At 65.2% G+C, this 56,710-nt stretch carries 55 protein-coding genes and 3 pseudogenes (2 of these 58 running past the window's edge); 17 read left to right on the forward strand and 41 right to left on the reverse strand.

Translation table 11 applies throughout. The features are described 5' to 3' along the window. A pseudogene (locus AC6I1W_RS11200) lies at positions 1–134 on the forward strand (hypothetical protein) (its annotated part extends 124 nt beyond the left edge of the window); the annotation flags it as partial. Positions 135–299: 165 nt separating this feature from the next. Here AC6I1W_RS11200 and AC6I1W_RS11205 read toward each other — a convergent pair. Continuing rightward, positions 300–557: a hypothetical protein gene (locus tag AC6I1W_RS11205; protein WP_174266623.1), complete on the reverse strand. Its 258-nt coding sequence runs from the start codon at positions 555–557 to the stop codon at positions 300–302. A 33-nt stretch (positions 558–590) separates the two neighbouring features. Here AC6I1W_RS11205 and AC6I1W_RS11210 point away from each other — a divergent pair. After that, positions 591–830, forward strand: a pseudogene (locus tag AC6I1W_RS11210) (hypothetical protein); the annotation flags it as partial. 54 nt (positions 831–884) lie between these two features. On the opposite strand, the gene AC6I1W_RS11215 reads toward AC6I1W_RS11210, so the two are convergent. The 20 genes and pseudogenes from AC6I1W_RS11215 to murI all read right to left on the reverse strand — a co-directional run bounded on the left by AC6I1W_RS11215 (position 885) and on the right by murI (position 20,999). Further along, positions 885–1,694 (reverse strand): hypothetical protein, encoded by an 810-nt coding sequence (locus AC6I1W_RS11215; RefSeq protein ID WP_016665903.1) that lies wholly within the window; start codon positions 1,692–1,694, stop codon positions 885–887. After that, positions 1,691–2,641, reverse strand: a complete 951-nt coding sequence (locus tag AC6I1W_RS11220; RefSeq protein WP_138237490.1) for a vWA domain-containing protein — start codon at positions 2,639–2,641, stop codon at positions 1,691–1,693. The genes AC6I1W_RS11215 and AC6I1W_RS11220 overlap by 4 nt, the downstream gene beginning before the upstream one ends. Continuing rightward, the gene (locus AC6I1W_RS11225) at positions 2,638–3,609 is read right to left on the reverse strand and encodes a vWA domain-containing protein (protein ID WP_138237491.1); all 972 of its coding nucleotides are present in this window, start codon (positions 3,607–3,609) and stop codon (positions 2,638–2,640) included. Before AC6I1W_RS11225 ends, AC6I1W_RS11220 begins: the two co-directional genes overlap by 4 nt. After that, entirely contained in the window at positions 3,600–4,106 is a 507-nt protein-coding gene (locus tag AC6I1W_RS11230; protein ID WP_016665906.1) for a hypothetical protein, read from the reverse strand. The genes AC6I1W_RS11225 and AC6I1W_RS11230 overlap by 10 nt, the downstream gene beginning before the upstream one ends. After that, positions 4,090–4,977: a DUF58 domain-containing protein gene (locus AC6I1W_RS11235; RefSeq protein WP_016665907.1), complete on the reverse strand. Its 888-nt coding sequence runs from the start codon at positions 4,975–4,977 to the stop codon at positions 4,090–4,092. Before AC6I1W_RS11235 ends, AC6I1W_RS11230 begins: the two co-directional genes overlap by 17 nt. A gap of 2 nt (positions 4,978–4,979) precedes the next feature. Then, positions 4,980–6,122 (reverse strand): AAA family ATPase, encoded by a 1,143-nt coding sequence (locus tag AC6I1W_RS11240; RefSeq protein WP_171023450.1) that lies wholly within the window; start codon positions 6,120–6,122, stop codon positions 4,980–4,982. Next, entirely contained in the window at positions 6,119–7,006 is an 888-nt protein-coding gene (locus tag AC6I1W_RS11245) for an ECF transporter S component family protein (RefSeq protein WP_065860493.1), read from the reverse strand. Before AC6I1W_RS11245 ends, AC6I1W_RS11240 begins: the two co-directional genes overlap by 4 nt. Then, complete coding sequence (locus AC6I1W_RS11250; RefSeq protein WP_221267633.1) at positions 6,990–8,459, reverse strand: ATP-binding cassette domain-containing protein; 1,470 nt, start codon at positions 8,457–8,459, stop codon at positions 6,990–6,992. Before AC6I1W_RS11250 ends, AC6I1W_RS11245 begins: the two co-directional genes overlap by 17 nt. Continuing rightward, positions 8,446–9,462, reverse strand: a complete 1,017-nt coding sequence (locus AC6I1W_RS11255; protein ID WP_138237494.1) for a hypothetical protein — start codon at positions 9,460–9,462, stop codon at positions 8,446–8,448. The genes AC6I1W_RS11250 and AC6I1W_RS11255 overlap by 14 nt, the downstream gene beginning before the upstream one ends. After that, positions 9,459–10,520, reverse strand: a complete 1,062-nt coding sequence (locus AC6I1W_RS11260; RefSeq protein ID WP_016665912.1) for a hypothetical protein — start codon at positions 10,518–10,520, stop codon at positions 9,459–9,461. Before AC6I1W_RS11260 ends, AC6I1W_RS11255 begins: the two co-directional genes overlap by 4 nt. A 56-nt stretch (positions 10,521–10,576) precedes the next feature. Further along, the gene (locus AC6I1W_RS11265) at positions 10,577–11,131 is read right to left on the reverse strand and encodes a hypothetical protein (protein ID WP_016665913.1); all 555 of its coding nucleotides are present in this window, start codon (positions 11,129–11,131) and stop codon (positions 10,577–10,579) included. 61 nt (positions 11,132–11,192) lie between these two features. After that, the gene (locus tag AC6I1W_RS11270; RefSeq protein WP_252905975.1) at positions 11,193–12,986 is read right to left on the reverse strand and encodes a procyclic acidic repetitive family protein; all 1,794 of its coding nucleotides are present in this window, start codon (positions 12,984–12,986) and stop codon (positions 11,193–11,195) included. Between the two features lie 88 nt (positions 12,987–13,074). Next, on the reverse strand, positions 13,075–13,284 hold the full coding sequence (locus AC6I1W_RS11275) for a hypothetical protein (RefSeq protein ID WP_231933744.1): 210 nt from the start codon (positions 13,282–13,284) through the stop codon (positions 13,075–13,077). A 1,452-nt stretch (positions 13,285–14,736) separates the two neighbouring features. Continuing rightward, complete coding sequence (locus AC6I1W_RS11280) at positions 14,737–15,651, reverse strand: prenyltransferase/squalene oxidase repeat-containing protein (RefSeq protein ID WP_252923415.1); 915 nt, start codon at positions 15,649–15,651, stop codon at positions 14,737–14,739. A 344-nt stretch (positions 15,652–15,995) separates the two neighbouring features. Then, complete coding sequence (locus AC6I1W_RS11285) at positions 15,996–17,414, reverse strand: DNA polymerase IV (protein WP_221267635.1); 1,419 nt, start codon at positions 17,412–17,414, stop codon at positions 15,996–15,998. Continuing rightward, positions 17,411–17,884: a dihydrofolate reductase gene (locus AC6I1W_RS11290; RefSeq protein WP_016665918.1), complete on the reverse strand. Its 474-nt coding sequence runs from the start codon at positions 17,882–17,884 to the stop codon at positions 17,411–17,413. Before AC6I1W_RS11290 ends, AC6I1W_RS11285 begins: the two co-directional genes overlap by 4 nt. 21 nt (positions 17,885–17,905) lie before the next feature. Further along, complete coding sequence (locus AC6I1W_RS11295) at positions 17,906–18,718, reverse strand: thymidylate synthase (protein WP_221267636.1); 813 nt, start codon at positions 18,716–18,718, stop codon at positions 17,906–17,908. 1 nt (position 18,719) lies between these two features. Beyond that, positions 18,720–19,334 carry an RdgB/HAM1 family non-canonical purine NTP pyrophosphatase gene (gene rdgB / locus AC6I1W_RS11300; RefSeq protein ID WP_221267637.1) on the reverse strand — a complete coding sequence of 205 codons (615 nt, stop codon included), beginning with the start codon at positions 19,332–19,334 and terminating at the stop codon, positions 18,720–18,722. After that, positions 19,331–20,095, reverse strand: coding sequence for a ribonuclease PH (gene rph, locus AC6I1W_RS11305; RefSeq protein WP_221267638.1), 765 nt, complete (start codon positions 20,093–20,095; stop codon positions 19,331–19,333). Before rph ends, rdgB begins: the two co-directional genes overlap by 4 nt. A 50-nt stretch (positions 20,096–20,145) precedes the next feature. Then, positions 20,146–20,999, reverse strand: a pseudogene (murI, locus tag AC6I1W_RS11310) (glutamate racemase). A gap of 179 nt (positions 21,000–21,178) precedes the next feature. Here murI and AC6I1W_RS11315 point away from each other — a divergent pair. From AC6I1W_RS11315 to AC6I1W_RS11325, 3 genes are read left to right on the forward strand one after another with little or no spacing between them, the layout of a single operon-like run. Next, complete coding sequence (locus AC6I1W_RS11315) at positions 21,179–21,496, forward strand: FeoA family protein (protein WP_036976163.1); 318 nt, start codon at positions 21,179–21,181, stop codon at positions 21,494–21,496. A gap of 54 nt (positions 21,497–21,550) precedes the next feature. Then, complete coding sequence (gene feoB, locus AC6I1W_RS11320; protein WP_249360397.1) at positions 21,551–23,515, forward strand: ferrous iron transporter B; 1,965 nt, start codon at positions 21,551–21,553, stop codon at positions 23,513–23,515. Continuing rightward, the gene (locus tag AC6I1W_RS11325; RefSeq protein ID WP_016665925.1) at positions 23,515–24,057 is read left to right on the forward strand and encodes a NifU family protein; all 543 of its coding nucleotides are present in this window, start codon (positions 23,515–23,517) and stop codon (positions 24,055–24,057) included. Before feoB ends, AC6I1W_RS11325 begins: the two co-directional genes overlap by 1 nt. A gap of 3 nt (positions 24,058–24,060) precedes the next feature. Here AC6I1W_RS11325 and AC6I1W_RS11330 read toward each other — a convergent pair whose 3' ends face one another. Together AC6I1W_RS11330 and clpS are read right to left on the reverse strand one after the other, a co-directional pair. Further along, entirely contained in the window at positions 24,061–24,621 is a 561-nt protein-coding gene (locus tag AC6I1W_RS11330) for a DUF2017 family protein (RefSeq protein ID WP_016665926.1), read from the reverse strand. Then, positions 24,618–24,911, reverse strand: coding sequence for an ATP-dependent Clp protease adapter ClpS (gene clpS / locus AC6I1W_RS11335; protein ID WP_036975426.1), 294 nt, complete (start codon positions 24,909–24,911; stop codon positions 24,618–24,620). Before clpS ends, AC6I1W_RS11330 begins: the two co-directional genes overlap by 4 nt. Before the next feature lie 74 nt (positions 24,912–24,985). Here clpS and AC6I1W_RS11340 point away from each other — a divergent pair, with 74 nt between their 5' ends. Together AC6I1W_RS11340 and AC6I1W_RS11345 are read left to right on the forward strand one after the other, a co-directional pair. Further along, positions 24,986–26,326, forward strand: a complete 1,341-nt coding sequence (locus AC6I1W_RS11340; RefSeq protein WP_497743564.1) for a nicotinate phosphoribosyltransferase — start codon at positions 24,986–24,988, stop codon at positions 26,324–26,326. A gap of 196 nt (positions 26,327–26,522) precedes the next feature. Continuing rightward, positions 26,523–26,798 (forward strand): HU family DNA-binding protein, encoded by a 276-nt coding sequence (locus AC6I1W_RS11345; RefSeq protein WP_016665929.1) that lies wholly within the window; start codon positions 26,523–26,525, stop codon positions 26,796–26,798. Between the two features lie 101 nt (positions 26,799–26,899). Here AC6I1W_RS11345 and malQ read toward each other — a convergent pair whose 3' ends face one another. Then, positions 26,900–29,008 (reverse strand): 4-alpha-glucanotransferase, encoded by a 2,109-nt coding sequence (gene malQ, locus AC6I1W_RS11350; RefSeq protein ID WP_270236482.1) that lies wholly within the window; start codon positions 29,006–29,008, stop codon positions 26,900–26,902. Between the two features lie 85 nt (positions 29,009–29,093). Beyond that, positions 29,094–29,903: an RDD family protein gene (locus tag AC6I1W_RS11355; RefSeq protein WP_036976169.1), complete on the reverse strand. Its 810-nt coding sequence runs from the start codon at positions 29,901–29,903 to the stop codon at positions 29,094–29,096. 108 nt (positions 29,904–30,011) lie between these two features. Between AC6I1W_RS11355 and AC6I1W_RS11360 the strand changes: the two genes are divergently transcribed. Continuing rightward, positions 30,012–30,254, forward strand: coding sequence for a DUF3039 domain-containing protein (locus AC6I1W_RS11360; RefSeq protein WP_004808857.1), 243 nt, complete (start codon positions 30,012–30,014; stop codon positions 30,252–30,254). A 56-nt stretch (positions 30,255–30,310) separates the two neighbouring features. Here AC6I1W_RS11360 and aroQ read toward each other — a convergent pair whose 3' ends face one another. The 5 genes from aroQ to AC6I1W_RS11385 are packed head-to-tail and all read right to left on the reverse strand — an operon-like array spanning position 30,311 to position 33,503. Beyond that, positions 30,311–30,742, reverse strand: a complete 432-nt coding sequence (gene aroQ / locus AC6I1W_RS11365) for a type II 3-dehydroquinate dehydratase (RefSeq protein WP_221267639.1) — start codon at positions 30,740–30,742, stop codon at positions 30,311–30,313. Next, positions 30,739–31,767 (reverse strand): cation diffusion facilitator family transporter, encoded by a 1,029-nt coding sequence (locus AC6I1W_RS11370; RefSeq protein WP_016665934.1) that lies wholly within the window; start codon positions 31,765–31,767, stop codon positions 30,739–30,741. Before AC6I1W_RS11370 ends, aroQ begins: the two co-directional genes overlap by 4 nt. After that, positions 31,764–32,783, reverse strand: a complete 1,020-nt coding sequence (locus AC6I1W_RS11375) for a phosphoheptose isomerase family protein (protein WP_221267640.1) — start codon at positions 32,781–32,783, stop codon at positions 31,764–31,766. Before AC6I1W_RS11375 ends, AC6I1W_RS11370 begins: the two co-directional genes overlap by 4 nt. Next, the gene (locus AC6I1W_RS11380; protein WP_015582277.1) at positions 32,780–33,058 is read right to left on the reverse strand and encodes a Trm112 family protein; all 279 of its coding nucleotides are present in this window, start codon (positions 33,056–33,058) and stop codon (positions 32,780–32,782) included. The genes AC6I1W_RS11375 and AC6I1W_RS11380 overlap by 4 nt, the downstream gene beginning before the upstream one ends. Before the next feature lie 10 nt (positions 33,059–33,068). Continuing rightward, positions 33,069–33,503 carry a DUF3499 domain-containing protein gene (locus AC6I1W_RS11385; protein WP_080564885.1) on the reverse strand — a complete coding sequence of 145 codons (435 nt, stop codon included), beginning with the start codon at positions 33,501–33,503 and terminating at the stop codon, positions 33,069–33,071. Between the two features lie 115 nt (positions 33,504–33,618). On the opposite strand from AC6I1W_RS11385, the gene AC6I1W_RS11390 reads away from it, so the two are divergent. Then, entirely contained in the window at positions 33,619–34,038 is a 420-nt protein-coding gene (locus AC6I1W_RS11390; protein ID WP_004808863.1) for a metallopeptidase family protein, read from the forward strand. Between the two features lie 12 nt (positions 34,039–34,050). Here the strand turns inward: AC6I1W_RS11390 and AC6I1W_RS11395 are convergent, their stop codons facing one another. The 5 genes from AC6I1W_RS11395 to AC6I1W_RS11415 all read right to left on the reverse strand — a co-directional run bounded on the left by AC6I1W_RS11395 (position 34,051) and on the right by AC6I1W_RS11415 (position 41,301). Further along, complete coding sequence (locus AC6I1W_RS11395; RefSeq protein ID WP_004808864.1) at positions 34,051–35,589, reverse strand: DUF5719 family protein; 1,539 nt, start codon at positions 35,587–35,589, stop codon at positions 34,051–34,053. Beyond that, positions 35,586–38,930: a glycosyltransferase family 2 protein gene (locus AC6I1W_RS11400; RefSeq protein WP_497743579.1), complete on the reverse strand. Its 3,345-nt coding sequence runs from the start codon at positions 38,928–38,930 to the stop codon at positions 35,586–35,588. Before AC6I1W_RS11400 ends, AC6I1W_RS11395 begins: the two co-directional genes overlap by 4 nt. Positions 38,931–39,087: 157 nt before the next feature. Then, positions 39,088–39,345 carry a WhiB family transcriptional regulator gene (locus AC6I1W_RS11405; protein ID WP_117189669.1) on the reverse strand — a complete coding sequence of 86 codons (258 nt, stop codon included), beginning with the start codon at positions 39,343–39,345 and terminating at the stop codon, positions 39,088–39,090. A 148-nt stretch (positions 39,346–39,493) separates the two neighbouring features. Beyond that, entirely contained in the window at positions 39,494–40,228 is a 735-nt protein-coding gene (locus AC6I1W_RS11410) for a hypothetical protein (protein WP_117189668.1), read from the reverse strand. After that, entirely contained in the window at positions 40,225–41,301 is a 1,077-nt protein-coding gene (locus AC6I1W_RS11415) for a mannose-1-phosphate guanylyltransferase (RefSeq protein ID WP_493536895.1), read from the reverse strand. Before AC6I1W_RS11415 ends, AC6I1W_RS11410 begins: the two co-directional genes overlap by 4 nt. 67 nt (positions 41,302–41,368) lie before the next feature. Between AC6I1W_RS11415 and AC6I1W_RS11420 the strand changes: the two genes are divergently transcribed. Next, complete coding sequence (locus AC6I1W_RS11420; RefSeq protein WP_346723506.1) at positions 41,369–42,100, forward strand: TIGR03089 family protein; 732 nt, start codon at positions 41,369–41,371, stop codon at positions 42,098–42,100. A 2-nt stretch (positions 42,101–42,102) separates the two neighbouring features. Here the strand turns inward: AC6I1W_RS11420 and AC6I1W_RS11425 are convergent, their stop codons facing one another. Then, entirely contained in the window at positions 42,103–43,128 is a 1,026-nt protein-coding gene (locus AC6I1W_RS11425) for a glycosyltransferase family 2 protein (protein ID WP_117189688.1), read from the reverse strand. Between the two features lie 105 nt (positions 43,129–43,233). Here AC6I1W_RS11425 and AC6I1W_RS11430 point away from each other — a divergent pair, with 105 nt between their 5' ends. Both AC6I1W_RS11430 and AC6I1W_RS11435 read left to right on the forward strand, forming a co-directional pair. Then, a complete protein-coding gene (locus tag AC6I1W_RS11430) occupies positions 43,234–44,538 on the forward strand; it encodes an LCP family protein (RefSeq protein ID WP_434964807.1) in 1,305 nt (434 codons plus the stop codon). Positions 44,539–44,822: 284 nt separating this feature from the next. Further along, complete coding sequence (locus AC6I1W_RS11435; RefSeq protein ID WP_117189687.1) at positions 44,823–47,783, forward strand: glycoside hydrolase family 2 TIM barrel-domain containing protein; 2,961 nt, start codon at positions 44,823–44,825, stop codon at positions 47,781–47,783. 72 nt (positions 47,784–47,855) lie between these two features. Here AC6I1W_RS11435 and purE read toward each other — a convergent pair whose 3' ends face one another. Continuing rightward, entirely contained in the window at positions 47,856–48,446 is a 591-nt protein-coding gene (gene purE / locus AC6I1W_RS11440; protein WP_065673790.1) for a 5-(carboxyamino)imidazole ribonucleotide mutase, read from the reverse strand. Further along, a complete protein-coding gene (locus tag AC6I1W_RS11445) occupies positions 48,439–49,611 on the reverse strand; it encodes a 5-(carboxyamino)imidazole ribonucleotide synthase (protein WP_117189666.1) in 1,173 nt (390 codons plus the stop codon). Before AC6I1W_RS11445 ends, purE begins: the two co-directional genes overlap by 8 nt. A 434-nt stretch (positions 49,612–50,045) precedes the next feature. On the opposite strand from AC6I1W_RS11445, the gene AC6I1W_RS11450 reads away from it, so the two are divergent. Then, complete coding sequence (locus tag AC6I1W_RS11450) at positions 50,046–50,585, forward strand: PH domain-containing protein (protein ID WP_497743565.1); 540 nt, start codon at positions 50,046–50,048, stop codon at positions 50,583–50,585. On the opposite strand, the gene AC6I1W_RS11455 is transcribed toward AC6I1W_RS11450, so the two are convergent. Further along, positions 50,572–51,288, reverse strand: coding sequence for a Type 1 glutamine amidotransferase-like domain-containing protein (locus tag AC6I1W_RS11455; RefSeq protein ID WP_063279504.1), 717 nt, complete (start codon positions 51,286–51,288; stop codon positions 50,572–50,574). The two genes, AC6I1W_RS11450 and AC6I1W_RS11455, sit on opposite strands and share 14 nt — an antisense overlap. A gap of 139 nt (positions 51,289–51,427) precedes the next feature. Here AC6I1W_RS11455 and AC6I1W_RS11460 point away from each other — a divergent pair, with 139 nt between their 5' ends. Then, complete coding sequence (locus tag AC6I1W_RS11460) at positions 51,428–52,510, forward strand: IS110 family RNA-guided transposase (protein ID WP_117189444.1); 1,083 nt, start codon at positions 51,428–51,430, stop codon at positions 52,508–52,510. A 352-nt stretch (positions 52,511–52,862) separates the two neighbouring features. On the opposite strand, the gene AC6I1W_RS11465 is transcribed toward AC6I1W_RS11460, so the two are convergent. After that, a complete protein-coding gene (locus tag AC6I1W_RS11465; RefSeq protein WP_065673793.1) occupies positions 52,863–53,702 on the reverse strand; it encodes a biotin--[acetyl-CoA-carboxylase] ligase in 840 nt (279 codons plus the stop codon). A gap of 192 nt (positions 53,703–53,894) precedes the next feature. On the opposite strand from AC6I1W_RS11465, the gene AC6I1W_RS11470 reads away from it, so the two are divergent. Genes AC6I1W_RS11470 through AC6I1W_RS11480 form a run of 3 tightly spaced genes read left to right on the forward strand, consistent with a single transcriptional unit; the run spans position 53,895 to position 56,342 of the window. After that, positions 53,895–55,469, forward strand: coding sequence for an acyl-CoA carboxylase subunit beta (locus tag AC6I1W_RS11470; protein ID WP_016665951.1), 1,575 nt, complete (start codon positions 53,895–53,897; stop codon positions 55,467–55,469). A gap of 11 nt (positions 55,470–55,480) precedes the next feature. Further along, the gene (locus AC6I1W_RS11475) at positions 55,481–55,699 is read left to right on the forward strand and encodes an acyl-CoA carboxylase subunit epsilon (RefSeq protein WP_015582265.1); all 219 of its coding nucleotides are present in this window, start codon (positions 55,481–55,483) and stop codon (positions 55,697–55,699) included. Position 55,700: 1 nt separating this feature from the next. Then, positions 55,701–56,342: a Maf family protein gene (locus AC6I1W_RS11480; RefSeq protein ID WP_016665952.1), complete on the forward strand. Its 642-nt coding sequence runs from the start codon at positions 55,701–55,703 to the stop codon at positions 56,340–56,342. A gap of 40 nt (positions 56,343–56,382) precedes the next feature. Here AC6I1W_RS11480 and AC6I1W_RS11485 read toward each other — a convergent pair whose 3' ends face one another. Further along, positions 56,383–56,710 carry the 3' portion of a hypothetical protein gene (locus AC6I1W_RS11485; protein WP_063279507.1) on the reverse strand. 92 nt of this gene lie beyond the right edge of the window, so only the last 328 of its 420 coding nucleotides appear in the window; its start codon lies beyond the right edge, outside the window — the gene reads right to left on this strand; it ends in the stop codon at positions 56,383–56,385.

Raw genomic sequence — 56,710 nt, forward strand, 5'->3', positions numbered from 1 at the left:
TCCAAGGCCTCATGATCCCCGGTAAGGACGGAGCAGTGGCCAGTGCCGATCTTTTCCGACCCGACACCGCAACAGCAGAGCGCAAGGCCCCTCTCATCATCGTGACACCAGGGTTCCAGCGCACCCCGGATTCACCTGGTCACGATGTGTTGGGAGATATTGGATCCATGATGTGTTTTCGTCGAGTTCACACAAACTCTTGCGCTTCCGCGATATCTCGTACCGTCATCGCGTTGGCCACTGTGATGGCCTGCTGGATACCGGCTCCGGCTGCCTTCGGACAACCAACTCCGTCAGCTTCAGCGCCAACGACGGCGGCCGACTGCACCGCTCACAATGGAGTGTGGGTGGTCGTGGACATGCCCGACGAACCCCTCACTGCGGGGTGCGCGCAGCGACCCTCCGACGGCATGGATGCCCTGCACCAGATCGGCGTCGATGTTCGCCAGCCGCCATCCCAGCCCGGCCTCGTCTGCGAGCTCCAGGGCCGTCCCGAGGACGCCTGCTCGCATGGCGGCTATGACAAGTCCACTCGTCAATTCTGGTCGTACTGGCACGCCACCTCCCCCTCGGATCGGTGGACGTTCTCCTCGAAGGGGGCAGCGCAGTATCACCCTGTCGCAGGCTCCGTCGAGGGGTGGAGATGGGGCACCGGGAAAGGGTTCCCTCCTCGACAGATCACCACCGCTCGCAAACCACCCGCCATGCCTCCCGAACGGGGGCACGGATCGGGTCCTCTCACCACCATCGGCGTGATCGTGGCGGTCATCGCCTTGGGTGCAGGGGGGTGGTGGGCACGCCGGAGGCAACCCCGCCAAGACACAGAGTGAGTCTGATGAGCACCGTTCAAGAGAAGGGGCTACGCTCTGGCGACGCCGCAGATCTCACCAACCCTTTCTATCGGGAACTCCACCGGCCGTCCGGAGCGTGGACGCGCTCGGAGTATGCTGGGGCGATCCGTTCTGGTCCTGGCTGCTACGGCGTTGCTCGTTGAGAGCCTGCTGGTTCCTTGCGGACAGATGTTTCTGCCGTTGCTGCTCGGAATCCTTCGTCTTGGGTGGCTCTTTTCCCTGGGACTGTGAGCCCTGCTGTGCCTGATCCATTTCCTGGTCGAGGCGTTTCATGGTGGTGGACTGCTCGGTCTTCTGATCAGCTGAGGTCTGCCGCACGTGCGACTGGGGCGCAGTGGTTCTGCCATGGCACCTGAGCCGTTGCGCAATGTGCTTGGCCTCCCTCAACGTGCCGGCCTTGGCCGTGCCACGGTTGAGGTTCTGCATCGTCGCCGATTCCTCCATCGTCCACACCAGGTTCATGCCCACCCGGCACCTGTACTCCTGTGGTGCCTTGTCGAGTGCCGTGCGAAGGTCATCCTCGGCGTCGGCGTAGTTGCTCTCGGCAGCCCGGCTCGTTCCGCGGTCGTAGCTGGCGATCCACGGTTCGGTGACGTTGAACCTCATGTTCGCCCCGAAGTAGCGCTCGGCCTGGTCGTACTGCTGGGAGGTGAAGGCCCCGCTGCCGAGCCGATCACACACCAAGGTGGCGGCGAGTCGGCACGCGGTGAGCACGAGAACAGCGACGAGCAGCGCCGTCACCCCGACGGTGAGCCGGCGTGCCCGGCGAGCCCGGCTCTGGCTCATCACCTCTCGCCAGGAGCGTCGGGGATCGGTCTGACGTGTGTGGCGAGGGCCTCTCATGGGACGTCCTTTCGTGCCCGGCGCAGTCGGCGGGCGCTCATGGTCAGCTGGACGGCGACGTCGGCCGCAGCGACGAGGCCGAGGATCCACGCCAGGTCCGTGCCCGCGTTCACCTGCTCCTCATGGCTGGTGCGGTTCAGCGATATCTGGGGCGGGGTGAGCGTCCTGCCGGGTGACCGAGCGGCGAACGACAGACCCGCCTGACGAGCGGCGCTGGTCAGCGTGGTGTGGTCGGCGTGGGAGATGGCCGTGCGACCGTGGTAGGTGACGTCGTTGGAGTCGAAGGCCGAGCGGGCCATCGGTGCCCCCTTGGCGGTGCCGTAGCCGTAGACGGCACCGTTGGTCACCAGGGGTTTGAGTGCTGCGAAGGAGCCGGGGGCCTTGGTGGCCGTCTGTTCCCCGTCGCCCAGGTAGAAGACCATCCTGGTGGCCTGAGGCGCCGATTCTCGGGCCTTCTGCAGGGCTTCGACGGCGGCAGGTACCCCCACGCCGATGTCGGTTCCGGTGCCCTTGGTGTCCTCACGCCAGGTGAGGGAGTTCACTGCGGAGACGATCGTGCCGGTGTCGGTGGTCGAGGCCACCGCCACGCGGGCCTCGTTGTCGAAGGTGACAAGCGTGAACCGGGCACCGCTGAAGGCCGAGGCGAGCCGCGCGATGTCGCGAATCGCCCCGGAAAGACGCGTCTTGCTCCCGTGGTCGCGGGCTGCCATCGAGGTGGTCGTGTCGACCATGAGGACGATGTCGGCGTCCACGGTGGAGTTCTCCCGTCCGGACTCACCGATCACGGGGTGCATCCCGATGAGTCCGACGAGCACGGCCAGCACGATGTCCAGCACCATCGTGGCGATCCTGCCGCGGGTGTGACGACTGCGCACCCCGAACCACACGGCGACGACGAGCAGGAGAACGGCAAACCCCACGGTGAGGGGGTGTGGGTGAAAACTCATCGCTCCTCCCGTCGCCGAGCAACCATGGCACCGAGCGCCCCGATACCGACCATGAGCGCCCCCGGCCAGGGCCTGTCGTAGGAGCGGTGGGTAGCCATGGCCATGACCGCCTTCTTGGCCTGTGACTGGATGCGGTGGGCGATGTCTGCCGTATCGGCCTGCCCGTCGGAGGGGATCGTCAGGGTCTGGCCGTGGGTACGCAGTACCTGCTGGTGCAACTCGTCACCGGCCGCTCGGGCATCGAGATCGGTGTTCTCGGGGACGATGCCGAAGACCATGACCTGCCGTCGCACCGCCAGGTCGATGGCCTGGGGCAGGGTGTAGACCGAGGGGCCGGCGTTCATGTTGTCGGTGGCGAGTACGACGTTTCGAGACCGGGGCTGATCGAGCTGGTCGAACCTGCTGAGACAGGAGGCCAGGCCATCACCGACCAGCGACCCGCCCGGACCGTAGCGTACCCCGGAGGGGAGGTCGGCCCGGTCGAGCTGGTCCCTGGCCTGTTTCAACCCAGTCTTGACGATGTCCCGGTCGTGGGTGAGGGGAAACACCGTCACCGACGAGGAGTCGAACATGACGAATCCGATCCGGTCGTCGGTGATGCGATCGGCCAGCTGGATGTAGGTGTTGATGACCTGACGATCCACCCCCTCCATCGAGCCGGACACGTCGAGGCACAGCATGACGTCACGGGTACGTATCTGACGATCGTCATCGTCGATCCCCTGCAATCTGGCGGCCACCAGACCGACTCCACAGGCCGCCACCGCCCAGCACACCACCTCGGCCACCAGGCAGCGAACGCGTCGCCGGGCGTGGTCCTGGTAGGCAGGCAGGGCACGCAGTCGGTCGACATGCGCCACGGGGAGCCGCTCGATGCCCTCGTGACGGCGCAGCACCAGCGCGATGAGAACCGTCACGGCGATCGCGACGACGACGATCGGCCACATCCACCACCACATCAGGTCCATGAGCGCACCGTCCTCACGGCATCGGCCAGCAATTCGTCGGTATCGACGCCGTGGCCCTTCGGGTCGAACTCCACCGCATAGCACCGTTCGACGACCGCGACGACCGGATCGAGCCGCGGGTCCTCCTCGGCATGGCGAGAGAGTTCGTCCAACCCCTCGTAGTCCAGGTCGCTGTCGCAGGCGAGCGCGGCGAACCTGCGCAGGGCCATGCTGATGTCTCGGCACACGGCACGGTCTGGCTCACCACGTCGGCAGGCGTCGGCGGCGGCATCGAGATCTCGTAGTGCCGTGGCACGGATCGTCTCCAGCGTTGCCGGTCCCTCTGCCGTGGCTGCGACGTCGATTCTCGTCAGGACGCGACGACACCCCCACAGCACGGCTGCGGCTGCGACCAGGCAGCCAAGGACCACCCACCACCATCTCGAGTCGTGTGAGACGGGCGGGTACAGGTCCAGCACGGGCAACAGCCCTGGTGAGGCACTAGTGACGGGAGGCATGACGCATCCTCTCGAGGAGTCGGACGATCGCGGCAATCGAGTCGTCCACGTCGGCAACGGACTCGTGGATGATGCCGAGCCGGTCCAGGGTGTGGCCGCGGCGCCTGGCTCGCTCCTGTCGGGCGGCCACGGCCTGCTCACGCACCTGCCGGTCCCGGGCCACGAATCCCGGTACGGGCTGGCCACTTGCCTGGTCACGGGTCGGCACGGCGGCCAGGGCCGGATCGGTGAGGTCGAGATCGGACACCTCGATGGCGAGCACCTCGTGGCGGGCGCACAGACTCGCCAGGGCATCGATGTCTGCAGGACGGGGATCCCAGTCGTCCAGCACGACAACGACGATGCAGCGACGACGCAGCCCCGAGGCGGTCAGGTCGAGCAGCTCCACCAGATCGGGATCGGGTGCCTCCAGACGACATCCGGCGTCGAGCCCGGCGAGCATGTGCTCGATCTGTGTGTCCCGGTACGACGGTCGCGCCACGCTCGGACCGTCCTGACCGGGGGCCACGACGGTGACGTAGTCGCCCTGGTGGCACGCCACCCATGCCAGCACCCCGATCGTGGCAAGCACCACGTCGATCTTGGAGTGGGTGAGCGTGGCGGCACTGGCCAGCGACCCACCGGTCGGCACGACGAACGCGAGGGTGTGCCTGCGCTCGGCCCGGTAACTCTTGATGAGCAGCTCCCCGGCACGCGCCGAGGACTTCCAGTCGATGTCCTTGACGTCGTCGCCGGGCACATAGGAGCGCAGATCGTCGAAGTCCATGCTGCGCCCCGTGGTCATCGACGCGTACTGACCGTCGAGCAGACCCATGACCAGACGTCTCGGGTACAGCCCCAGACGTCCTTGGACAGCTGTGAGGTACGCCATGGTCAGGGAGTGGGCACGGCGCCGAAGATGCCGTCGATGATCTCCTCGACGGGCACCTGGGTGGCGACGGCCTCGAAGGTGAGGATGAGCCGATGACGAAGGATCATGTGGCGCATCGCCCGCACGTCGTCGGGGATCACGTGGTCACGTCCGTGCATGAGTGCGTGGGCGCAGGCTGCCTCGACGAATGCGATGGTGGCACGTGGGCTGGCGCCGTACTCCAGGTAGCGGGCCTGCTCCTGGGGAAGGTAGTCGCCGGCGTGCCGGGTCGCATGGACGATCTGGACGATGTAGTGCAGCAGGGACTCGTCCACGTGGACACGGCGCGACAGGCCCTGCAGCCACAGCACGTCGTTGCGGCTCACCACCGCAGACACGGTGCGTGACTCGAGCGCGCCGGACTTGAGGCGGCGCAACATCTCCACCTCGTCGGCCGGTGAGGGATAGTCGACGATCACCTTGAGCAGGAAACGGTCCATCTGCGCCTGGGGCAGCACGTAGGTGCCCTCCTCGTCGATGGGGTTCTGGGTCGCCAGCACCAGGAACGGGTCGGGCATGGGGTACGTCTTGCCCCCGATCGTCGCCTGCCTCTCCTGCATGGCCTCGAGCATGGCGGCCTGCGTCTTGGCGCTGGACCTGTTGATCTCGTCCAGCAGCACGACGTTGGCATGCACCGGGCCCAGTTCGGTGGTGAACGTGCTGCTGCCGGGGTTGAACACCTGGGTGCCGATGATGTCGCTGGGCAGCAGGTCGGGGGTGCACTGCACGCGCGAGAAACTGGCATCGACGGTGGAGGCCAGGGTGGAGGCCGCCAGCGTCTTGGCCAGGCCCGGCACCGATTCCAGCAGCACGTGACCCCCGCCGATGAGTCCGACGAGCAGTGCCGTGCGCAATGCCTCCTGACCCACGACCTTGGAGTCGAAGGCTCGCGAGATCGTCTTGACGAGACGACGTGCCCGGTCCACCTCCGTGGGGTCGATTCCCGACCCTGCCGTACCGGCCTCGCCCCTCGTGGCGGGCGTACCGTTCCCTGAGCGCCCACCGTTCCTGCCGAACCCGCCATGTCCGTCGGGTTCGCCTCGGCGCGGACGGTTTCCTGCCGTCCAGCCCACCTTCGCCATGTTCATGGTCGTCTCTGCGCTCACGCTGTGTCCTCCTGGTCCGTGAACCATGCCTTCGTCCTTGTCCTTGCCTGTTCCCGTCGCTCGAGTGCCTCGGAACTGATCGGTGTGCTGCGGGTCGCCGGGGCCTCGTCGGTGCGCCGGTCGGGACTGCCCCAGGCGGTGCGCAGCGCCCGGATCGTCGGCAGGCCGATGATGATGACGCCGAGCAGGGTGCACACGCCACGGGTGAGGTCGATCCCCATTGAGGTGCGCACCGAGTAGCGCACGAGCCGTTGGATCGTCTGCGTGCTCGACAGGCCGGTCACGAAGGCGTCGGACCCGTCCTGCCCGACAGTACCGGCCTCGTCGGTGGGCCAGCCGATGAGGTTGAGCATCACGCCCAGCACGGGGCCGCACAGCACGGCGAGTGGCCACGAGACCAACCATGCCGGTCTGGCCGGCACCCGCACCAGCACCGAGCCGATGAGCCCGGTGAGCCCCCACGCCAGCATCTGTCCGGGCAGCGGCGCGTCAACCGTGCCCACCAGCATGCTGGAGACCAGACATGATCCGGCTCCCACGAGGAATCCCGCCGACGGCCCTGCCGACACCCCGACCAGGAAGGGCAGGATGAACACCGGCTCCACACCGAACACCCGCGGCGACATCGTCACCCGCACCAGCGAATTCACCACGACGAGGCACACCAGCAGCCCGACCCGCCAGACCCGACGGCCGTCATCGATCCATCGACACACCGCCAGCAGCACGAGACCGGCCGTGAGGAACACGGTCATCGCCTGGGCCTCGACGGTGGCCTGCTGTCGAGTCCCCGCTCGCATCGAGTCGATGAGCGGGATGGCGAGCCACATCCCGGTCACCACAGCCAGTATCGCCGTGACGACTCCACTACACCAGTTGCGCATGGGCCCAACCTCCCTCCGCAACGGCATCGGCCCCCGGGACCAGGGTCAGATCGGTCGCCCTGACGACGTGACAGCCGGGGAACACCTGGGCCACCTGGGGTGGGCACGGAAGATCGTCCACCACGGAGCCGGGGCGTCCGTCGGCGACGACCTCGTGCTCATCGACGACCAGCACCCGATCGCACCATCGGGCCACCAGGTCGACGTCCCGACACGCCATGATCACGGCCGCCCCCCGCTGCCGCACCGCCTTCACCAGACGATCACCGCTGGCGGCGTCGACCGCCCCACCAGGGTCGATCCACAGCACGACCTCACCACCTGCGCACGCCAGCACGTCGGCCAGCAGACGCTGCTGGCCCTCGCCGTGCTCGACACCGCGACGCGCACCCACCGGCCCCAGCACCTCGTCGGCCAGTTCCATGCTCGTCCCGATCGGGCGATCGGATCGGCGATCGACCAGCTCGCAGGCTCGCCGCACACTCGTCTGACGCAGCAGGGTGCGCAGCAGACGATCCTCCGGGCAGGACGGGTTCACCGTGGCAGCCAGACGACGTGCCACCCGATGCGCCTGGACCGGGTCGTGGGACACGACCCCCAGCACCTGACCGGCACGCACGTCAACCAATGTGCCGGACAGCCGCAGGTCCGCCGGGTCCACGCGGGCGAGTATCGACCCCTCGGACTGTTGCGGGTGGGCACATGACATCGCGGTGACCGCCTCCGCGGCGAGAAGATCGCGGGCCTGGGCCGGATCGGTGAAGAACTGCTCACCCGATCGGGCAGCAATCTGCTGCAGGGGCGTCGGGGGCAGCTGGCTGGACGACCACGACGGGGCAGCCGTCTGCTGGACGTGTCCGTCGACGATCTCCACGACGCTGTCGGCCACTCCCAGGGCGTGTTCCAGGGCATGCTCGGCCCATACGACGATCCGACCCGCCCGGGCCACACGGGCGATGCAGGAGGCGGCACGAGACCGCCACATCGACGTCATGGGTGCCAACACCTGGTCCAGCAGCAGCACCGGTGCCTCGGAGGCGATGCCCTCGACCAGTGCCATGCGGGCCGCCACGCAGGCCGGCATCCGTGCCGCTGGTGTGCCGCACCACCGGGTGAGCCCCAACTCCTCGATGACGCTGCGCAGCTCAACGTCATGGGCTAGACCCTCGAGGTCGATCACGCCTCCCAGCGGACGGTGCCCCACCATCGTCAGGAGGGGACGCAGCTCGGCACGACTCATCTGGTCGATCCGCCGCCCAGACAGTCGGACCACGCCCCGTCGGCGCACCACCTGCCGATCCCGGTACCCTGCGACGAGACGCAACAGGGTCGTCGATCCGCAGCCACTGCGGCCCGTGACGAGGGTGACTCCCTGCCCTGCCCACACACTGACGTCGTCCAGGATCCGGCCGACCCGCGAGACGTCCACACACATCGACTCAACCTCGAGCACGTCGACCTCCAGCGTTGAAGGTGACCGTCACGGCGACCGCACCGAGCACCACGGCGACACACAGCACGACGGGCATCCCGCTGGGCGTCGCCAACGCAGCAGCATCCCCCGTCCACCCCCGAACCAGCCATGCCACGACCGTTGCGATGGCCGCAAGGACGAGGGCGACGTCCACCAGTCGCAGCCGCCCCACCCCGGGCAGCCCGTGCACCATGAGCGCCACCAGACCGGCCAGCGCCCACAGACCGGCAACGATCATCAGGGCACGGTCCCAGTATGGGTCCACGGCGGCAACCTGCCACAGCGTCCAGCCCGTCATGGTCTGACGGACGCACGCCAGCAGCACGACGAGTGTGCCGGCCACTCCCAGCACCCGGCACCAGGACCGGGGCGATCTCACAAGCCGGGCCTCCTCCCATCGATCCTCGATCTCGCGGCCACGATCGATGCCGTCGACCAGGGCCTGCAGACGCGAGGTGCGCAGGCCGCCGCGGCGCAGCCGGACCCGATCGGCCACCGCCACCGAGACGCCCTCTGCCATGCACATCCCCGGAGCCATCACCCGCGCTCCCCGGCCCAGCCAGCACATGGCCAGGTCGAGCCAGTCGTGGGCGGGGCGCAACTGCACCAGCACCGCCCCGGCAACCACTGCCACACACGCCTGCACGGCATGATTGGCGGCGTTCAGCGTCGGGCCGACGTGGACGACACCTCCGATCTGCTGGCTGCCGATCAGGATGGACGGCAACGTCACCACGATGCCGCCGGTGGTCGTCACATGACCCAGCACACCGGCCAGGAGCAGTGCCCAGATGACGACCAGCACCACGCAGATCTCGCGGACAGGCCGCCACACGGCCCGCCGGGGACCACCTGCCACCGCCGCGACCACGCACAGCGCCACCAGAGCCGTCAGTGACACCACGAGTTGATCTGCCATCCACGCCACGGCCACCAGCGAGACGACCCACAGCAGGGCCGTCAGGGGATGCACGCGTTTCATGCTCGTCCTCTCATGATTCGGCGTCCTCGCCATCCGGCACCGGCCATCGCCGCTGCGGCCACCACGGCTCCTGCGCCGACGGCCCCCTGCACGATTCGGTTGCTCGGATGCCTCTCCTCGGCTCCTGCCAGACTCGACGCGCCCCTGTGGCGCGGTTCGCGGAACGTGCCCTTGTAGGGGGCCTGCACGGGGTGGTCCGAGGGAACGACGTCCCAGCTGTGGACCACGATCAACCCGTCACCGCCATAGGTGGTCATCCGCATCTTGTAGCGGTGATGCTTCAGGCCACGAGGCAGCTCGTAGCCAATATCAACCGGCTTGGCGTAGTTGTCCGAGCAAATCCAAGCAGTAGTGGGATCATCCCAGCGTGACTCCACACTGTTACCTTCACAATACCTAGGACCAGGCTTCGGAACCTTGGTCACACTCACCCAGCGCCCCGCATCATTCTGATAGTCGATCTCGTATGCCCAAGCCATCGCTCCAACGACGCGTAGAGCGATCGTCTGGCCGACGGGCTTCTCCAAGCCCCAGCCGTCCCCCAACACGGTGGGTTTCATCGTTCCGTAGGGCACGAAACTGCCTGCCGCCCTGTCGAGGTTGTCCATGGTCACGTCATCGGGCCCCACGAAAACCCACGCGCTGGGTATCTTCGCCGGATCATCCTGAACGGTGGGGAACCCAAAACTGGTGCCCACGATCCCGGTGCCCCCGACGACCACCGGCTTGTCGGCCACGACGAAGCGTTCCAGCTTGGTCAGCTTGCCGTGATCGTCGGTACGCACGTAATAGGCCGCCAACCGCACCCGGGTGCCCGGCTTCCCGGTCACGTCGACCCCCGAATAGGACACCTCCCGTGCATCACCTCCATACACGCTCACAGTGCACTCATAATTGGGATCAGCACATAGCCGACCCGAGACGCCAGCATCCGCATGTGCCACAACCGGCCACCAAGTTGCCACACCAGCAGTCACCACAGCAGCCATCCACGATACCGTTCTACGGGCCTTCACAATCCATCCCCTCTGCAACCCCAACCGTGCAGCCTTTGGCATGACGGAAGGGGATCGGCGAGACCCCCAGACCTCGCCGATCCCCTTCCACTACTCACTTACTTCTTGACAGGAGGGTCGATCGACGGGACTTCCTTTCCGCCCAAGGTCACGCCCACCCACGTGCCAACGCCTTGCTTCGGCGGGGCCCACAGATCCCAGTTCTTGTTGGACTCACTGGCCCAAGAGAACATCCAGTAGGCATTCTTGCCCTGATCGTCGTGAACACCATTGACCGTGTCGATGAAACCCCCCTCCGGGGAATAGGTGATTCCCACCGCCTTGAGCGGCTCGGTCCGGGCATCACCATCGGGGTTGGCCCACTTGCCGTTCTCATTGCACCGCACCAGAATCCGCGACTTCGCCGCGCCATCGGGCCAGTTACCCTCCACAGTCGGCTTCTGCTGATTAGGATCCTTGCTGAAGTCCACGACAACCGTCTGCCCCTTCTTGGCAGCGCAAGCTCCGTCATGCCATCCCGGCCCGGAGGCTGGCCCAGCCGCTTGGGCCGCCCCCGTCCCGGTCACGGCACCAGCGGCCAGCAGCACAGCAACCAGCGGGCCGGTGATTCGTCGGCTCATCGTCGACATTCCCATCTTCTTCTCTGTCATCATTGCATCTCTTCCTTTCACAACAGATGACACGTTTACGGGTGTCCCAACCACCGTCGCCTGGTCAGGCTCCGGTGGCGGGCAGTGCGGGAGCAGCCAGTGAACCGGCATCTGACCCCGGGACTGCAGGTGCCTTCGCGTCACCGTGGCCATCTCGGCCATCGGCTGGCCGCACTGTCGAATCGGGGGGATTCACAGACGCATTCGGAGCAGGGGTGGTGGTCCCACTGGGTTTCGTGTCCGGGGTGGGCAATGGCGTCAGGGTCGGCGTGACGGTACCGGTCGGGGTCGGGGTGCCGGTCGGGGACGCCGTCGGTGTGGGGCTCACCGTCGGGGTCGGCACCACAGTCGGAGTCGGCTCTGGAGTCGGTGCGGGAGCGTCGGCGTACTGGGGCCGGTGCTCGGGTCGGTTCGGGTTGTCGCCGGCGAAATAGAACTTCTTGTCAGGATCATTCGGATATCCTGAGTGCCCATCAGGCTCGAAGCCAATGGCCACGGCCATCCCCTTCACCGGCTTGTCCGTCATCGACGGGAACACGTCAGGATCATTGATCGGTGCACCCGGATAGGACTCCCCCTCCACAACCTTTTCCGGCCACGGCGGCAGGACGCCGTCCTTGTCGGGCACCACCGTCACCGCACCCGCCAAGATCCAGTCACCGTCCGAGGTCTCATCCCCGTTGGGAGTGATCCCCAGGAAGTGGTACCACCCATTGAGGTCCCGTGTCCCGGGGATACCCACACTCGCAGCCCAGTTCGCCGCCTTGAACTTTGCGCCCCACTCGCCACTTGGAGCGTACTTGAGCGGCTCCAAGCCCTTGTGGCAGCGCACCAGCCAGCCATCCTTGACATGATCGTCGGTGTACGTGGTCGTGGCCGGATTCAAATCACCCCGGTCCTTCGGATCCAACGCCGCCATGTCGATGAGAACCGAGTACCCCTCCTCATCCTTGGCGCACCATCCCGGATGCCACTGATCCGCCGAGGCCGTCGGAATCTGCTCCGGCTCGGGGGTTGGATCGGTGGTCTCGCTGGGTTCCGGGTCCGGAGTCGGGAGTGGCGTCAGAGTCGGATCCGCTGTCGGCCCAGCCGTCGGCGTGGGGCTCACCGTCGGCTCCGGAGTCGGTGCGGGGGCCTCGCCGTACTGGGGCCGGTGCTCGGGCCGATTCGGGTTGTCACCAGCGAAATATTCATTAACGGTATTTTTGTATCCAAGAGGGAAAGCAGTGACGGCCACAGCCATTCCCTTCACCGGCTTCTGGATCATCCCACGATAATTCCCATAATAATTCGAGTTCGGCTTACCGGGATAGTCATGACCCTTTTTAACGTTTTCTGGCCATGGCGGCAGGGTACCGTTCTTGTCAGGAACTACCGACATTGTCGCCGTATCAATCCGCTCGTCATTCGAGGTCATACCATACCAAGGAGTGATCCCCAAAAAACGAGATTTCCACTCGGCATGCCGCTGGGTATTCACCTTCCCGGGAATACCCACCGCTGCAGCCCAGTATTCCGCGTTAACCCATCTCTCTGGATTGTCACGCTCGACAGTCTTGATCGGCTCCAGGCCCTTGTGGCAGCGCACCAGCCAGCCGTCCTTGGCATGGGCGTCGGTGAGCTTCGATGCGGTCGGGGCGAGATCACCGCGATCCTTCGGATCCAGCGCTGCGAAATCGATGAGAACCGAGTACCCCTCCTCACCCTTGGCACACCAGCCCGGATGCCACTGATCCGCCGACGCCGTCGGAATCTGCTTCACATCATCGTCATCGGCCCATGCCGGCACGACGAGACCGCCGGCCGCCATCACGGCAGCCAGACCCCCCATCACCCACCTCATCATCGTCTTGCCCATTGATTCACCTTTCTCACCCACACATTTCCTTCACGTGTGGCAGCCTTCATCGAACAACAAAACACACATGCGCCCCGCCGCGGACGTCTCACTCGAACAGGTCGGTACCCACCTCATCGTCCTCACGGTCACGACGCCTACCCCGCGTCATCCACCACGCCACGACACCGGCAGCCACCAGCACACCTGCACCGGCACCCCATGCCCAACCAGGTACCCGACGACGAGCACCATCCGAGGCCGAGGGACCCTGCTGCTCAGAACCCCACACCCGACCATCACCAGGAGACGGCGACACCACCACCCCAGCCGAAACAGACGGAGACGATGTGGCGGATGGAGACACCGAGGGCGACGGAGACGCGGACACCGACGGTGTGGCAGACGTGGACGGAGGAGCCGATGGGGAAGGCGTGCGCGCAGCCTTGCGCACCTGTGAGCTCACCCGGTCACCCGCATGAACATCCTTGTGAGCGTTCCGATGGAAGACTCCATGATGAGGAGTGCCATCGCGACCAAGGGCCCCGCCCACACCTGCACGGTGCTGGCCAGGATGCGGCCTGACAGGAGGAGTCGGCTTGTGAACATGCCGCGGCCTGCGCGGATGCGGCCCGTTCCCCGACCCCGGATCCCGCGTGGGACCACCCGTGGGAGTAGAAGGCCGCGGCCGAGGATTCTTCGGCACACACCCATTCACAGTCCCATCCGAGAACTGCGGCGTCAACGTCCACCCCGGACACGGCTGATGCGTCTGCGGATCCCGGTAGGTCTTCGGATGCAACGCCGCCTCACCCAAACATATATAAGGAGACGCAGCACCAAAGTATTCAACGGGGCGCTTACAGTCTTTGGATGCCCCAAAGTCTCCGAAGGCCACATACAGGATCGACCCGGCAGGCGGCTTAGCACCAGACAGCACGCCCCCATCGTCACTCACGGGAAGTAGCCGGTTGTCTGCGCTCGAGGGCCATGGCCCGTTCCTAGGAGTTCCCGACTTCGGCCACCCGTTCGCCCAGCCCCCGTCGGCATCTGGGCGAATCCACACCCCACCATTCCACTGATGGATAGGACCCAGCACATCACCCTTCGCGAATCGCCTCAATCCGAGAATCTGTGGGTCCGTCGTCATCCGCGCGCTAGATACCTCATCGGTACCCGGTGGATAAACATAATTCTTAAACCGCTGGCCATATAAGCCTACCAACCTAATGACATCATCCCACGCGTCCCCCTCGTAAATCACCGGTGTATTCTTCTTATATACCAGCTTCTTATATACCAGCGGTCCTTCGTAGCACCGAACAATCCAGCCATCAGCAGCAGTGGGTCCAAACTCACGGGTATGCGCGGCGGTGAGCACCCCACGCCTTTCTGGAGGCTCATGGGAATAATCAATAACGACCGTGTACCCTTGCTCACCACGTCGGCACCATCCGTCCCGCCACGTCCCCTCCGGAAGCTCGTCGCCAGCATAATCCAAGGAACGTTGATGCTTCTCAGGCCACGTTCCCTGCCCGGCGGAGGCATGGTTCTCATCCATATCCGCCACCGCCACCTCAGGACCCATAACCCCACACACCACAATGGCCACCAACACCAACGCCCACCAGCGCCGCCGATTCATCAATCCTCCAGTGCCAACAACTCAAATCCACCAGCCCCGTGACCGAAGAAGAATGAACCGTGGGGGAGGGTAGTCCCGGGGACTACCCTCCCGCATCCGGTCACAGATGACCTGGACCATCACCAATCAGTGAATCTGCACCGTCTTGGCCTGATTGGCACCCACATTGTCATAGGACTGCAGACCACGCAGCGCGGGAACCGCCTGCGTGGTCGCCATCATCGGGGAGTACCCGGGGAATGATCCGTCAGCCTGCTGCTGCTTCACGAGCCACGTCTGGCCGGCCACCGCCTGCGCCTTGTGATCCGCATCGCCAGCACGGTACAGTCCTGGTGCCACCCACGCGGTGGTGTTCACATTCGGGCCCTTGCCCTTGGAACCCCATGCACCATCCTGCTTGTCAGCATCGAGACGCTTGACAAGACTCGTGACAGCCTTCTGCTTGTCCGGGGACTCCACATGAGACAGGGCCGTGAGCGTGAGACCATCGGTGTCCGGATCCTCCCACTTGGGAGTCGTGGACGCATAATCGGTGACCGCCGTGAGCAGCTTCTGCGGGATCGGTTTGCCCAACCGCTCCAGAGCGATCATGTCCAACGCCTGATTCGTCGGGTACTCCTTGAACTGGGACGCCTTGGTCACCGGTTTGGCGTAGTCGAACCCGTTATAGGTGGTCGACTCACCAAGAGCCAGCAGGGTGATCGTCACCTTCGCACACCCACCCACATTCGTCTTAGTGCAGTAACTCGGCCCCTGGGTCTTGATGGTGTCCTTGACATTGGCGACGGTAGGCGAATCCTTCCTGCCAGCAGCCACCAACGCCAGAGCCCCATCCAACTGCGGCCCCAACTTGTCCTTGGTCAGATCGGCACTGTGGCCATCGATGTAGTCGGCCGCCCTGCCGGCCTGGGTGGCATAGTCGGCGGGCCCAGACGTCTGAGCTGCCTGGGCAGGGGCCGCCCCCGCTGCGCCTACCATCAGTGCGGCAGCCACCACCGGGCCCACCACACGCTTGCACGTCGTCGTTGCTTCTACTGCCATGGCCACTCCTTGATCGTGGAGCGTTCCGAGGGGAGCCACGGGGCAGCACAGGCGTGACATGCGTCGGTGTCGATCCGTAACCCTCGACGGAACAGGAAACCAATCCCCGCGGTGATCTGGTACTCCGACTTCCACACAAGATGTGGTCACGGTTGCGGGACAGCGCCGGATTCCCACCGACTTCCCCACATCACCTGGGTATCAACCCACCCATTGGGCTGACAGAGAAAAAGATACACCCGTCCCGACAGATGCCATACCCACCCCCCCAAACGCTCACAAAACGCTCATCGACACAGGCATCCACCACGGGAGTCGGGCTTGTGAGCATCCGCCTCGCGAGATCAGTGGGAGGGCTCGTCCCCCGATGAAGTCCTCTCCCCCTCCTCCGGCGGCTGCCATGCCAGGCCCAGGGGGTGCGCCGGGTGCAGGGCCGCGTCGTCCTCGGGAATCGATCGCACCCTGCCGATCGGGCTGCCGCGGTGCTCGAACCGGCACGTGACGACGCCGTGGCCCGATCCCCACACCCAGCCGCGGCCGTACTCGTCGTGAACCACGTCGGCGCCCGGCGGCCACCGTCTGCCGTCGAAGGATCGCCGCCGCCCGAACGGCCCTGGCTGGATCAGTGGGACGCCCTCGCTGACCACGGGGTCGTCACGCAGCTGGCCCTCACCGTCCAGGTCGAACAGCTCCTCCTGGGCCGAGGTGGTGAAGTTCGACACCCCGACCCCCAGCAGTCGCACTCCCTCGCGCAGGTCGAGGGAGTCGAGCATGCGCACCGCCAGGCGGGCGATCCGCTCCGGTGAGTCGGTGGATCCGCTCAACGTCACCGACCGCGACCACACCGTGAAGTCGGCCATCTTCGCCTTGAGCATCACGGTGCGTGCGAAATGGCCGGACCGCTTCAACCGACCACACACCAGCCCGGCGTGCCGCTCGACGATTTCCCGGCACTCCCGGCGATCGGTGAGGTCGTGTTCGAAGGTGTCCTCCACCGAGATGGACTTGGCGATCCGGCTGACGCTCACCGGGCGATCGTCCTGAGCCCGTGCCAGGGCGAACAGGCTCGCCCCGGCGGCCTGACCCAACTCGTGCACCAGCTCCGCCCGACGGGCGGCCCGGACGTCACCGATGGTGCGAAACCCGAGTGTCTCCAAACGTTCTGCGGTCACCGGTCCGACGCCGGGAATGGCCCGTGCCGGTAAGGGTGCGATGGTCTCGGCCTCGGTTCCGGGAGCGACCAAGGCGACCTGATCGGCATGCCCCCGCGACGGCTTGGCCATCTCGGAGGCCACCTTGGCCATGAACTTGCTCGATCCGATCCCCACCGAGCAGCCAAGTCCCTCGGTGCGCTCGGCCACCCGGGCCCGCAGTTCGATCGCCATCTGGCGCAGGGCATCGAGGTCGTCAACGGGCACTGCCCCCGCTTCCAGATCGACGAAGGCCTCGTCCAGGCTGAGGGGTTCGACCAGCGGGGAGAGCTCCCGCAAGGTTGCCATGACGACCCTGCTCGACTCCCGGTAGGCCTCGAAGCGCCCGGACAGGAACGCGGCGTGCGGTGCCAGCCGACGGGCCTGTGCCCCCGCCATCGCGGAGTGGACCCCGAACACCCGGGCCTCGTAGGAGGCCGTCGCCACCACTCCCCGGCCGCCGACCCCGCCGACGATGACCGGTTTGCCGCGCAGGGAGGGCTTGTCGCGCTGCTCCACCGAGGCGAAGAAGGCGTCCATGTCCAGATGGAGGATCGACGCCGTCGGCCTCACGACGTCACGCGGCGGTAACCGACGAAGTCGAATCCGTCACGGGGTTCACGCCGGGTCTCGGCCCACACCGCGGGATCGATGGTCGGGAACCGCGCCGACCCCTCAGGGCTGCGATGCACCTCGGTGATGTCGAGCTCGTCGCACAGGTCGAGGGCATCGGCGTAGATCTGGCCGCCACCGGCGATGTAGCAGATCGTCTCACCGGCGTCCCGGGCCATCTCGACGGCCTCACGCGGGCTGGCGGCGGCGTCCACTCCGTCGGCCGACCACTGCCGGTCGTGGGTGCAGATGATGTGGCGACGCCCCGGCAGCCTCCCGACCTGCTCGAAGGTGCGCCTGCCGAACACCAGGGTGTGGCCCATCGTCACCTTCTTGAAACGGCGGAAGTCCGCGCTGATGTGCCACAGCATGTCCTGTCCGGAGCCGATGACGCCGTTGTCGGCGACGGCAGCGATGGCGACGACCTTCATGGAATCCTCCTGACGAGCCGGTCAGACGGCGATCGGGGCGGGAATGGCCGGGTAGGGGTCGTACCCCGTGAGCTTGATGTCGGAGAGCTCGAACCCGTCGATCTCACGCACCTGCGGGTTGACGGTGAGCTGCGGTGAACTGCGGGGCTGGTGCTGCAACTGCTCGTGCACCTGGTCGAGGTGGTTGAGGTAGAGGTGGGCGTCACCCAGGGTGTGGACGAACCGCAGCGGCTTGAGACCGGTCACCGAGGCGACCAGGTGGGTGAGCAGGGCATAGGAGGCGATGTTGAAGGGCACCCCCAGGAAGGTGTCGCCGGAGCGCTGGTAGAGCTGGCAGCTCAGCCAGGTGGGCTCCCCCTGCTCGTCTGGGGTGACGTAGAACTGGAACAGGGTGTGGCACGGTGGCAGGGCCATCTGGTCGATCTCGGCCACGTTCCACGCCGAGACGATGTGCCGACGCGACCACGGGCTGGTGCGGATCTGCTCGATGACCCGGGCGATCTGGTCGATCGCCTCGCCATCGGTGTCGGGCCAGGAACGCCACTGGTGGCCGTAGACCGGGCCGAGGTCGCCGTCCTCGTCGGCCCACTCGTCCCAGATGTGGATGTTGTTCTCGTGCAGCCAGCCGATGTTGATGTCCCCGCGCAGGAACCACAGCAGTTCCCCGAAGACGCTGCGGGTGTAGATCTTCTTCGTCGTCACCAGCGGGAAACCCTTGCGCAGGTCGAAGGTCATCTGGTGGCCGAAGACGCTGAGGGTGCCGGTGCCGGTACGGTCGGGGCGACGCACCCCCTCGGTGAGGATGCGCTGCAGGAGGTCGAGGTACACCTGCATCTCAGTGGCCTTCCAGGTGGGCGACGACGGCCGGGACGATGGCTCGCACCGCCTGGCCACGATGACTGATGGCGTCCTTGTCCTCGGCGGTCATCTCGGCACTGGTGAGGTTGCCGGGCTGCGCGTCGGGAACGAACATCGGGTCGTAGCCGAACCCGTTGGCTCCTCTGGCCTCGGAGATGACCCGACCCTCCATGGTGGCGACCTTGGTGATCTGCGTGCCGTCGGGGTCGACGAAGGCCATCGCACACACGAAACGGCCACGACGGCGCTCGGGGGCAAGGTCGAAGGTCTGCTCGAGCAGCAGTCGAAGGTTGCGCTCGTCGTTGGCCTGCGGCCCCGACCAGCGTGCCGAACGGATGCCCGGCATCCGGTTGAGGGCGTCGACCTCGAGGCCGGAGTCGTCGGCCAGGGCCGGCAGGCCGGTGTCACGGGCAGCGGCGCGCGCCTTGATGAGGGCGTTCTCGACGAAGGTGGTGCCGGTTTCGGCGGGAGCCGGAGCGTCGCTGACCTCCGCCAGACCGACGACCTCGACCGGGGTGCCGGTCGACTCGAAGGTGCGACGCAGCTCGACCAGCTTCCTGGGGTTGTTGGAGGCCAACACGATGCGGCTCACAGACTCACCCCCAAGGCCTCGGACTGGACCTGTTTGAGGGTGGCACAACCACCAGCAGCGAGGTCGAGCAGTTGGTTGAGCAGATCACGGTTGAACGGAGCTCCCTCGGCGGTGCCCTGGATCTCGACGAAGTCGCCGGTACCGCTCATGACGACATTCATGTCGGTGTCGGCTCGGGAGTCCTCCTCGTAGGCGAGATCGAGCATCGGGGTGCCACCGACGACTCCCACCGAGATGGCCTGCACCGATCCGGTGATGGGTTCCCCGGCCAGACTGCCGCGCTCCCGCAGCCAGTTCACGGCATCGACCAGGGCGACGTAGGCGCCGGTGATCGAGGCGGTGCGGGTGCCGCCGTCGGCCTGCAACACGTCGCAGTCAAGGATGATGGTGTTCTCCCCTAGTGCCTTGTCGTCGACGACGGCGCGCAGGGACCGTCCGACCAGCCGGGAGATCTCGTGGGTGCGCCCGCCGACCTTGCCCTTGCGGGACTCACGGCCGGAGCGCTCATTGGTGGCACGAGGCAGCATCTCGTACTCAGCGGTCACCCAGCCGAGCCCGGATCCCTTGCGCCAGCGCGGCACCCCTTCGGTGACCGAGGCATTGCACAGCACAGTGGTGCGTCCGAAACTCACCAACACCGATCCCTCGGCCTGGGTCAACCAGCCGCGTTCGATCCTGACGTCCCGCAACTGGTCCAGGCGGCGTCCATCAATTCGAGAAGTCTCACTCACGCTGCCAAGGGTAGTGGGAGGGACTGACACGAATCAGGGCTACGACACGGTACGCTCCCCAGGTCACTCAGCGGCGTCACTCAGTCGCGCACGACCGCACGGTCCCCAGAGGATGCCGGTCATCGTGCACCGACTGCACGTCGTGGACGAAACCCTCCATGAGCCGCCGTCCCAATCTCTCGAAGCGCTCTGCATTGCCCGTCGTCAGGAAGTAGCGGATGGACTCGCGTGGCTCGGAGTGCAGCAACCCCGAGTCAGCCATCAAGGAATAGGAAGCCCGCGCACACTGGTGGGAGGAGGAGATGAGGGTGACGTCGTCGCCCAGGACATAGGAAATGAGCCCCGCCAGCAGCGGGTAGTGGGTACAGCCCAGGATGAGGGTGTCGCAACCGGCCTCCCGGATCGGCTCCAGGTAGTCCCGCGCGATGGCTTCCAACTCCCGTCCGCTGGTGATTCCCTCCTCGACGTAGGGGACGAATTTCGGACAGGCCTGGGTCGTCAGGGTGATGCCAGGCACCGCCGCCAGCGCGTCCTCGTAGGACAGGGAGCGAGCCGTGGCCTCGGTACAGATGACGCCGATGCGACCGTTCCGGGTGGCCGAACTGGCTCGGCGAGCAGCCGGCATGATGACGTCAATGACCGGGACGTCATAGCGCTCTCTGGCATCCCTCAACACTGCTGATGACGCCGTGTTACAGGCGATGAGCAGGGCTTTCACGCCGTGAGCGACGAGTCGATCGAGGCACTGCAGGGCGTAGCGACGCACCTCGGCAATCGTCTTCTCGCCATAGGGTGCGCGGGCCGTGTCGCCCAGATAGATGATGTCCTCGTTGGGCATGAGGTCGACGACGGATCGGGCCACCGTCAGCCCTCCGAATCCAGAGTCGAAGATGCCGATCGGTGAGTCGACAACGTCGGAATCAGGTTCGGTCACGGCTGGCAAGACTACCCCGCCCTCGCCGCCAACCGGCCATCCACAGGGTTTTCATGACGTCCACATGCCGAAAAACACCCCCGGTGATGACAATGAGGTAAGGCTTGACTATCCTTTGGGCTGCACCGGGAGTTCCGACGCCGTCATGGAATCACGAAGGAGACGAGATGAGGAAGCAGATACACCGCGGCACCGCAGATGAGGAGACCATCGTGCCGCTCAGCCGCCTGGCCGCTGGCCAGAGCGCGACCATCGAGTCCATTGCACCCGAGTGTGTTGACCACATTTGTCACCGGCTCCACATGCTCGGGTTCGGACAGGGCCGCGACATCACCAAGATTCGCCAGGCACCCTTCGGTGGCCCGATGGTCTTCCACATCTGCGACGTCCAGATGTGTCTGCGTCGAGCCCAAGCTGACATGATCATGGTCCGCCCTGTTCCACAGACCGCATCGCGCCCTGTTGTCGAGGCTCAGCTGTCCGTCGCAGCCGCCTGACAGTCCACTTCCCTTCCAACCCTTCCTGCGCGATGACACGCGCCCATTCGAGGACTGCCCATGCCCACAACCGTCACGTGCCACACCGATCCCACCGTCGAGCTGTCGACGGGATCACCCAAACTGACTCTGGTCGGCTCTCCCAACGGTGGCAAGACGTCGATCTTCAACCACCTCACGGGTCTGCACGCCAAGACCGGCAACTACCCCGGCGTCACCGTCTCCCGCAGCACCGGTGTGTGCCACATCGACGGTGACGAGTACGGCATCGAGGATCTTCCCGGGACGTATTCACTGACCCCCATCTCCCCCGACGAGGCCATTGTCGCCGAGGCTCTGGATGGGACGATCAAGGGCGTCCAGGCACCTGACGCCGTTCTGGTGGTCGCCGATGCGACGGCCCTGCGCCGATCCCTGCTGCTACTCGCAGAAACCCTGGAGCGAGACCTCCCCACAGCGGTCGTCGTCACCATGGCTGACGAGTTGCGACGCCGCGGCGGCAGCCTCGACACCGCAGCCTTGTCCCAGGCACTGGGCGTACCAGTGGTCTCCGTGGTCGCCAACCGTGGCATCGGCATCGGGGAACTACGTCACCTCATCAGCGAGTGGCAGACCTGGAGCCGTCCCCCCATTCCGCCGCCCACCGCAGCAGAGGAGCTGACCGGATGGGTCGACTCGACCCTTGCCAGCGCGGGGTACCAGGATCCCCAGCCCGACTCTCGCACCGAGCGCATTGACAAGGTCCTGTTGCACCCGGTGTGGGGAACGATCGTCTTCTTCCTAGTGATGTTCCTATTCTTCCAGGCACTGTTCACGTGGGCAGCGCCCTTCCAGGACGCCATCGATGGCTTCTTCGGTTGGCTCGGCGGCTGGGTTGACGACCACGTCTCCAACCCGATCCTCGCCGGTCTGCTGGGCGATGGCATCATCGGCGGCGTCGGAGCCGTACTCGTCTTCGTCCCACAGATCCTGCTGATGTACCTACTGCTGGCCCTGCTGGACGCCGTGGGCTACATGTCACGGGCAGCATTCCTCATGGACAAGGTGATGAGCCGTGCCGGGCTGGAGGGACGAGCATTCGTGGCCATGCTGTCCTCCTTCGCCTGCGCCATCCCCGGGGTCATGGCCACGAGAACCATCCCCTCGGCCAAGGACCGCATCGCGACGATGCTCGGCGTCCCGCTGGCTACCTGCTCGGCCCGACTGCCCGTTTACGTGCTGCTGGTCGGCATGCTCATCCCCGACGCCACCCGCATCGGCCCGTTCTCCGGGCGAGGTGTGGCGATGTTCCTGCTCTACCTGCTCGGCGCGGTGTCGGCGATGACGGCGGCCTGGGTCGTCAAGAAGATCACCGATCGCTCCGGCATACTCCTGCCCTTCTACATGGAAATGCCGCCATATCGGATTCCCACACTGCGCTCGGTGGGCATCGCGATGTGGGAGCCCACCAAGGCCTTCCTGCACAAGGCTGGCACCATCATCATGCTGACGACCATCGTCATCTGGGCCCTGACGACCTTCCCGATGCAGTCTGACTCCGAGCTGTCAAAAGCGGGTGTCGACCCGCGCGATGACGTCGCCGTGGCGGCCTACACCATGGATCACTCCATCGCTGCTGGTGTCGGCAAGGCCGTCGAGCCGGTCTTCGAACCGCTGGGATTCGACTGGCGCATTGACGTCTCCCTCATCGGATCACTGGCTGCTCGAGAGGTGGCCGTCTCCACCCTGGGCCAGATGGCTTCAGCCACCGACCCAGAGGACGATGCCGAGGTGGCCCAACAGCTGGACCGTTGGACGTGGACGCACGGCGACCACGAGGGCGAAAAGATCTTCACCCCGGCAACCATCGTTGCCCTCATCCTCTTCTTCGCCTATGCCCTGCAGTGCATGTCCACCATTGCCATCATGAAACGAGAGACCGGCGGGTGGAAGTGGCCGGCGGTCGCCTTCGGCTACATGTTCGCGCTGGCGTGGATCATGGCCCTCATCGGTCGTCTCGTGACGAATCTGGTGATCTGATGAAGCTTGCCTCGCGTCCTTCCACGGCCATTCACCCGGAGGCGACGGCTGACCCCGCGACCCTGCGTTGGGTGGTGTCGGGGGTGAGCCTACCCTTCGCCGGTGAATTGGTGAGCGCGCCTGGTCTCGACGAGTTCCTGGGACGGGTGCACGTCGAGGTGACGGTTGGTGCCGTCATCGCCACCGTCCTCGAGGACAGCTGGGAGCGTATCGGTGGCGACTTCCGGACCGCTCTGACGATGGCTCTCGAAAGGACCGACGACTGGAGCGGTGGACCCGATGCCCAGATCCTCGACGAAGCCGAGACCCTGAGATGGTGCGCCGACGAACTCATCGCTGGCCCTGTCGGTGCCGTGGCTGCCATGCATGGTGGGTCGATCGAACTGGTCGACGTCACGGTCGACAACGGGCAACGCACCGTCGCCGTGGCCATGAAAGGTGCCTGCCGGGGGTGCCCGGCAGCTCTCATCACCTTGCACCAGCGGCTGGAACACCAGCTCAGCCTGAGGCTGCGCGAGCCGGTGACTGTCCACGAGATCTGAGCCCTACTCCGACAACTCCACCTCGACGAGCACCTCGACGACAAAACCGAGCCACTCGTAGACACACTCCTCCTCGGCCTCCAGCTCCTCCTGGGCGACCCGGGCGACCTCGTCAGCGGTGATCTGGTCAGTGACACCCAACCTGGCCGCCATCATTCCCCGCAGCGCATTGACGGTACGAAGCCACCGCTGAGTCGTCACCGGATTCATGGGGACACGGCCAGTTCGGTGCAATGCCTCCAGATCAGTTCGCAAGGCCTCGGCATCCTCACAGCGCGCGGCGACCTCCTCGGCGTCATGACTGGCATGAAACTGAGCGTCGGCAGCGTCGTCGTCGCGGTAGGCGCTCGGCAGGATGGCGCGACGCACCTCGTCGTCCTCCTGAGGGCCGCAAAACTGGCTCTCCCAGAAGGCGAACGGGTCTGCCCCCGAACTGTCACGAGCGGTGGTGGTGCGCAACCGCGACAAGGCCTCGACGTAGTGCCCCAGGGCGATCTCGATGCCGATGGTCTCGCGGCGCTCCAGGTACCAGACCCACTGATTCCGGGTACCCTCAATCCTCATTCCTGCCCGCCCTTTTCGACCGAGGCCTGCAATCCGTAGCCATGCATGGCGTGCGCCGCGATCTCCATCTCCTCCTTGGACCCCTCGGCCACCGTCGCCCGGCCCTGGTTGTGGACCTGGATCATGAGCTGCACGGCTTTCTCGCGCGGGTAGCCGAAATACCTCATGAACACCATCGTCACGTAGTCCATGAGATTCACCGGGTCGTCCCAGACGACGGTCGTCCACGTCGATTCCTCATCGGTGAGACGGTCGGTCCGTGCCATGGGTTCCACGGTGGTTGCAGACATGTGCCCATTCTGTCACCACCGGGGGCACCTGAACCCCGCCAACGGGGACGCCCCATCCCCCTAAACTGTGGCCCATGTCGACCGCACTGTTCACCGACCATTACGAGCTGACTATGATCGAGGCTGCCATGGCGTCAGGAACCGCCGACCGCCGCTGCGTCTTCGAGTTGTTCCCACGTCGTCTCCCCGAAGGCCGCCGTTACGGCGTTGTCGCCGGCACTGGACGTGTCCTCGATGCGGTGGAGGACTTTCATTTCACCGACGAGGAGGTCTCCTTCCTGGAGAAGACCGGGGTCGTCGGCCCGCACATGGCTGAGTGGCTGTCGAACTACCGTTTCACCGGATCCATCCATGGTTACGCTGAGGGCGATCTTTACTTCCCAGGATCGCCGCTCCTCACCGTCGAGGGCACCTTTGCCGAGGCCTGCGTTCTCGAGACCCTGCTGCTGAGCATCTACAACCATGACTCCGCGATCGCCTCGGCGGCCTCCCGCATGGTCATGATGGCCGAGGGCCGCTCCATCATCGAGATGGGCTCTCGTCGTACCCATGAGGAATCCGCCGTCGCCGCTGCTCGCGCCGCCTGGATCGCTGGATTCGGCCCGACCTCGAACCTCGCTGCCGGCATCCGCTACGGCGTCCCCACCTCCGGCACCGCTGCCCACGCCTTCACCCTCCTCCACGACACCGAGGAGGATGCCTTCCGTGCCCAGCTCGCCGCCTATGGGGAGAAGACCACCCTGCTGGTGGACACCTACAACATCGAGAACGCCGTGCGCACGGCCGTCCGCCTCACCGAAGGACGCCTCGGCGCGGTCCGCATCGACTCCGGAGACCTGTCCATCGCCGCCCGCCAGGTCCGCGATCTGCTCGATGACCTCGGTGCCACCAACACCCGCGTCATCGTCACCAGCGACCTTGACGAGTGGCAGATCGCCGCCCTGCGTGGCGCCCCCGTCGATGGCTTCGGCGTCGGAACCTCCCTCGTGACAGGCTCGGGAGCGCCGACCTGCTCCTTCGTCTACAAGCTGGTCGCCCGCGCGATCTCGAACGCTCCGGACGCCGAGCTGTTGCCGGTGGCCAAGAAGTCGTCTCACAAGAACACCGTGGGAGGACGCAAGTACGCGGTGCGACGCATCGGCTCAGGTGGTACCGCCACCGCCGAGGTCGTCAGGGTGGGCCAGCAGCCGACCGCCGACGCTAACGACCGCAACCTCATCGTCCCCCTCGTCGTGAATGGCGAAGTCGTGGGCCGTGAGCCTCTGGAAGCCGCACGTAAGCGTCACCAGGCTGCCATAGCCGAGCTGCCGATCTCCGGACGACGTATCTCCCGCGGCGACCAGGCCATTCCGACCATCATGGTGAAGCAGGGAAATGACGGCGCTGATACCGTACTCGGCGCCTCGTTGTCCTGAGTAATCCGGCACTGGCTCAACCGGCCGCTCCAACTACTCGAAGTGTGACAACCGGGTAAACACTGGCCCGAAATGGGTGGAAAGCCCGCTGTTAAAGCGCATCTGGGCTTGACTGAAGACCAACACCCGCTAATGTCCTTGAGTAGGGAAACGGCAAGAAGCCGGAAACCGCACACAGTCCATCTGAGGAGACCCCATGACCAAGTCCGAGCTCATCAAGGCCGTCGCCAAGCAGGCCTCGCTCACCGAGGCCCAGACCAACGAGGCCGTCAAGGCTCTCACCGACGTCATCACCAGTGCCCTGGCCAAGGGCGAGAAGGTGCAGCTTCCCGGTCTGTTCACCGCCGAGGCCGTCGAGCGTCCCGCTCGCAATGGTCGCAACCCCCGCACCGGCGAGTCCATGACCATCCCCGCTCACAAGGCTGTCAAGATTTCGGCCTCCAGCACCCTCAAGAAGGCCGTTGCCGACTGAGCGACTGACACGGGTTGTTGACCCGTGATCAAGCATTCGGGGTCCGATGCCATCAAGCGTCGGACCCCGGTTTCACATCTCCTACGACCAAAGTCAGCCGATCACTTCTCGTTCATGACCCCGGACAGTCGCGCGGCCCTCTCATCGGTGAAGACCTCCTCGAGCCACATCGGCGAGCCGTCCGGATGGCTGAGAGGCACCCGCCAGTTCGGGTACTCATTGGTGGTGCCAGGAAGGTTCTGAGTACGTCGATCTCCCACGGCATCGGTGAGGGTGACGTTGAGGACCTTAGCCGGCGTCTGGGTGAGCATGCGGTGCATCGCCAACACGATCTCTTCCTCCGAGGGGTCGTCCCCTTCCAACACTCCACGCGCCCGCAGGATGCCGATCCAGGTCTCGGTCTGGCGGGCTGCCTCGGCCCGCTCGTGCTCCAAGGACTCTGTGAGCAGTCCGAGCTCGTTACGCACCTCGACGTGGTCACCAGCGAGGTAGCCAGTGGTGGGCGGGAGGTCATGAGTGGTCACCGAACTCATGGCGTACTCACGCCACTGTTCGGGAGCCAGAGGATGGCCGTCCTCGCCATTCTCGAACCACAGCACCGAAGTACCCATGATCCCCCGCTCACGCAGATACGTGCGCACCCACGGCTCGACGGTGCCCAGGTCCTCGCCCACGACGAGGGCGCCGGCACGGTAGGCCTCCAAGGCCAGGATACCGACCATGGCCTCATGGTCGTACCGGATGTACGTTCCCATGCACGGGCCAAGACCGGCTGGGACCCACCACAGCCGGAACAGGCCGAGGATGTGGTCGATACGGATACCGCCCGCATGTCGCAGGGCCGCCCGCACCATCTCACGGAAGGGCTGGTAGGCCATGTCGGCCAACATGTCCGGACGCATCGGCGGCTGACCCCACTCCTGACCGGCCTGGTTGAAGGCATCAGGCGGGGAGCCGACGGAGACACCGTCGGCAAAGAGTTTACCGAGCATCCACGCATCTGCTCCGGCACCCGAGACGCCGACAGCCATGTCACAGATGAGGCCCAGGGACATCCCGGCGTCAAGTCCGGCCGACTGGGCGGCCGAGAGCTGCTGGTCAGCAATCCACTGCAGCCACATGAAGAAGTCGACGCGATCCTCGTGAGCGCGCACGAACTCCGAGACGGCTCGGTTGCTGGGACGTTGGAACCCTTCGGGCCATTCGTGCCAGTCGTTGCCGTAGACCTCGGTCAGCGCACACCAGGTGGCCAGATCGACCAGACGGGTGCCGCGCAGCCTGCGGAAGGCCTGGTAGGACAGCTCCCGCGACCCTTCCAGACCGAGGGCGTGGACGGCCTCGAGGACCGGCAGCTTGGAGTCCCAGGAACGGTCACGGTCGATCGTCTCAGTGGTCGCAGCCGCATGAGCCTGGGCGGAGCGGGCCTTGGAACACTCGTAGGAGTCGAGGTCTGAGAACTCAGGAATGATCTCAGGGCGCACGTACAGCGGGTTGAGGAAGAGACGGCTGCAGGGCAGATACGGTGAGGGCTCGATCGGGGAGACGACCTGGCTGGCATGCAATGGGTTGACGAGCATGTAGTCCGCACCCTGGGTTGCCGCCCAGGTGGACAGATCCGCCAGATCCGCCAGATCGCCCATTCCCCACGACCCCCGAGACCGCGTGGAGTACAGCTGCACCGCATGGCCCCAGACCCGGGACGAGCCCATTGACCTCGGCAGACCGAGCCAGTTCGGGGAAACCACCAGGGTCGACGTGGCGCGATGATCAGCCGTCGTCGCGACGATGGTGTGGTAACCCAGCGGAAGGTCAGCCGGGATGCCGAAGGTGGCCTCACCGATCCAGCGTCCCTCGACCCGGCGATCCGGGTTCCAGTTGTCGACCTGCCAACACCCACGATGATGACCGTCCTCACAGATGATGTGAACATCGACCCACTCCCCGGCATTGACGTGGACGTCGACGCGTCCTTCCTGCCCCTCGCGCAGCACGACGATTCCAGGCAGGACACGACGCCAGGTGCGGTTGGCGACCTCTCGGCATGCCTGTTCGGCCAGCTCCGGGGTTGACGCATCGATCCCGAGCCCGGCAAGGACGGCGATGACGGTCGCCTCCTCAACCTCGATGTACTGGCCCTTCCAGTCGTGGTAATCACGAGCGATGCCGAAGTGATCGGCCAGAGTCGTCAGGTGGGGATCTGTCAAGGACATGACGGCCTTTCGGTGCCCCAGCGTGGGGGCGGGATCAATGCGGACGGATTGTGGGGACGACATCGTCGCCCCGTCTAGACGAAACTCACTCGGCGTCGAGCTGGCGGACCGGACGAACCACCTGAGTGCCGGCAATGGCGTCGTGAATGGTCTGGCGAGACCGCTGCCACAGCGGCATGAGATAACTGAACGGAGTCAACAACACAATGACCTGGTTACCAATCTCCACACAGGCCCAGGCCGTGGCACGGACAAGGGCACGCCACCACACCAGTCGGCGATGGTCTTTGCCCTGATTAGTGGTCACGACGCGCAGCCCGCAGACAAGCTGGCCAACCGAACCGGCGCAGGTCGCCAACATGATGAACTGGTAGATCGCCTGGGCGATGATGACGGCACCAACAAGATTCGTCATGTCGTAGACGAACCCTGCATCACTCAGCGACTGCGTGGTGATGACGTCAGACGGGCTCGCCCCCGCGCTGATCCTGCGCATCGATTCGTCGAGGAACGCCTGGTAGCTGGCCATAATGCTGGCGATCTTCTCGTGCATGGTGATGCCAACAACGGCCCACATCAGGACGAAATCGATGACGGTCGACAAGGCTCGCCACCACCACCCGGCCAGGGGCACACCGTCAGCGGTGGTGCCCCACTTGTTGCGCGGCGGCGCTACCTCTCCGTGCCGCGGCGCAGCGGTCGTCTGACGCGGGGACGACGGTACCCGTGAGACCGGGGCCAGCGTCTCAGGCACATGACCGGTGACATGACGCGGTTCGGGTTCCGGCGGATTCCGCAGATTGCGGGTCCATCGTTCGCCGTCCCAATACCGCTCCTGATCACTTCCGGCAGGGTCGGGGTACCAGCCCATGGGGGGAGGAGTCGCATTCGTCACCGGTCCATTCTCCCACGATGGGCCCATGATGCTAATTACGTCCGCTGCCAGCTGGACTCGTCGTCCTCCGTGGTCAGGCATGATGTCTGCCACGTACACTGGTCCACCATGAGCACACAGGTGGCACCAGGTTCCAGTACGGCGGTCGAGGAGAAGACTCGTCCATCCTTTGATGACGGTGACGCCGAGCGCTTCTCCCACTACGTCCCGAAGGCCAAGCTCACCGACGCCATGGTCAACGGGACCCCTGTCGTCGCCCTGTGCGGCAAGGTGTGGGTGCCCTCCCGCAATCCGGACAAATTCCCCGTCTGCCCGGAGTGCAAGGAGATCTTCGAGTCGATGAAGCGCTGAGTCCCCCAGCACCATCGTCACACAGGTTCGGTCACGTCGGAGAGAGCGCGTCGGCGTCAGACCGTCGCCAACCAGGCGAGGGCCAACTCGTAGCCCTTCAGCCCGAGGCCGGCAATCGTCCCGGTGACATGCACCGAGACCACGCTGTGGTGACGGAACTCCTCCCGGGTGGCGATGTTCGAAATGTGCACCTCGATGCAGGGTGCCTCCACCTGGGCCAGGGCATCAGCAATTGCGATGTTGTAGTGGCTCCAGGCAGCCGGATTGATGACGACCGGGATGCGATCGTCAGCAGCTTGATGTATCCACCCGATCATCCGCTCCTCGGAGTCGGTCTGACGCACCTCGACGTCGAGCCCGAGCTCGCGGCCGTACTCGATCAGCCGAGCCGCCAGGGCAGCGTGAGTCGTCGCCCCATAGATCTGGGGTTCGCGGCGACCCAGTCGTCCCAGGTTCGGGCCGTTGAGCACCAGGACAGATTTGCTCATACCTGATCCTCCGGACGCTTCTCATCCTCCCTAATGCGACGATCGCCGTACCGAATGTCAGGTTCGAGGAAGAGCGGGCCGACAAGTGGTTCCGCAGCACGGACGGCCACTTCCGCATTGTCGATGATGCGTGCCACCTCGAGTGCGGAGTCGCCCGGATCGACGGCGATCTTGGCAGCCAGCAGAATGGTGTCGGGACCCAGGTGGACCGTCTTCATGTAGATGACCGAGTCGACGCCGTCAGCACTCACGAGCGCGTCGTGAATGGCCTTGCGTGACTCCGGAGTTGCCGACTCCCCTTCCAGCAGGGACTTCATCTCTCGCGAGAGAATGGCTGCGACGACGACCAGCAGGACGCCAATACAGGCCGAACCGATACCGTCGAAGATCGGGTTGTGCGTCAGGATGGTGAGGCCGACACCGAGGAACGCGAAGATCAAACCGAGGACGGCAGCCGAGTCCTCCATCATGACCACCGGCAACTCCGGGGCCTTGGCCTTGCGGATGTACTGCAGGATCGTCATGCCCTCACGATCTTGCTTGCTCTCCTTGAGAGCGGTGTGCAGGCTAGCACCCTCGGCACATGCCGAGATGACGGTCACGACCAGCGGCACCCACCACCACTGGGAGTCGAGCAATTCGTCAGGCTGACCGGCGAGAGTGTCGCGGATCTTCTGGTACGACGAGTACAGGGCGAACAATCCACCGACGCTGAAGATGACGACGGCGACGATGTAGCCGGAGATGTACCGGGCCCTCTCGTAACCGAACGGATGGTCCTCGTCGGCCTTCTTGTGGGCAGCTTTGCCTCCGACCATGAGGACGACCTGGTTGGTGGTGTCGGCCACCGAGTGAATGGCCTCGGCAAGCATCGAGGATGCGCCGGTCAGGGCCCATGCGAGGGCCTTCGTCACGGCAATCGCGAGGTTGGCAGAGGCAGCGGCAATGATCGCCTTGCGGCCTCCGCCCTCCTTCTCCGGCTTCTCGGCCTCGTCCGGCTCCCCAGCCACGTGGGACTGACTCATGACATCTCCTCCAGACGGTCCAGCCCAAGGGCAAGATAAACGGTGGCGAAACTTCCCTGCAGCAGGAGGGCAACGTAACGGTCCATCGAGGAGGACCTCTCATCAATACCCAACGGCAGGGTGACGCTGCGCACCCTCACGTCGTGGACGGCACAAAGTTGCTCCAACTCCCGACGAGTGACCTCGTGCTCGGTCGCGGCGTCATCCATGACGACAAGTACCGGTCGACGCGATTCACCATCGAGATCAGGATCGGAAAAGAGATCTCGTCTGGGAGCGGATTCAATGATGGGACGCAGCGCGGCGGCGTCAGCCGACAGCGCGATTCGGCCTGTGGCCCGACGCATCAACTCGGCCAGGCGACGAGAAGCGCGTGCGGCCAGCACCGATCCGCCCCAGGTCAGGGGTTCGGCGTCAGCCAGGGCACAGGCAAGGTCCTTGGCCTGGTTGACCGCCAGATCGCGATGCGGTGAGGCCGATTCAGCCACCATGTCTGCCACCCGAGCGACCTGGCCGGGATCGACGGCAGGACCGAGCCCCAGATCGCCCAGCACTGCCAGCGCGGAAACTGCGGCTGAGATGGGATCCTCGGAGATCATCTGGATGCGGGCAGTGCCATGGTTACCGGCAGCTCGCCAGGATTCGCTGTCCCCGGTGGAGGCCAGGATGATGGCGCTACCGCGACGGCGCGCCTCTGCCACCTGGGCCGCGCATCGTCCATCGGTGTCGAGGACGGCCACGAGATCCAGGGGACCCACCCATGCCGGTAGACGACGGAACGGCCACGCGACGAGGGGGACCGGGCACACGGGCTCCAGAACTGAGCGCACCAGACGGGCTTCCGGACCGACGACGAGAACTCCCCTGGGTTGTCCCCATTCACCGACGGTTCGACGCACCTCGTCGAGGTTGGCCGAGTCGCGACGGACACGTGCACCGGTGCTCGCCAGATGTCGCAAGACCCCCTCGGTCAGAGGGTCGAGCGGCGCGTCGAGACGTGAGTCGTCGAAAGTCACCGAGGTCTCAGCTCATGACGACGGGTGGGCTCGAAGGCCTCGGCGTCCTGCGCGTCAGCGGTCCTCGTCGCCCCGCGCTGACGGGCGGCGTCAAGGCGAAGATCAGGCACACCGTCGCGCACCAGGAAGGCCAGCCCGCAGGACGGCGAGGAACAGACCAGCTCCCCACTGTCGAAGTCGAGTGCGAACCGGGAGTGGCACGCCGGGCAGGCTGCCACCTCCAGGAATGCCGGTGAGAGGTCGAGTGCCTCAGGGGCCAGCGGTAGATCAGGCATGACCGTCATCCTAGTGGCTTCGCACGTCGTGGCTGGCGTCCGTGATCACCGACAGGTGACCACGACGACCCAGGACATGGACCGAGGCCGGGTCTGGCTCGGGGACAACCTCGTCTTCCAGCATTCCCACCTCGCGAACAGCCGCAGCAAGGGCCATGAGGTCGTCCACCGGCGGTGCCGGCGCAGGATCATCGATGCCCGGGAGTCGGATGACTTCCCATCCCACCGGGGCTGAGAGGGCTTCGGCGTGCTCCGCGCACATGTCGTAGGCGCCGGGCTCACGGCTGGGTCCCAAAGGGCCGAGGACCGCGGTGCGCTCGGCATACACGTAGGTCAGCGTCGCGACTGCCGGTCGGGAACATCCGGGTCGAATGCACTCTCTCACCCAGGGCACGGTACGCCACAGTCCTGTTTTCCCTGTGGTGCCACGCGGGTACCGACACATACGGTCGGGGCTGCGCGAGCGTGTGTGCACCAGGGACATGTGACCTGCACCTGCGGAGGGGGTGGCCCGGACTCGTCTGATCGCACCATTGGTACATCCGCAATACAGTGGTGTCATGTCCAAGCGTCGAAACCGTCATGGTCGTGGGCAGCGTGGGCCAGTCGTCCTGCCGCGTGCCTATGGCGGGCGTATCGACCGCATCGACCCCAATGATGCTGAGTTCTTCACGGCCTGCCTGGCCGAAGCCGTCCGCCAGGTGCAGCGGTCGTGTCCGGGGATTCTCGACAACGTCGTCGTAGGGGCGGAGGACGTCCCCACGATGCCGGACTGGACCGAGGAACGGGTTCCGCTGTCGTCGGCGGTCGACGGCAGTGACGACTCCCCTGCCCGGGTCGTCATCTACCGACGTCCCCTCGAACTGAGGACTGCCAGTCGGCGTGGACTGGCCATCCTCGTCCATCGCACCTTGGTCGAGCAGTTGTCGGCCTTGACCGGCCTTCCGGTGGAGAAGATCGACCCGGATATCGACGGCTGAGGCCAACTGTTGTCAGCGCAGCAGCGGGTCGACGGTGGCGCGGCGTCCGTTCGTCGACGTGGCGATGGCGTCCAACGGCAAGACGGCCAGGCCGCTGCCAGACACCACACCGCCGACGAGTGGAGCCGACCCGACGACGTGCAGGTGACCTGCTGCTGGAACCTTCCCTGACCAGGTGGATCCTGCCGGAACCGTCCCATTGACCGCGGTCTTCTTCCCGCCGTCAGCTGTCAGAGTGCCTGTGAACGTCACGGCTTCCCCACCAGGGTTCGACAGCTCGAGGGTGCCACCGGCGCCAAGGGTCTGTTCGAGCACCTTGCTGGACGAGCCGGGTCCGACGAGGGCGTAATCGGTGGTGCCGTGCTTTCCCTGCACGAACAACCTGGCCACCAGCGGATCATGGGCCGACAGCTTGAGGCCGACGGCTTCTCCCGCCAACGCCTTTGACAGATCGACCTGAATCGTCGAACGCGGATCGATGTCGATCTCGTCAGCACCGTCAGGGGTGAACGGACCGTGCCCCGCCAGTGCCGTCACGGACACACCCAACCGGGTCGTGCCGGGGTTGGAGATGACGAGGGTTGCGGTGGACACCTTCGCCGGGACCGCTGGCAAGTAGACAGTCTTGGAGGCTGGGGCCATCGCGATCGTCTCGCGGCCCTTGGGAGCCCAGGTACGGGCGCCGACGACGACTCTCCCCTCCCTGGAGCCGATCAACGCGGTGACAGGGGTGGTGTCGTTGTTCCACACTGACAGTGGCAGCACCTTGGTCTGGCCGGGAGACACCCGAATGCCACGCATGCCGGCGGTGTCAATTTCTCCCTTGGAACCCAACAAGGTGACGTCGACAGTCGCCACCCGAGTATCCGCGTTGACGACCACGAGATCGGAGGCAGACGGATTGGTGAGGCTCACCGCACCATCGGTGGCAGTCCCTACGCAAGGAACCCACGTCGTCATGCCATGGTCGGCAGACAGGACCGATCCCGTCGGAGGATGCTGCCCTGCCATGGAACGAACGAATCCAGCCGAGTTGTCGATCTTCGTCACGGCAGGAACCGAGGTCTCGGACAGCTTGTCCGCGGACGTGCCGACGTGCAGACTGCCGCCCACGGAGCCAGCGGCGAGACTGGCCTTCCCCTGGGAGGGCGGGCACACGAGGGTTCGCCCGGACGAGACGAACTGAGCCGCCGGAGCCGTGCGTCGGGACTCCGGAATCGCCGTCGTCAACAATGAGATTGCCACGGCTGCCACGGCCAAGGTCACCACCCAGACCGGACCCTTCCAGTGGTGTCCTGCCTTGTCGTCAATGGTCGGCCTCTCAACCGCTGATGCTGTCGACGGATCGCCGTCGGTTCCGTCAAGGTCGTCCTCATCCGGAGTGGCGACGTCGTCAGGATCCATGGCCCGGGCAGCACGAACCACCGGCTGGTCGCCGGCATCCTCAGCATCCACAGCTCGTCGGGCAGGACCAGCCTCGCCGGGCTCGGCCTCGAAGATCTCCTCGGGCTCCTCGTCATCGGTGAGGGCGCGGCGTGGACGATCGCTCATGATTCCTCCTGACGATGGTTACGGCGCGCCTTCCGGCGACGGGCAGGGACGGAACGGCGCGGGGCGGCGACACGGTTGCGCTGGGCGTACTGGGGGCCGGCGACCAGCATCAACACGACCAGAGCCACCACCTCAATCGCGCAGGCCCATCCCTGGGTCGGCATCGACCAGGTCAGGTCGCCACGAGCCGAGCCGACCTGGTAGGACACCCCGATCTCGTGCTGAGCAGCCGGCTGAAGCTTCGTGCCACCCACCTCGACCTTCCAGCGGTCGTCACGGGGTTCGAGGATCGTCAGGGTGCCTGACGTGGTGACCTTCCCGACCACTGGCTCCTGGTCTCCCCCGGGCGCGCCGACGACGGCCCTGGACGGCTGCCCATCCACCGTCCAGACGGTCGTCGTCGGATCAGTGATAGCGGCTGTCAGACCAGCCGTATTGCCTACCTGGGCCACAACGTCGGCTCCTGCCCCACGCAGCCACAGATGGCCAATTCCCAGTGCGGACAGGCGACTCGCGAGGTCGTCAGGGACAGCACCTGTCGCCACTGCCAGAGCAAGATCAGAAGCTGGATTGGCGATCCGGCTGTCCGAGGAAATGGCGGGGCGCTCGCCACTTCCCCAGCTCGGGTTCTCGGCATCGACGAGATCCCAGCGGACATCGCTGCCATGCACATTCACCATGAGGGTGCGAGTCTGGCGCGGCGAGCCCTCCACCGCAGTGACATAGGCGGGACGCATCTCGTCAGTGGTGGACATCGGGCCACGAGCGCCACCGACCAACCACCAGACGCCACCTGCGGCGACGGAGACTGCCATCACCCAGGGCAACCACCGGTTACCAATACCGACGAGGAGCTCTCCCAAGGTCGGCGACTCGTCAGCGGGATGATGATCGGCCTCAGCCCGCTTGAGCAGGGCGGACTGGCGTGCTGCTGCGATGAACATGAGCAAGACGCCGACGCCTACGAGCTGCCACGGCTCAATGGCCGGATGAACCTGCACACCCCAGACGTCAACCAGGACGCGCGATCCGACACCGGCAAGGATGAGGCACACCAAATAGACGAGGATGAGGGCGAGCATCCGGCCTCTCGGATGTCCGGTGAGGGATCCGATGGAGGCCGACCGGTCGATGATGAGGTGCCACACCGCCCACAACGTGGCAATCCACAACGGGATCATCGCGATCAGGGTGAACGCGGTAGGAGCCGTGCCCGGGACGATCGAGCGTCCGACCAACAACCACAGCCCGGCTCGCGTCTCGACGACGGGGCTCAACAGCGGCTCGGCCCCAGTCACCATCCGTCCGGGCTCGCTGAACAGCCGTGGAATCCACGGCGAGATGACCAGGAGCGGTCCCACCGTGACGATGGCTGCCAGCAGCGGACGGCGCGGCCGGGTCGTGAGGATGCCTACAGCAACCGCCAGCGGGTAGATCCACAGCGCCGGGACCAAACTGATCGCCAGAGCTGACCACAGGGCCAGGCCACCTGCGGAAGAGACGCCCCCGACCTGACGGGTACCGATCTCAGCACCACGCAGCTCGGCGACGTCAATCGTTTCGGAGTTCACCAGACGCCAGGTGTGCAATGCCATGTGGGGAAGGATGACGCCCAGTGCCACGGCCGTCACCGAACCGCGTGCCAGACCTCCGGTCAGAATCGGCAACAGTCCCCAGAAGCTGGAGAGCAGCACGGTCGTCACGCCGACGCCAATGACGCGACGGAAGAGACGATGTGCCGACATCGCTGTGAGCAGCGGTGCCAGGACGAGCAGGATGCGGACGAGGACTTCTGGCTCGCCAATCGTCAGGACCGAGCCGAAGGCCGACCAGGCAAGCCACGGGGCATTCGCTCCCGTCACGCCCGGAACAGCGGTGAGCCACCGGTGCCAGGCACCGGACAGCCCATGTGGAGCCGGAGCCAGCCACGTCGAGGTCACACTTCCCGGCCCGTAGAGGCCCCGGCAGGCGATAAGCCCGCAGAGCACCATGAGCCCGACCATCACGATGTACGGGTTGACGACGAAGCGATGGTCCCGGGCGGTGAAATCGTCGCCGGTGAGATCGTCGATCGTCGTTCCGTCCTCGTTTCGCCACGGATGCATCCGGTCGGAGAGGTCCCCGGCGTAACGGTCGACGGCTCGAGCCCACACACTGCGTCGGCTGGGCAGCAGACGCTTGGTGTTCTCCAGATCGTCGGGATCGCACTGAGCGTGGAATTCCTGCAACCGCTGGGACATCTCGCGGGTGACTGAACGGGTCTTCCACAGCTGCCATCCGGCTCGCCACTCGTCGGCAGCACGGGAGGGGGCCTTGCCGACCAGCAGAACGATGAATCGCCACACGCTGGCCAGCAACAAGGCGAAACTGGTGCGGGTCGGGTGACCGGTGCGGGCCGCGACCATGCGCATGCCGGCGAGACGGTCGGTGGCGTCCGGGCGAGGGGCCAGATTCGACTCACGTTGCCACCCTCGACCGGCCTGACGGTGGTGGATGGTGCAGGTCGGCGCAGTGCGCACCACCATGCCTGCTTCGTTGGCACGCCATCCAAAGTCGACACCGTCACGGAAGAGCGGAAGGGCGGGATCAAATCCGTCGAGCCGGCTCCACGCCTCCAACCGGACGAACATCCCAGCCGTCGATCCCCCCAGGATGGGGCCGGGATCAGCCTGCTTCTGGTCAATGTCACCGCGGTCAACGACGGGAAGAACCCGAGTACCGCCGGTACTGACACTCTGGCCCTGCTCGTCAATGAACTCGGGGTAATTGTGCCGAGCCGGCTTGAGCAAGGTCGGGTACAGGACGTCAGGGTGAGGCTTGCGAGAAGCCTCATGGAGCAGTGAGCTCAAGGAGTCCCGGCCCACCTCCACGTCGTCATGCAAGATCCAAACGTGAGTGACGTCGTCGGGAAGACGATCAAGGGCGAGGTTGACGCCCTGACCAGGCGTGGTGTCGGCGCTGGCCGTGACACATTCTTCCAGCAGCCCCTCACCGACAGCCTCCTCCAACAAGTTCGTGGATTCGTCGGTGGAACCAAGGTCAACCGCGATCTGGACCGCAGCCCTCTCGTCGCTGCGACGCAAGGCGTTGAGAGTTCGCGGCAACCAATCTGCCGCTTGGTGAACGAGCAGGATGACGGCCACTTCGTCAGCGGTGATGTCAGGGACGGCCGGCTCACGACGTTCATGCGCCCATGCCCAGTCCGCCGGATCGACACGCACCGATGGGATGACGGGAATCGTCCAGTCCGTGAGCCCCTCCGCAGTGCGTGGAGCATCGCCGAGGTCAGGCCAACGACCCTCGTCGGGCTCGGTCTCCGCAGAGTACTTCTCGTCACTCACCTGGTAGACCACCTGTTCGTCGACGTCATGGAACTCGGCGTGCACGTCATATGTACACGACTGATCATCACACATACCAATCGCGCCGACGGCACCTCCGCGCAGACAGGAAATTCTAACGGGCCGTCATCCCTACCGTGGTGTGCCGCCAGGATGGTCACGCCCGCTTGCGCAGTCGACGCCTCTCCATCTCCGACAACCCGCCCCAGATTCCAAATCTCTCGTCGTTCTCGAGGGCGTACTCCAAGCACTCCTGACGCACCTCGCAGGACTCGCAAATGCGCTTGGCTTCACGGGTGGATCCGCCCTTTTCAGGGAAGAATGCCTCCGGATCAGTCTGGGCGCACAAGGCCTTGTCGTGCCATTCCGGCTCGTCGTCACCGCCTCCGGAAAACAAAGTCAGAATCTCGTCCATGGGGGAAGCTCCTCGAGATCAGACGCGGCGGGTTCCGCGCCGATGCACAAATTACACGTGTGAGATTCAGCGCGCGACTCCGTCTCGGGAAAACCCCACAACTACCGGCGTGTCGCGCCGGGGCTCAAGGCAGACCTGTGATTGATTCTCAGCGCCGTCCGCAGTCGTTCGACCATTGGTGGTCTTCCGAGTTTCCTCCGGTCTGCGGAGATGTCGAATCGCTCGCCCAATTCTGAGCGTTTCTGGTCTGCGCCGGATCCCATGCGGATGCGCCTGCTCCACTCGCGGCATCACCGGCCCTCGTCCAGACCGCACCGACCCCCTCGGGCCAGCTGAACTCCTCCTGAGCTGGAGTGTCAGCTTCCTGGGTGGCCACAAGCTGACTTGCAGGTTCCGACTCCGAATCCTCCGGCTCGGGCTCCTCGTCGGAGTTCTCGACATCGTCGGAGGTGGATACCTCCGGCCGCGTCAGGACCAGCAGTACCCACGCGGCCAGAACCTTGATGGCAATGGCCAGAAGGTCACCGAAGAGCCCCAGGGACGCTCCCAGGAATCCCCCAGGACCATGAATGGGAGCGAGCAGGGCAAGGATGAGGTCGAATCCGGCCGCGATGGCCACGATGAGAGCAGACACCTTGCCGAGCAATTTGGCATGAGGAGTCGCCGGACGAATGAACCGGCACACCAAGACTGCGGCCACCAGCAGCAGGATCATGCCGATGCCCAGCGAGCTTCCCGACAGGCTACGAGCCATTCCGAAAAGTCCGCTGTGCTCGTGGGTCATCATCGTGACAGCCCGCACCAGAACGGCCACGAGGAATCCGATACTGACAACGATGACGGTCCATGCGATGGGCTCGCGAATTTCCCGGGCGTTCTTCACGCGAATCGTCCTCCCGCCTGGGCGGCCACCTCGGCCACCAGAGCCTTGACCTGCTGGGACTGGGACAACGGCACCACCAGAGTGGCACGATCGGTGCTCACCACGGCCATGTTGTGCAGACCTGCCACTGCCAGAACGGCGTCAGGGCGGTCGTTGATGAGCAGGTTCCCGTCCGAGTCGACGGTGACGGTCAGACCCATCACGTGGTTGCCCTCGCCGTCATCAGGCAGGTGGGGGGCCAACGCCTCGTAGGAGCCGACGTCGTACCACTGGATCTCCAGCGGAATCGCAGCGACATGTACTCCGCATCCGCCATGGGAGGCCGGTTCCATCACCGCGACGTCGACGGAGACCTTCTCCATGAGCGGGTACACCTCGGCGATCCGGGAGGGATCGGCGACAAGCTCGTCAACCTGGTGGCGGGTCCGGGGCTTGAGTTGGGACACACAGTTCAACAGGGTCGATGCCCGCCAGACGAACATGCCGGAGTTCCACCAATACTCGCCTGAATCGAGGTATTCGCGGGCAAGCTCCGGGCTGGGCTTCTCGACGAACTCGAGAACGTTGTGAGCACGCGGATCCGACTCCAGCGGGCCGCCCCGGTGGAGGTAACCGAAACCGGTGTTCGGCTCGGTGGGGACGACTCCGAAGGTCACCAGTGCGGCAGGGTCGTCCGTGGCGAGATCGAATCCGTGTTGCAAGGCGGCGCGAAAGTCGTCAGCGGGACGGATGATGTGGTCAGCCGTGACGACAGCCATGACGCCATCAGGATCGCGGTCAGCGATGATGCCGGCCGGCCATGACACGGCATTGAGGGAGTCACGTCCCACCGGTTCACCGAGGATGTTCTCGGCCGGGATCTCCGGCAACAACTTGGCCACCGTGTCGGCATACGAGGCTCCGGTGCACACCACGATGTTGGTGTCCGGGACCAGACCGGCGACCCTCTCGTATGCCATCCGCAGCAGGCTCATCCCGTTGATGAGTTCCAACAGCTGTTTGGGCTCTCCATGATGAGACAGCGGCCACAGGCGCGTGCCGGACCCGCCGGCCAGGATGAGGACGTGTTGCATGTCGACAGAGTATCTGGCCACACTGACGCAACCGTGTTGGACGCACCACAGCGTTTCATCCTTCACAATGGTTGCCATGGTTTCCCTGGCCCGACCGACCGCCTCCCGCAGTTCTGACCCGCTGACCGCCCTGTGGCGTCGCAGCAAGGAGGCCGGTGCGCTGCCGATCCTGACCTGGTACGACGGCGCGGATCGCGGCGAATTGTCCGCCCGCACCCTGCTGACCTGGGTGACCAAGTCGGTTCACCTGCTCGACTCCGAGGGAATCGCGGCAGGAGACGTCGCGAGGTTGTCGGTCTTCAGGCAGCGCCCTGGCCACTGGACCAGTTGCGTGTGGCTGCTGTCCTCCTGGTGGGCCGGTCTGCGGGTTGACCTTACCGGGCTGGACGAAGCCACAGTGGAAGTGATCGGCCCGGACACCGACCCTGTTGACTCCCCCGAGGTCCTCGTCCAGTGCAGCCTCACGCCACTGGCAACCCCGTGCCAGAACCCCGTTCCGGGGGCCATCGACAACGCTGACGTGCTGGCTGGCCCCGACGACCTCGTCACTGCACGACCCGCCGCGTCCGGGTCAGTGTGGCTCAGGGGATGCCAGGAGTGGACCGGCGAGCAGCTGTGCAGCGTCGTGCCGTTGGGCCGAGCGGTGCTGCTCTCCCCGGAACGGATTCGGGTCGGTGGTGGGGAACTCGTCGCCACGACGCTCGTCAGCTGCCTGCTCGGCGGCGGGTCACTCGTCCTGGTCGAGTCAAGCGACGATGTCGCTGCCATCACCACTCAAGAGGGAGCCGTCGAGGTGTGAGATCAGTCCTCGGAACGCTCGCCGAGACCGACGAGGAATCCGACTCCCCAACTCATGTGCATGATCGCCAACACCACTGGCAGTCGAGCCCGGACGCCCGGATCCATGTCGCGTTTCATCGCCGCCGACCCAATCCCGATGATGCTTCCATAACCCAGCGGGGCCACCCATCCGATGAGTGGCCAACGCTTCAGCCACGGCCTGCGCCTGACCGCCTCGACGATTCCGACGATTCCGAGGGCGGTTCCCGTCACCACTCCGGTGACCGCAATGGGAGCGGCCAGATAGCGCAGACTCACCGAGTCGCGATGGCGCCGCATGACTTCACGACGCCACTGGCCGGTGCGGAAGAACTGCCGGGCCAACGCCTTGACGGTGGAACGGGGGCGGTAGGTCACCCGAAGATCGGGGCTGAACCACACTTCTCGTCCGGACTGCCGCAGACGATAGTTGAGCTCCCAGTCCTGAGCCCGATCGAATTTGGCGCAGAAGCCGCCGACGGCCTCAAGATCCGCCTTGCGGAACACCCCGAGGAAGACCGTCTCCGCTGGCCCTTCAGGGGCATTTCCCTGGTGGAAGGCGCTGCTCCCCAGGCCGAGCTTCGAGGTGTAGGCGACGGCGACGGCCTGCTCGAAGGGGGTACGACCCTTGGCGTCCATGACTCCACCGACATTGGCCGCCCCGGTTCGCTCCAGCAACTCGACAGCCGTCGCGATGTACTCCGGGCCGAGCTCACCGTGAGCGTCGACGCGCACGATGATCTCGTACTGAGAAGCGGCCACACCGAGGTTGAGAGCCTTGGGGGTGGTGCCGCCGGGATTGTCGATGACCCGAATGCGATCGTCCCGGGCAGCCAGCTCCTGAGCGATCTCAGCGGTGCGGTCAGTGCTGGGAGCGATGGCAAGGATGACCTCCATCTTTCCCGGGTAGCCCTGATTGAGGACACCGGCCACCGATTCCTCGAGGTACCGTTCCTCGTTCCTCACCGGTATGACAACACTGACCGGGGGCGCGAGGTATGACGACATGGACGACATTGTGCCAGTTCGGAAGGAACTGTGAATCCTGAGGCACACGGGACTCGCCCAATAAGCCTCAGGAATCTGCATGGCCTTGCGACTACCGTGGAATTCATGCCTAATCGAGACACTGGGCGCGGTCCCCGCGACAAGCGATCTCGTCAGTCCGACCTGGACTGGCTATACGGAGTTGACGCCAATGACGCCACCCGTATCGATCCGATAAATGCACCGCACAGCGAATCGGGCCGACCCCACAGTGGGGCGGGTCGATCGCAAGGTGGTCGACGTCCGCAATCCCGGCAGGGTGCCGACCGATCCACCCGACCGCGCCCACGGTCGACGTCATCCCCACGGCCCACTGGTGATCCGTACCGGCCGGGTGCCCAACCAGCCCGTCGGCCCCCGCGTCAAGCCCCTCCTCCTCGTCTGCGGCAGCGGGCGAGTCGTCCCGCACCACGCCCTCGCAAGCGTCGGCACCCCTTCAAGGTCATCATGGTGCTGTTGTTGGCGTGGTTGGTGTGGCTTGTCGCCGTACCGTCCTATGCGTTGAGTCGGACCGGAACCGTCGATGCCACCCCCGACGGTCCGCGGGGTGCAAGCCATCCCGGTACCCTCGTGCTTCTCGTCGGCACCGACGAGAGGCAAAACCTCACGACGAAGCAGCAGAAGGAGTTGGGTACCGGCACCGAGAGCGGTCTTCGCACCGACACCATGCTGCTGCTCTACATGCCGCCGGAGGGAAAGAACGTCCTGATCTCCCTGCCGCGCGACTCATACCTGCCCATCCCGGGGCACCATCACAACAAGCTCAACGCCGCCTATTCGATTGGTGGCGCCAAGCTACTGATCCAAACGATTGAAAGGGCCACCGACCTGCGTGTCAACGGCTACGTCGAGATTGGGTTCGGTGGCTTCGTGGAAATGGTCGATGCGGTCGGCGGAGTCGAGGTGACCCTCGACAACCCGATGGTCGACAAGGATTCCCACACCAACCTTCCTGCCGGCACCCAGACCCTCGACGGAGTTCAGGCCCTGGGATATGTCCGCATGCGAAAGGCCGATCCCGAAGGCGACCTGGGGCGCGTCAAGAGGCAGCAGAAGGTGGCTTCCCAAGTCGCGACGAAGGCCCTCAGCCCGTGGACCCTCATCAACCCGGTGCGATATTGGAACCTCAACATGGCGGCCTCGGATGCGGTGAAGCTCGGCACCGACACCTCGACCTTGACTGCCCTCAAGACCGCTCGCGGTCTCATGAAGGTTTCCGGCAACGACGGCATCAAGATGACGGTCCCGGTATCAACGGTCTCGGCCAACACCTCGGCCGGTTCCTCGGTGCTGTGGAATGACAGGAAAGCGGCTCGGCTGTGGGATGAGCTGAGGAGCGGTGACACCTCAAAGGTGACCGAACTGTCCTGATCTGACGTTGAAACGCCGAGGTCGGTGTCTCCATCAACTCTCCTCTCGGTCGCACTACCACGGCCTGGCTCGCCCGTCCCAGCCCTGATCACGTGAGCAGGCCGTGGTAGCTCCGGAAAACCGTGGCGGCACTGCCATCCCACCTGCTTGTGCGATACGCATCTTCCGGGACCACCACGGCATCATCAGCCTGCCGAGCGAGACCACACCTCGAATCACCTCAGTGCTCACCTTCTGACATCGCGGTGTACACGTTTTCATCATCAGGTTCTATGGTGGTGTCCATGGTTGCCAATGCCGACACCGCTCCGGGGATCGACGCCGCCCTGACGAACCTCGTCCCGTGGCAGGGGCCTGTGGCCCCACGGGCTCACCTGCACACCGATGCCCCGACCCTCGACCTGTCTGGAACGTGGCGTTTCCAGCTCGTCGACTCCCCCTTTGACGTACCGGAAGGTTTCTTCGACCCTGGATTCGACGACACCGACTTCGTCGACCTCGCCGTTCCCTCGATGTGGCAGATGACCGACCCGGCAGGCGAAGCACCGTTCGGGCGCCCCGCCTATCTCAACGTCAACTACCCGATTCCGGTCCCGGCTTCCGGCGAAGACATCGTCGTTCCCGATGAGAACCCGACCGGGTGCTACCGCCACACCTTCCAGGTCAGTGAGACGTTCACCAATGCTGACCGGGTGCTGCTGCGCTTCGAGGGAGTCGACTCCTTCGCCCGCGTCTGGCTCAACGGAGTCGAACTGGGGTGGACCAAGGGTTCGCGCCTCACCAGTGAGTTCGACGTCACTGCGCAACTGCGCCCCGGCCGCAATGTGCTGGCAGTAGCCGTCAGTCAATGGTCCGACGGCACCTTCCTGGAGGACCAGGACATGTGGCGGATGTCGGGGATCTTCCGCAAGGTCACGCTGCTGGCACGCCCGCAGGACGGCATCGACGACCTCTTCGTCCACGCATCCTGGGAGGACGGCGCCGCCAAGATCACCATTGACGGACCCGACGGCGCCACCGTCACCATCCCGGAACTCGGCGTCACCACCACCTGCAACACCGAGGTGACCGTCCCCGACGCGCAACCCTGGACCGCTGAGACCCCAATGCTCTACGACGCCACCGTCTCGACGGGCTCCGAGACCGTCTCCCTGCGGATCGGATTCCGCACCGTCGCCATCGACGAGGACGTCATCACCGTCAACGGACACAAGGTCGTCTTCCGCGGTGTCAACCGCCACGAGTGGGATCCGCACACCGGACGCACCCTCGACGAGGAGACCATGCGCGCCGACCTCGAACTCATGAAGCGTCACGGCGTCAATGCCATCCGCACCTCACACTACCCACCGGACGCCCGCTTCCTCGACCTGTGCGACGAGTACGGCATCTGGGTGCTTCTGGAGTGCGACCTGGAGACCCACGGCTTCGAGTGGGGTGGCTGGGACGGAAACCCCGCTGGCGACGACCGCTGGTACGACTGCCTACTCAACCGCATCCAGCGCACCGTGGAACGGGACAAGAACCACCCATCGATCATCGGATGGTCGATGGGTAACGAGTCCCACTGTGGTGAGGGCATCCGCCTCATGAACGACTGGGTCAAGCATCGCGACCCGTCCCGGTTCACCCATTACGAGGGCGACTACACCCACACCATCTCCGACGTGTGGACCGTCATGTACCCGGGGATGGAGTGGGTCGAGGCCGTCCGCGACCGTACTGTCATGCCGGGCGCCGAGCCTGTTCCGCAGACCGGCCGCGAGCTCGGACTGCCCTTCTTCATGTGCGAGTTCGCCCACGCCATGGGCAATGGCCCGGGTGAGCTCGCTGACTACGAGGAACGTTGTTTCGACCCGCATTTCCACCGCGATCGTATGCACGGCGGATTCATCTGGGAGTGGATCGACCACGGCATCGACACCGGACGCGGATATGCCTATGGCGGCGACTTCGGCGAGGTGCTGCACGATCGAAACTTCGTCTGCGACGGGCTCGTCATGCCCGATCGCACCCCCTCGCCGGGCCTGCTGGAGTTCACGGCGACGATGGGTGCAGTGCGCATCGAGGTCGACGGCTCACGTTTGCGCGCCGGCGACGGCATCACCGTCATCAACCGCCTCGACTTCGCCGATCTGTCCGATCTCGAATTCGTCTGGCAACTCGTCGACGACGGCAAGGTCACCGACGAAGGTGTTCTGGACATCGGAGCACTGCCCGCTCATCAGTCCTGGACCGGATCCGTGCCGGTTCCCGACGAGATCTCCGACCGGATGGTCGTCGTCGTCGAGGCCAGGTTGGTCGAGGACACCATCTGGGCTCAGGCGGGCCACGTGGTGGCACGGGCGTCGGACCTGCTGATCCCTGAGCCTCTTCCCCGTCCGTGTCCTCCGGCATCGTCCCATCCGCGTCGCGACGGTAGCGGCTCGGTTCTCGGACCTGCTCGCTTCGACCGTCGTGGTCGTCTCGTGGAGTTGGGCGGGAACGGCATCGTCGCACCGGTTCTCGATCTCTTCCGCGCCCTGATCGACAACGACCGGGCCAGCAGCCTGGCTCGTAACAATATTGGTGGCTCCGCGCTGGCTGCCGGTCTCGACCGGCTCGTCCACACCACGGTCTCGGTGCGCGAGGAGGGAGATGACCTGGTCGTCCTCACTCGCAGTGCCGCGGCAGCTGCTCGAGATTCCATGACGACGACGTGGAATTGGCGAGCCGTCCAGGCCGACGAGGGATCCGAAGGGATCCATCTCGATCTCCACGTCGAACCGCAGGGGCACTGGCCGGCAATGCTGGGTCGCATCGGCGTGACCATAGGACTGCCGGATGAGTGGACCACCGTGTCCTGGTTCGGACTCGGTCCGACGGAGAACTACCCGGATTCCCAGCACGCCGCCACCTGGGGCCGCTGGAACTCCGACGTCGCCAGCCTCCAGACGCCTTACGTCATGCCTCAGGAGAATGGTCTTCGTCAGGGTGTCCACGAGCTTACGATCACCGGCCCCGACGGTGGTCTGCGCGTCGCCGCTGATGGCGGCTGGCCGGCATTCGCGGTTCGCCCGTGGACGTCCAAGGCCCTGTTCAGCGCCGCCCATACCTGGGATCTGGAGCCCGACGGGCACACCTGGCTGACCTTGGACGCCCTCTCGGCCCCGCTGGGATCGACCTCCTGCGGCCCGATGCCGATCATGTCCCACCGGTTGTACGCCCGCCCGGTTGATATGTCGCTGACCCTGTCCCTGATCTGACCAAGGGTCTAGAAGCAGCGAACTGGCCCCGGACCGCAACAGTTCGGGGCCATCCGCGTATCGATGACTCGCTCAGGGGCGCGAGTGGGTGCGCACCTTCTCCCCCTTGGCGGCCGCCATGTCGTGCAGCTCGGTCTGGTACTTGACCATGGCGTCGCACAGCTCGGGATTCGATGCGGCAAGAATCCTCACGGCCAGCAGACCGGCGTTCTTGGCATTACCGACACCGACCGTTGCCACCGGTACACCACCAGGCATCTGGACGATGGACAGCAGGGAGTCCATGCCGTCGAGATGGGCCAGCGGAACCGGCACTCCGATGACCGGCAGCGGGGTCAGCGCGGCGACCATGCCGGGTAGATGGGCAGCACCACCGGCACCGGCGATGATGACCTTGATACCGCGCTCGTGGGCGCCACGGCCGAACTCGACCATGTCCTCGGGCATCCGGTGAGCCGAGACGACCTCCGCCTCGAATCCCACGTTGAAGTCGGTGAGCACCTGGGCGGCGGGCTCCATCGTCGGCCAGTCGGAGTCCGAACCCATGATGATCGACACCTGCGGGCCCGTGGCGTCACCAGCCAACCGGCGTGCGGATCCGGCCGCTGTCTCGACCTTCTTGCCGCGACGCGGCTTGCGGCTGTTGGCGGTGGTCTCAGGCATCATGTTCTCCCATGAGGTAGGCGGCAGCGTGGCGCGCCCGGCGACGAGTCGTCTCGACGTCGTCACCGAGGCAGGTGACGTGACCGACCTTGCGGCCGGGTCGCACGGACTTCCCGTACAACTCGACGCGCAGTTCCGGGTCACGAGCGAAACAGTGTTGCAGAGCCCCGGTCAGGTCTTCCTCAGACCCGCCGAGGACATTGGCCATGACGACCACGGGGGCAGTCAAGGCCGGTGAACCGAGCGGAAGGTTAAGCACGGCTCTCATGTGGTTCTCGAACTGGCTCGTCTCAGCACCGTCGATGGTCCAGTGGGCGGTGTTGTGGGGGCGGGTCGCCAGCTCATTGACGATGACGGAACCGTCCTCGCGCTCCATGAGCTCAACGGCGAGGACACCGACGACGTCGAGGCGCCCAGCAATGTCCAGGGCCATGGTTTGCAGCTCCACCTGGCGGTCCGAGGACATGTCCGGTGCCGGGCTGATGGTCTCGGCGCAGACCCCGTGACGCTGGATGGTCTCCGTGACCGGATAGGCGGCTCCCTGACCCGATGGGGAGCGGACGACAACGGCAGAGAGTTCGCGTCGGAAATCAACGAACTCCTCGGCGAGAATACGAATCGGTTGTTTGCCGTCGGCCAGTCCTCCGGCAGCCTCGAAGGGTTCCCCGGCACCGTCAGGTCCGTCGATCTTGAAGACTCCCTTGCCGTCATATCCGCCGCGAGACGTCTTGGCGATGACGGGCCAGCCGTGGTCCGCACCGAAGGCGACGAGATCGTCAGGGGTGTCACAGACCTTCCAGGCCGGGTTCGGGAATCCCTCCTTCGCCATGAATTCACGCATGACGACCTTGTCCTGAGCATGGACCATCGCGGCCGATCCGGGGCGGACAGCACACCCTGCCTGTTCCATCTCCTCGACGAGGACGGTCGGCACGTGCTCGTGATCGAAGGTCACGACGTCACACCCAGCTGCGAAGTCCATGACGGCGTCGTGGTCGAGATGGGAGCCGACGACGACATCAGACATCACCTGGGCCGCGGACTCGTCAGGGTCGGAGGCCAGCAGACGGGTGCGCACCCCCAATCCGATCGCAGCCTGGTGCATCATGCGGGCAAGCTGCCCGCCGCCAATGATTCCAATGGTGTAGGAGGTCACGACCTTCATCGTAACGGCCACCGGACACAGAACCGCGGAAGAGCTATTCTCCCGGATCTTCCACCCGTGGATTTCCCTGTCAGATCGTCTTCGCGTCGGCTTTCCATCCGGACACCGGCCGAGGGTTATTAGCGATCGCCCGTGGAACGGCCGAAAAGATGAAGGGCTGCTGCCATCTCATCAAGCAGAGCGCAGCCGTCTTTCCGGGTTCTCCACGAGTATTGCAGGGAAAGCTGGCCGCAGCCGCCCTCCCCAACCAGGTGAGGGCCCCGGGACGGCTGGGTCAAGGCTGGTGCGGACACTCTCGAAGGTGACGTGAACACGCAGGAGGACTGTCTGGGGCACAGACTGCACTGTAAGGGCATGGCACCCACTCGTACCTCATGCCTGGCCACAGACCGCACGTCACGCGTTCACATTGCGGGGTCGTCCATACTGGAAACATGGTGCGAGTCGGACAGCCACTGCGGCGCAATCGTGACGAGACGGTGCTGGTGCACTCCCGCCGTCACGCGAAAGCACTGTTCTGGCCTGTCGTCATGGGGTTCGTCGCAGTCATCGGGGCTGCCGCGCTGCTCGGACTCATGACGCTCGAGATACGAGCCCGGTACTGGCCAATCGTCGCGGTCGTCGCAGTCGCGCTGATAATCGTCGGTACCATCATTCCGTGGCTGAAGTGGTTCACCACCACCATGACGATCACTGAACGACGCGTGATGCTGCGTCATGGCGTCATCGTCAGACGGGGTCACGACGTCATGATTGACAGCCTCGTCGACGTGTCCTGGCAGGCCGACGTCGTCGATCGGACGATGGGCTGTGGAAAACTCATCCTCACCGCACCGTCAGACCAGTTGGTCCTCGATAACGTCCCGGGCGCCCGCCGAGTGGCAGACCTCTTCGCGGACCTGACCGACGGGCGTTATGACGGCGACGAGGACCTCGACGACTATCAGCAGCCGTGGAATGTCACAGCACGGTGACGTCGAGCTCCTCGCGCAGGATTCCCGACGAGGTCGGCTCCTCGGATGCGGAGAACCTTGAGACCGTGGCCTCCTCACGCTCGGCAACGGCGACGGAGAACTCACCGTCGACGAAATGGATTGCTGCTCCGTCATCGACTGCGTAACCAGCGGGGAGAACCCCATTGGCAACCGACTGTGCGTAGATTGGGGCGCGCTCCGACTCACCGTCGAAGTGGGGGCAGAACGACCCGTCGAGCAGACCCATTCCGCCTCGCCACGCACGCAGGTCACCGAATGCGTCAGTGAGACAGCCGGAGAACCAGCACGCCGCACCGGCTGCGACCCCGGCGAGCACGACGTCGTCCGCCGACGACATCATCCGCCGGATGACGTGGTCAACCCCGTGCATCCGCCACAGCGCCATGAGGTTGGCCGCCGAACCGGCACCCGACACGATGACGTCAGCCTGGGAAAGACGCTCCACCGACTCCGCAGCCCCCTGCCACAGGGTCAGCACCATGGTCCGCACACCCAGCGCCGAGTAGGCGGCCAGAAAACGATTGACGTAAACCGGGTCATCGGCTGCCGCGGTGGGGGCAAAACACACCAAGGGCGAGGACTTTCCGGACAGGTCAAGGATGTGACGGTCGAGAGCGGTGGGCTCACCACGGTTCGACATCGAGAAACCGCCGCCACCAAGGGCCAGGATGTGGGTCGTCATGGTCAGCAGTCTAGACGGTATGGGTGACCCCGATCTGGGGTGAAGCTCTGGCAGGCCGGGGCCTCTCCGCGCAACGATTCGTGGGTTGCCGGACAGGGGCGGCCTGTCTGGCCTTTCCGACATACGTGGGAGGCCCCGGTTGTTTACCGAGCGTACGAGTGTTGGCCTGGATGTGCATGCCCGCTCCGTGGTGGCGCATGCGATGGACGTCCAGACCGGAGAAATCTTCAAAGCCAGACTCTGCCCCGACCCCGTGGAGGTGACGGCCTGGATCAAGGCGCTGCCCGGCCCGTCGGCGGCGATCTACGAGGCTGGCCCGACGGGCTATGGTCTGGCCAGAACCCTGCTGTCACACGACATCCGAACCGTTGTCGCGGCCCCGTCCAAGCTCCAGCGGCCTTCCGGTTCGCGGGTGAAGACTGATGCGATCGACGCCGAACACCTGTCGACGTTGTTGCGGCTGGATGCGTTCACCGCAGTCACCGTCCCCGACGAGCTCACCGAAGCAGCACGCGACCTGGTGAGGGCCCGTGAGGACTGCCGCTCCGATCTGATGCGGGCCAGGCACCGCCTCTCGAAACTCCTGCTGCGACACGGGATCGTCTACTCCGGCGGGCAGGCCTGGAGCAACGCGCATGACGCCTGGCTGCGCAGGCAACGCTTCGACTCCCCGCTGGTCCAGGCCGCCTTCGACGAGGCCTACGACTCCGTGATCACGATCACGGCCCGCCGTGACCGTCTCGATGAACGCATCGAAGCCATGGCCGAGAACAGTCAATACACCGATGCCGTCCGCAGGCTCGTATGCCTGCGCGGCATCTCGACGCTGACCGGGTTCGGACTGGCGGTCGAGATCGGCGACTGGAGCAGGTTCACCGGCAACTCGATCGGCTCGTTCGTCGGCCTGATTCCGTCGGAGAACTCATCGGGCCAGTCCCGCTCACAAGGGCCGATCACCAAGACCGGCAACAGCCACGCGCGCCGACTCCTGGTCGAGGCTGCCTGGCATCACCAGCACCGCTACGTCCCCGGCAAGACCATCCGCGACCGCTGGGACCTCGCCTCCCCGGCCGCCCGGGCCCGCGGAGACCTGGGCAACCGACGCCTCAACCACCGCTGGAACCAGTTCAAGAAACGCAAGAAGCGCCCCATCGTCGCCAACGCCGCCATCGCCCGCGAACTCGCCGGCTGGTGCTGGTCCCTGGCCGTCCTCGAGGAATAGCCCCTCGAGGCCCACAAACTTGGCCCGAAGCCAGGTCCCCGAGGGGTGACGCAGCGACCGGAACGACCCGCGAAACACCTATGAGCAGCCGTCATCAACGATGCCGGCGACGCTCGATGCTAGACAGGCGTGACGTTCCGAGCCGAAAGCACCGTCCTGCGGTAACCAACCCGCGAATATCAGACTGACATCGCCGTCGACAAACACGCGAAACCCCTCGTCAACACCACTTCGGGTCAACAAAGGATGAGGCGCCACCAAGCATCCAGCCTGGTGGCGCCTCATCCTGCCCTCTTGACAAAACCTGCACCCATATCAGGTGGTCGGGACGTTCAGGGTGCCGTGGTGGAACTCACCTCGTGCGCAGATGGTTGACGTCTCCCGCGTTGAAGGTGCGACGTCCTTCCGAGGTTTCCACCACGATGGCACCGTCGACATCCACGTCGACGCCGACACCGTCGACGGCCTCGTCACCGCCACCGATGGTCTCCGGGTCGAAGGTCAGTCGCACCGGGGCACCGATGGTGTCGCACCGCGCCACGTACTGGTCTCGCACGGTTCCGGTCGCCAGCCACACCGTCAGCAATTCGTCGAGGTGGACTAGCAGGCTGGCCAACAGCTCGTTCTTGTCGTGGTTCAACCCGCACAACGCCAGGGAGGTCGCCGTCGGGACGGGCAGTTCGTCGGTCCCCATCGACACGTTGATCCCAATCCCGATGACGGCGTGAGGACCAGCCGGTCCGTCGACGCGCTCCGACAGGATCCCGCTCACCTTGCCACCATGGTCGGTGCCAAGATCCACCAGGACGTCATTGGGCCACTTCAACGTCACCCGGGAGCGATCAGCCCCGCCAACCTCCTCGATGGCCTCGACGACGGCGAGTCCGGCCACCATCGAGAGCCAGCCCCAGTCCTGGGCGGGACGATCATTGGGCACCAGGGCAGAGATAGCCAGATTCGTTCCCGGGACGTCGTGCCAACTGCGTGAGAAACGTCCTCGTCCGCCTTCCTGGTGATCAGCGACGAGGAGACGGAACGAGGTTCCTCCGGCACGGACGAAGGCAGCCATGTCAGCGTTGGTCGAGCCGGTGGAGTCGACGCAGGCCACCCCTCCCCCGCACGGCCCGGTGAACATCGTGTTCCCGGCAAGCTCGATGACGCGATCAGCAATGGCAGCAGGCGTGGAAGGCACCCGTCCAGACTATCCGTAAGCCATCGTGCTGCGCGCCAACTCATCCCTGGCCCAGACGACCAGCCAGTCACCGGCCCGGTGATGCCGTGGAACTTCCGGAAGCTCGTGACGACCACGGTCCGCACGGCCGCAATCCATCCCGGAAAGCGGCCCGAGGCCACGCTTGTCGCCTGTGACGGATAGTCTCAACTCATGGAGATCGACATCCACACCACGGCAGGAAAGATCGCCGACCTCGGTCGGAGGATCGACGAGGCCGTCAATGCCGCATCCCCCTCGGCCATCGAAAAGCAGCACGCCGCCGGAAAGATGACCGCCAGGGAGCGCATCCTGCGGCTGCTGGACGAGGATTCCTTCACCGAGCTCGATGAGTTCTCTCGTCACCGCTCGACGAACTTCGGCATGGAACGCAAGCGTCCCTACACCGACGGCGTCATCACCGGTGTCGGTGCGATCCATGGTCGTCCGGTCTGTGTGTTCAGCCAGGACGTCACGATCTTCGGTGGGTCCTTGGGTGAGGTCTACGGCGAGAAAATCTGCAAGATCATCGACTTCGCCGTCAAGACAGGCTGCCCCCTCATCGGCATCAATGAGGGTGGCGGCGCTCGTATTCAGGAAGGCGTGGCCTCCCTGGCCAGGTTCGGCGACATCTTCCGTCGCAACACCAGGGCTTCCGGCGTCATCCCCCAGATCTCCATCATCATGGGCGCCGCAGCTGGCGGTCACGTCTACTCCCCCGCCCTCACCGACTTCATCGTCATGGTCGACCAGACCTCCCAGATGTTCATCACCGGCCCGGCCGTCGTCAAGCAGGTCACCGGCGAGGACGTCTCCCTCGAGGAGTTGGGCGGTGCTCGTACCCATTCCACGAAGTCGGGCAACTCCCACTACCTGGCCAATGACGAGGGCGACGCCCTGGAGTTCGTCCGCGACCTGGTCAGCTACCTGCCACAAAACAACTTGGAGGATCCGCCGTTCTACGACGACGGTGAGGCCGACCTGACAATCACCGACCACGACCGCAAGCTCGACGTCCTCATCCCGGACTCCGCGAACCATCCGTACGACATGCACGAGATCATCACGACCGTACTCGACGAGGACACCTTCCTGGAGATTCACGAGCTCTTCGCCCCGAACGTCATCTGCGGATTCGGACGCATCGAGGGCCGCGTCATCGGCATCGTCGCCAACCAGCCAATGGTCAACGCCGGCACCCTTGACATCAATGCCTCCGAGAAGGCTGCCCGGTTCGTCCGGACCTGCGACTCCTTCAACATCCCGGTACTCACCTTCGTCGACACCCCTGGATTCCTGCCCGGCGTCGAGCAGGAGCACGAGGGCATCATCCGTCGTGGCGCCAAGCTCATCTACGCCTACGCCGAGGCCACCGTGCCGCTGCTGACCGTCGTCACCCGCAAGGCCTACGGCGGCGCCTACATCGTCATGGGGTCCAAGACCCTCGGAGCCGACGTCAACCTCGCCTGGCCCACAGCCCAGATCGCCGTCATGGGTGCTGAAGGAGCCGTCAGCATCCTGCACCGCCGCACCTTGGCCACCGATCCCGATCCGGAAGTCAAACGCAAGGAGCTCATCGACGAGTACGAGACGACCCTGTCGAACCCGTACCAGGCAGCTGAGCGAGGATGGATCGACCAGGTCATCCACCCGCACGAGACCCGCGCCTCGGTCATCCGTACCCTGCGTCTGTTGCGCACCAAGCGCGAGGCGCTGCCTCCCAAGAAGCACGGGAACATCCCACTGTGAGTGAGCACACCATGGACGACGATCCGATCAAGGTCACCAGGGGAAATCTCACCGACGAGGAGCTTGGTGCCCTCGTCGCGGTGCTGACCGAGCTCACCCGTCCGGGCCCGGACGCCTACGTGCCGGACGACCGGCCGATCGCCTTCGGCTGGAAGTCCTACTGGCGCACCATCCGTGAACCCTTCATGCCCGGCCAGGCGGCCTGGCGGGGATCTCTGCGGCGTTACTGACATGACGACCCGTTTCGTTCTCGCATCGAAATCGCCTGCCCGACTGCGTATGTTGCGCTCAGCCGGCATCGAACCTGTCGTCATCGCCTCGGGAGCTGACGAGAGCCGCCTTCCTGGGGAGGACGCTGCCACCATGACGGCCCGGCTGTGCCGCCTCAAGGCCCACTCGGTCATCGGCTCCGGGGCCCTTGACGAGCACCCCGCCGACCGGACGATCGTGGTGGCCTGCGACTCCGTACTCAATCTCGACGGACGTGTCCTCGGCAAGCCCCACACCGCTGACCGTGCCCGGCAGTGGTGGCGCCGGATGAGAGGTCACCAGGGCGTCCTCGTCAGCGGACACCACGTCGCCGTCATCGAGAACGGTCAGATCCGCGATCAGACCCGCGTCGGCCAAACCGTCGTCACCTTCGCAGATCTCACTGACGCCGAGATCGACGCCTACGTCAGCAGCGGCGAGCCGGCCAAGGTGGCTGGTGCCTTCACCATCGACGGCCTGGGCGGCGCCTTCATCACCCGTATCAATGGCGACCCCCACAACGTCACCGGCATCTCCCTGCCATTGGTGCGTCAGATGCTCATGGATCTTGACGTCGAATGGTCCTCGCTGTGGAACGGGCCCAGGGGCGGGCACCTGTCCTGAGCCAGGGTATGCGCGGCACTGACCCGCGCGGGACCGACTCTCAGCCGTGCCGGAGGGTCAGTCCGGCAGCCTCATCGGAGCTCGTGAACGCCCCGGTCCAGCCCGTGGTGTCGGGGCGGTTCGAGGTGAACGTCAATGACCCATTGCCATCCCCGGTCACCGTGAACCCCGACGCAGGCAGGTTCTGTGCCAGGAAGTCATGCACCTTTCCGGAAGTGTCGGGCTGGGTGAGCAGGGTGATGTTGTTGACGTGATCGACCCGCATCGTGACGTCAAGCCCCTGGGGTAGACGGAAGTTCCGCGGACCATATTCGAACCCCAGGCTCGCCAGGGTCTCCTCCCCAGCCGGTGCCGGGGTGGGTGAACCG

The organism is Cutibacterium sp. KB22876 (assembly GCF_059728865.1).

Bases quoted from the DNA above. Each gene is read 5' to 3' on its own strand.
- AC6I1W_RS11215 (WP_016665903.1), bottom strand. From the start codon at position 1,694: ATGAGAGGCCCTCGCCACACACGTCAGACCGATCCCCGACGCTCCTGG.
- AC6I1W_RS11220 (WP_138237490.1), bottom strand. From the start codon at position 2,641: ATGAGTTTTCACCCACACCCCCTCACCGTGGGGTTTGCCGTTCTCCTG.
- AC6I1W_RS11225 (WP_138237491.1), bottom strand. From the start codon at position 3,609: ATGGACCTGATGTGGTGGTGGATGTGGCCGATCGTCGTCGTCGCGATC.
- AC6I1W_RS11230 (WP_016665906.1), bottom strand. From the start codon at position 4,106: ATGCCTCCCGTCACTAGTGCCTCACCAGGGCTGTTGCCCGTGCTGGAC.
- AC6I1W_RS11235 (WP_016665907.1), bottom strand. From the start codon at position 4,977: ATGGCGTACCTCACAGCTGTCCAAGGACGTCTGGGGCTGTACCCGAGA.
- AC6I1W_RS11245 (WP_065860493.1), bottom strand. From the start codon at position 7,006: ATGCGCAACTGGTGTAGTGGAGTCGTCACGGCGATACTGGCTGTGGTG.
- AC6I1W_RS11255 (WP_138237494.1), bottom strand. From the start codon at position 9,462: ATGAAACGCGTGCATCCCCTGACGGCCCTGCTGTGGGTCGTCTCGCTG.
- AC6I1W_RS11260 (WP_016665912.1), bottom strand. From the start codon at position 10,520: ATGCCAAAGGCTGCACGGTTGGGGTTGCAGAGGGGATGGATTGTGAAG.
- AC6I1W_RS11265 (WP_016665913.1), bottom strand. From the start codon at position 11,131: ATGATGACAGAGAAGAAGATGGGAATGTCGACGATGAGCCGACGAATC.
- AC6I1W_RS11270 (WP_252905975.1), bottom strand. From the start codon at position 12,986: ATGGGCAAGACGATGATGAGGTGGGTGATGGGGGGTCTGGCTGCCGTG.
- AC6I1W_RS11280 (WP_252923415.1), bottom strand. From the start codon at position 15,651: ATGGCAGTAGAAGCAACGACGACGTGCAAGCGTGTGGTGGGCCCGGTG.
- AC6I1W_RS11290 (WP_016665918.1), bottom strand. From the start codon at position 17,884: ATGAAGGTCGTCGCCATCGCTGCCGTCGCCGACAACGGCGTCATCGGC.
- AC6I1W_RS11295 (WP_221267636.1), bottom strand. From the start codon at position 18,718: ATGCAGGTGTACCTCGACCTCCTGCAGCGCATCCTCACCGAGGGGGTG.
- AC6I1W_RS11325 (WP_016665925.1), top strand. From the start codon at position 23,515: ATGAAGCTTGCCTCGCGTCCTTCCACGGCCATTCACCCGGAGGCGACG.
- AC6I1W_RS11330 (WP_016665926.1), bottom strand. From the start codon at position 24,621: ATGAGGATTGAGGGTACCCGGAATCAGTGGGTCTGGTACCTGGAGCGC.
- clpS (WP_036975426.1), bottom strand. From the start codon at position 24,911: ATGTCTGCAACCACCGTGGAACCCATGGCACGGACCGACCGTCTCACC.
- AC6I1W_RS11340 (WP_497743564.1), top strand. From the start codon at position 24,986: ATGTCGACCGCACTGTTCACCGACCATTACGAGCTGACTATGATCGAG.
- AC6I1W_RS11345 (WP_016665929.1), top strand. From the start codon at position 26,523: ATGACCAAGTCCGAGCTCATCAAGGCCGTCGCCAAGCAGGCCTCGCTC.
- malQ (WP_270236482.1), bottom strand. From the start codon at position 29,008: ATGTCCTTGACAGATCCCCACCTGACGACTCTGGCCGATCACTTCGGC.
- AC6I1W_RS11360 (WP_004808857.1), top strand. From the start codon at position 30,012: ATGAGCACACAGGTGGCACCAGGTTCCAGTACGGCGGTCGAGGAGAAG.
- aroQ (WP_221267639.1), bottom strand. From the start codon at position 30,742: ATGAGCAAATCTGTCCTGGTGCTCAACGGCCCGAACCTGGGACGACTG.
- AC6I1W_RS11370 (WP_016665934.1), bottom strand. From the start codon at position 31,767: ATGAGTCAGTCCCACGTGGCTGGGGAGCCGGACGAGGCCGAGAAGCCG.
- AC6I1W_RS11380 (WP_015582277.1), bottom strand. From the start codon at position 33,058: ATGCCTGATCTACCGCTGGCCCCTGAGGCACTCGACCTCTCACCGGCA.
- AC6I1W_RS11385 (WP_080564885.1), bottom strand. From the start codon at position 33,503: ATGTGTCGGTACCCGCGTGGCACCACAGGGAAAACAGGACTGTGGCGT.
- AC6I1W_RS11390 (WP_004808863.1), top strand. From the start codon at position 33,619: ATGTCCAAGCGTCGAAACCGTCATGGTCGTGGGCAGCGTGGGCCAGTC.
- AC6I1W_RS11395 (WP_004808864.1), bottom strand. From the start codon at position 35,589: ATGAGCGATCGTCCACGCCGCGCCCTCACCGATGACGAGGAGCCCGAG.
- AC6I1W_RS11405 (WP_117189669.1), bottom strand. From the start codon at position 39,345: ATGGACGAGATTCTGACTTTGTTTTCCGGAGGCGGTGACGACGAGCCG.
- AC6I1W_RS11415 (WP_493536895.1), bottom strand. From the start codon at position 41,301: ATGCAACACGTCCTCATCCTGGCCGGCGGGTCCGGCACGCGCCTGTGG.
- AC6I1W_RS11420 (WP_346723506.1), top strand. From the start codon at position 41,369: ATGGTTGCCATGGTTTCCCTGGCCCGACCGACCGCCTCCCGCAGTTCT.
- AC6I1W_RS11425 (WP_117189688.1), bottom strand. From the start codon at position 43,128: ATGTCGTCATACCTCGCGCCCCCGGTCAGTGTTGTCATACCGGTGAGG.
- AC6I1W_RS11430 (WP_434964807.1), top strand. From the start codon at position 43,234: ATGCCTAATCGAGACACTGGGCGCGGTCCCCGCGACAAGCGATCTCGT.
- AC6I1W_RS11435 (WP_117189687.1), top strand. From the start codon at position 44,823: ATGGTTGCCAATGCCGACACCGCTCCGGGGATCGACGCCGCCCTGACG.
- purE (WP_065673790.1), bottom strand. From the start codon at position 48,446: ATGCCTGAGACCACCGCCAACAGCCGCAAGCCGCGTCGCGGCAAGAAG.
- AC6I1W_RS11445 (WP_117189666.1), bottom strand. From the start codon at position 49,611: ATGAAGGTCGTGACCTCCTACACCATTGGAATCATTGGCGGCGGGCAG.
- AC6I1W_RS11450 (WP_497743565.1), top strand. From the start codon at position 50,046: ATGGTGCGAGTCGGACAGCCACTGCGGCGCAATCGTGACGAGACGGTG.
- AC6I1W_RS11455 (WP_063279504.1), bottom strand. From the start codon at position 51,288: ATGACGACCCACATCCTGGCCCTTGGTGGCGGCGGTTTCTCGATGTCG.
- AC6I1W_RS11470 (WP_016665951.1), top strand. From the start codon at position 53,895: ATGGAGATCGACATCCACACCACGGCAGGAAAGATCGCCGACCTCGGT.
- AC6I1W_RS11475 (WP_015582265.1), top strand. From the start codon at position 55,481: ATGGACGACGATCCGATCAAGGTCACCAGGGGAAATCTCACCGACGAG.
- AC6I1W_RS11480 (WP_016665952.1), top strand. From the start codon at position 55,701: ATGACGACCCGTTTCGTTCTCGCATCGAAATCGCCTGCCCGACTGCGT.